This is a genomic window from Roseateles aquae (genome assembly GCF_032337115.1).
GTDB classification, from domain to species: domain Bacteria; phylum Pseudomonadota; class Gammaproteobacteria; order Burkholderiales; family Burkholderiaceae_C; genus Roseateles_C; species Roseateles_C aquae.
The window spans coordinates 226,935-283,001 of the sequence record NZ_JAVXZY010000008.1 but is presented as its reverse complement, the minus strand read 5'-3'; the positions used below and the strand labels follow the sequence as shown (position 1 = coordinate 283,001).

General features: G+C 65.4%; 52 protein-coding genes (1 of these 52 cut by a window edge). 18 read left to right on the top strand and 34 right to left on the bottom strand.

The genetic code is table 11. The features are described 5' to 3' along the window. Positions 1-122: 122 nt before the first annotated feature. The gene (locus RQP53_RS18955) at positions 123-503 is read left to right on the top strand and encodes a DUF1801 domain-containing protein (RefSeq protein ID WP_315652242.1); all 381 of its coding nucleotides are present in this window, start codon (positions 123-125) and stop codon (positions 501-503) included. Between the two features lie 34 nt (positions 504-537). On the opposite strand, the gene RQP53_RS18950 is transcribed toward RQP53_RS18955, so the two are convergent. Next, positions 538-1,266 (bottom strand): inositol monophosphatase family protein, encoded by a 729-nt coding sequence (locus RQP53_RS18950; RefSeq protein ID WP_315652241.1) that lies wholly within the window; start codon positions 1,264-1,266, stop codon positions 538-540. 163 nt (positions 1,267-1,429) lie between these two features. Here RQP53_RS18950 and RQP53_RS18945 point away from each other — a divergent pair, with 163 nt between their 5' ends. Next, positions 1,430-2,191 carry a helix-turn-helix domain-containing protein gene (locus RQP53_RS18945; RefSeq protein WP_315652240.1) on the top strand — a complete coding sequence of 254 codons (762 nt, stop codon included), beginning with the start codon at positions 1,430-1,432 and terminating at the stop codon, positions 2,189-2,191. A gap of 21 nt (positions 2,192-2,212) precedes the next feature. On the opposite strand, the gene RQP53_RS18940 is transcribed toward RQP53_RS18945, so the two are convergent. Then, the gene (locus RQP53_RS18940; protein WP_315652239.1) at positions 2,213-2,680 is read right to left on the bottom strand and encodes an Lrp/AsnC family transcriptional regulator; all 468 of its coding nucleotides are present in this window, start codon (positions 2,678-2,680) and stop codon (positions 2,213-2,215) included. A gap of 94 nt (positions 2,681-2,774) precedes the next feature. Between RQP53_RS18940 and RQP53_RS18935 the strand changes: the two genes are divergently transcribed. Beyond that, a complete protein-coding gene (locus RQP53_RS18935) occupies positions 2,775-3,410 on the top strand; it encodes a LysE family transporter (RefSeq protein WP_315652238.1) in 636 nt (211 codons plus the stop codon). 157 nt (positions 3,411-3,567) lie between these two features. Beyond that, a complete protein-coding gene (locus RQP53_RS18930) occupies positions 3,568-4,395 on the top strand; it encodes a hypothetical protein (protein WP_315652237.1) in 828 nt (275 codons plus the stop codon). Here the strand turns inward: RQP53_RS18930 and RQP53_RS24700 are convergent. Beyond that, positions 4,286-4,879 carry a tautomerase family protein gene (locus RQP53_RS24700; protein WP_350340395.1) on the bottom strand — a complete coding sequence of 198 codons (594 nt, stop codon included), beginning with the start codon at positions 4,877-4,879 and terminating at the stop codon, positions 4,286-4,288. The genes RQP53_RS18930 and RQP53_RS24700 overlap by 110 nt on opposite strands. After that, a complete protein-coding gene (locus RQP53_RS18925; protein ID WP_315652236.1) occupies positions 4,854-5,087 on the bottom strand; it encodes a hypothetical protein in 234 nt (77 codons plus the stop codon). The genes RQP53_RS24700 and RQP53_RS18925 overlap by 26 nt, the downstream gene beginning before the upstream one ends. A gap of 131 nt (positions 5,088-5,218) precedes the next feature. On the opposite strand from RQP53_RS18925, the gene RQP53_RS18920 reads away from it, so the two are divergent. After that, entirely contained in the window at positions 5,219-6,139 is a 921-nt protein-coding gene (locus RQP53_RS18920; RefSeq protein ID WP_315652235.1) for an aldo/keto reductase, read from the top strand. Positions 6,140-6,549: 410 nt separating this feature from the next. On the opposite strand, the gene RQP53_RS18915 is transcribed toward RQP53_RS18920, so the two are convergent. Beyond that, positions 6,550-7,152: a hypothetical protein gene (locus RQP53_RS18915; RefSeq protein ID WP_315652234.1), complete on the bottom strand. Its 603-nt coding sequence runs from the start codon at positions 7,150-7,152 to the stop codon at positions 6,550-6,552. Between the two features lie 419 nt (positions 7,153-7,571). On the opposite strand from RQP53_RS18915, the gene RQP53_RS18910 reads away from it, so the two are divergent. Further along, positions 7,572-8,723 (top strand): Kelch repeat-containing protein, encoded by a 1,152-nt coding sequence (locus RQP53_RS18910; protein ID WP_315652233.1) that lies wholly within the window; start codon positions 7,572-7,574, stop codon positions 8,721-8,723. A 141-nt stretch (positions 8,724-8,864) separates the two neighbouring features. On the opposite strand, the gene RQP53_RS18905 is transcribed toward RQP53_RS18910, so the two are convergent. The 13 genes from RQP53_RS18905 to RQP53_RS18845 form a co-directional block, all read right to left on the bottom strand. Further along, positions 8,865-9,554 carry a GNAT family N-acetyltransferase gene (locus tag RQP53_RS18905; RefSeq protein WP_315652232.1) on the bottom strand — a complete coding sequence of 230 codons (690 nt, stop codon included), beginning with the start codon at positions 9,552-9,554 and terminating at the stop codon, positions 8,865-8,867. Then, entirely contained in the window at positions 9,551-10,066 is a 516-nt protein-coding gene (locus RQP53_RS18900; RefSeq protein WP_315652231.1) for a MarR family winged helix-turn-helix transcriptional regulator, read from the bottom strand. The genes RQP53_RS18905 and RQP53_RS18900 overlap by 4 nt, the downstream gene beginning before the upstream one ends. 104 nt (positions 10,067-10,170) lie before the next feature. Further along, positions 10,171-11,457, bottom strand: a complete 1,287-nt coding sequence (gene clsB, locus RQP53_RS18895; protein ID WP_315652230.1) for a cardiolipin synthase ClsB — start codon at positions 11,455-11,457, stop codon at positions 10,171-10,173. A gap of 2 nt (positions 11,458-11,459) precedes the next feature. Further along, positions 11,460-12,266, bottom strand: a complete 807-nt coding sequence (locus RQP53_RS18890; RefSeq protein WP_315652229.1) for an endonuclease/exonuclease/phosphatase family protein — start codon at positions 12,264-12,266, stop codon at positions 11,460-11,462. After that, positions 12,266-12,772 (bottom strand): dihydroneopterin triphosphate diphosphatase, encoded by a 507-nt coding sequence (nudB, locus tag RQP53_RS18885; protein ID WP_315652228.1) that lies wholly within the window; start codon positions 12,770-12,772, stop codon positions 12,266-12,268. Before nudB ends, RQP53_RS18890 begins: the two co-directional genes overlap by 1 nt. A gap of 68 nt (positions 12,773-12,840) precedes the next feature. Next, complete coding sequence (locus RQP53_RS18880) at positions 12,841-13,650, bottom strand: CsgG/HfaB family protein (protein WP_315652227.1); 810 nt, start codon at positions 13,648-13,650, stop codon at positions 12,841-12,843. Positions 13,651-13,735: 85 nt separating this feature from the next. Then, positions 13,736-15,532: an aspartate--tRNA ligase gene (aspS, locus tag RQP53_RS18875; protein ID WP_315652226.1), complete on the bottom strand. Its 1,797-nt coding sequence runs from the start codon at positions 15,530-15,532 to the stop codon at positions 13,736-13,738. Between the two features lie 156 nt (positions 15,533-15,688). Continuing rightward, the gene (locus tag RQP53_RS18870; RefSeq protein ID WP_315652225.1) at positions 15,689-16,360 is read right to left on the bottom strand and encodes a DUF502 domain-containing protein; all 672 of its coding nucleotides are present in this window, start codon (positions 16,358-16,360) and stop codon (positions 15,689-15,691) included. A 25-nt stretch (positions 16,361-16,385) separates the two neighbouring features. After that, positions 16,386-16,700 carry an FmdB family zinc ribbon protein gene (locus RQP53_RS18865; RefSeq protein WP_315652224.1) on the bottom strand — a complete coding sequence of 105 codons (315 nt, stop codon included), beginning with the start codon at positions 16,698-16,700 and terminating at the stop codon, positions 16,386-16,388. A gap of 116 nt (positions 16,701-16,816) precedes the next feature. Further along, a complete protein-coding gene (locus RQP53_RS18860) occupies positions 16,817-18,292 on the bottom strand; it encodes a high affinity choline transporter 1 (RefSeq protein WP_315652223.1) in 1,476 nt (491 codons plus the stop codon). A 131-nt stretch (positions 18,293-18,423) separates the two neighbouring features. Then, positions 18,424-22,329: an ATP-binding protein gene (locus RQP53_RS18855; RefSeq protein ID WP_315652222.1), complete on the bottom strand. Its 3,906-nt coding sequence runs from the start codon at positions 22,327-22,329 to the stop codon at positions 18,424-18,426. An 84-nt stretch (positions 22,330-22,413) separates the two neighbouring features. Further along, the gene (ubiB, locus tag RQP53_RS18850) at positions 22,414-23,964 is read right to left on the bottom strand and encodes a ubiquinone biosynthesis regulatory protein kinase UbiB (protein WP_315652221.1); all 1,551 of its coding nucleotides are present in this window, start codon (positions 23,962-23,964) and stop codon (positions 22,414-22,416) included. After that, positions 23,961-24,482 (bottom strand): hypothetical protein, encoded by a 522-nt coding sequence (locus RQP53_RS18845; RefSeq protein WP_315652220.1) that lies wholly within the window; start codon positions 24,480-24,482, stop codon positions 23,961-23,963. Before RQP53_RS18845 ends, ubiB begins: the two co-directional genes overlap by 4 nt. Positions 24,483-24,741: 259 nt before the next feature. On the opposite strand from RQP53_RS18845, the gene RQP53_RS18840 reads away from it, so the two are divergent. The 10 genes from RQP53_RS18840 to wecB all read left to right on the top strand — a co-directional run bounded on the left by RQP53_RS18840 (position 24,742) and on the right by wecB (position 36,421). Then, the gene (locus RQP53_RS18840) at positions 24,742-26,136 is read left to right on the top strand and encodes an undecaprenyl-phosphate glucose phosphotransferase (RefSeq protein WP_315652219.1); all 1,395 of its coding nucleotides are present in this window, start codon (positions 24,742-24,744) and stop codon (positions 26,134-26,136) included. A 64-nt stretch (positions 26,137-26,200) separates the two neighbouring features. Further along, complete coding sequence (locus RQP53_RS18835) at positions 26,201-27,442, top strand: porin family protein (RefSeq protein WP_315652218.1); 1,242 nt, start codon at positions 26,201-26,203, stop codon at positions 27,440-27,442. Positions 27,443-27,453: 11 nt separating this feature from the next. Next, the gene (gene galE / locus RQP53_RS18830) at positions 27,454-28,470 is read left to right on the top strand and encodes a UDP-glucose 4-epimerase GalE (protein WP_315652217.1); all 1,017 of its coding nucleotides are present in this window, start codon (positions 27,454-27,456) and stop codon (positions 28,468-28,470) included. Between the two features lie 87 nt (positions 28,471-28,557). Next, the gene (locus RQP53_RS18825) at positions 28,558-29,967 is read left to right on the top strand and encodes a mannose-1-phosphate guanylyltransferase/mannose-6-phosphate isomerase (RefSeq protein ID WP_315652262.1); all 1,410 of its coding nucleotides are present in this window, start codon (positions 28,558-28,560) and stop codon (positions 29,965-29,967) included. Between the two features lie 29 nt (positions 29,968-29,996). Further along, a complete protein-coding gene (locus tag RQP53_RS18820) occupies positions 29,997-31,280 on the top strand; it encodes a nucleotide sugar dehydrogenase (protein WP_315652216.1) in 1,284 nt (427 codons plus the stop codon). 25 nt (positions 31,281-31,305) lie between these two features. Further along, positions 31,306-32,367 carry a dTDP-glucose 4,6-dehydratase gene (rfbB, locus tag RQP53_RS18815; RefSeq protein WP_315652215.1) on the top strand — a complete coding sequence of 354 codons (1,062 nt, stop codon included), beginning with the start codon at positions 31,306-31,308 and terminating at the stop codon, positions 32,365-32,367. An 85-nt stretch (positions 32,368-32,452) separates the two neighbouring features. After that, entirely contained in the window at positions 32,453-33,337 is an 885-nt protein-coding gene (gene rfbD, locus RQP53_RS18810; RefSeq protein ID WP_315652214.1) for a dTDP-4-dehydrorhamnose reductase, read from the top strand. A 112-nt stretch (positions 33,338-33,449) separates the two neighbouring features. Further along, on the top strand, positions 33,450-34,340 hold the full coding sequence (gene rfbA / locus RQP53_RS18805) for a glucose-1-phosphate thymidylyltransferase RfbA (protein WP_315652213.1): 891 nt from the start codon (positions 33,450-33,452) through the stop codon (positions 34,338-34,340). Next, positions 34,340-34,891, top strand: a complete 552-nt coding sequence (rfbC, locus tag RQP53_RS18800; RefSeq protein WP_315652212.1) for a dTDP-4-dehydrorhamnose 3,5-epimerase — start codon at positions 34,340-34,342, stop codon at positions 34,889-34,891. Before rfbA ends, rfbC begins: the two co-directional genes overlap by 1 nt. 417 nt (positions 34,892-35,308) lie before the next feature. Then, positions 35,309-36,421 (top strand): non-hydrolyzing UDP-N-acetylglucosamine 2-epimerase, encoded by a 1,113-nt coding sequence (wecB, locus tag RQP53_RS18795; protein WP_315652211.1) that lies wholly within the window; start codon positions 35,309-35,311, stop codon positions 36,419-36,421. 87 nt (positions 36,422-36,508) lie between these two features. Here wecB and RQP53_RS18790 read toward each other — a convergent pair whose 3' ends face one another. Continuing rightward, the gene (locus RQP53_RS18790; protein ID WP_434064124.1) at positions 36,509-37,516 is read right to left on the bottom strand and encodes an NAD-dependent epimerase; all 1,008 of its coding nucleotides are present in this window, start codon (positions 37,514-37,516) and stop codon (positions 36,509-36,511) included. A 351-nt stretch (positions 37,517-37,867) separates the two neighbouring features. On the opposite strand from RQP53_RS18790, the gene RQP53_RS18785 reads away from it, so the two are divergent. Next, positions 37,868-38,644: a WecB/TagA/CpsF family glycosyltransferase gene (locus tag RQP53_RS18785; protein WP_315652210.1), complete on the top strand. Its 777-nt coding sequence runs from the start codon at positions 37,868-37,870 to the stop codon at positions 38,642-38,644. Positions 38,645-39,113: 469 nt separating this feature from the next. Here RQP53_RS18785 and RQP53_RS18780 read toward each other — a convergent pair whose 3' ends face one another. Next, positions 39,114-39,335: a hypothetical protein gene (locus tag RQP53_RS18780; RefSeq protein ID WP_315652209.1), complete on the bottom strand. Its 222-nt coding sequence runs from the start codon at positions 39,333-39,335 to the stop codon at positions 39,114-39,116. Between RQP53_RS18780 and RQP53_RS18775 the strand changes: the two genes are divergently transcribed. Beyond that, positions 39,313-41,196: a heparinase II/III domain-containing protein gene (locus RQP53_RS18775; RefSeq protein WP_315652208.1), complete on the top strand. Its 1,884-nt coding sequence runs from the start codon at positions 39,313-39,315 to the stop codon at positions 41,194-41,196. The two genes, RQP53_RS18780 and RQP53_RS18775, sit on opposite strands and share 23 nt — an antisense overlap. Positions 41,197-41,245: 49 nt before the next feature. On the opposite strand, the gene RQP53_RS18770 is transcribed toward RQP53_RS18775, so the two are convergent. The 14 genes from RQP53_RS18770 to ubiE form a co-directional block, all read right to left on the bottom strand. Continuing rightward, complete coding sequence (locus RQP53_RS18770) at positions 41,246-42,370, bottom strand: glycosyltransferase family 4 protein (RefSeq protein WP_315652207.1); 1,125 nt, start codon at positions 42,368-42,370, stop codon at positions 41,246-41,248. A gap of 60 nt (positions 42,371-42,430) precedes the next feature. Further along, positions 42,431-43,306: a glycosyltransferase family 2 protein gene (locus RQP53_RS18765; RefSeq protein ID WP_315652206.1), complete on the bottom strand. Its 876-nt coding sequence runs from the start codon at positions 43,304-43,306 to the stop codon at positions 42,431-42,433. Continuing rightward, positions 43,303-44,226 carry a glycosyltransferase family 2 protein gene (locus RQP53_RS18760; RefSeq protein ID WP_315652205.1) on the bottom strand — a complete coding sequence of 308 codons (924 nt, stop codon included), beginning with the start codon at positions 44,224-44,226 and terminating at the stop codon, positions 43,303-43,305. Before RQP53_RS18760 ends, RQP53_RS18765 begins: the two co-directional genes overlap by 4 nt. A gap of 2 nt (positions 44,227-44,228) precedes the next feature. Next, on the bottom strand, positions 44,229-45,641 hold the full coding sequence (locus RQP53_RS18755) for an O-antigen ligase family protein (protein ID WP_315652204.1): 1,413 nt from the start codon (positions 45,639-45,641) through the stop codon (positions 44,229-44,231). After that, positions 45,642-47,177, bottom strand: a complete 1,536-nt coding sequence (locus RQP53_RS18750) for an oligosaccharide flippase family protein (protein ID WP_315652203.1) — start codon at positions 47,175-47,177, stop codon at positions 45,642-45,644. 22 nt (positions 47,178-47,199) lie between these two features. Continuing rightward, positions 47,200-48,159, bottom strand: a complete 960-nt coding sequence (fcl, locus tag RQP53_RS18745; RefSeq protein WP_315652202.1) for a GDP-L-fucose synthase — start codon at positions 48,157-48,159, stop codon at positions 47,200-47,202. Continuing rightward, on the bottom strand, positions 48,159-49,283 hold the full coding sequence (gene gmd, locus RQP53_RS18740) for a GDP-mannose 4,6-dehydratase (protein ID WP_315652260.1): 1,125 nt from the start codon (positions 49,281-49,283) through the stop codon (positions 48,159-48,161). The genes fcl and gmd overlap by 1 nt, the downstream gene beginning before the upstream one ends. A 13-nt stretch (positions 49,284-49,296) precedes the next feature. After that, positions 49,297-50,019 carry an exosortase-associated protein EpsI, B-type gene (epsI, locus tag RQP53_RS18735; protein WP_315652201.1) on the bottom strand — a complete coding sequence of 241 codons (723 nt, stop codon included), beginning with the start codon at positions 50,017-50,019 and terminating at the stop codon, positions 49,297-49,299. Beyond that, a complete protein-coding gene (gene xrtB, locus RQP53_RS18730; RefSeq protein WP_315652200.1) occupies positions 50,016-50,930 on the bottom strand; it encodes an exosortase B in 915 nt (304 codons plus the stop codon). The genes epsI and xrtB overlap by 4 nt, the downstream gene beginning before the upstream one ends. Positions 50,931-50,935: 5 nt before the next feature. Continuing rightward, on the bottom strand, positions 50,936-51,835 hold the full coding sequence (locus RQP53_RS18725; protein ID WP_315652199.1) for a polysaccharide biosynthesis tyrosine autokinase: 900 nt from the start codon (positions 51,833-51,835) through the stop codon (positions 50,936-50,938). Then, on the bottom strand, positions 51,835-53,271 hold the full coding sequence (epsF, locus tag RQP53_RS18720) for a chain length determinant protein EpsF (RefSeq protein ID WP_315652198.1): 1,437 nt from the start codon (positions 53,269-53,271) through the stop codon (positions 51,835-51,837). The genes RQP53_RS18725 and epsF overlap by 1 nt, the downstream gene beginning before the upstream one ends. Before the next feature lie 12 nt (positions 53,272-53,283). After that, the gene (epsE, locus tag RQP53_RS18715; RefSeq protein WP_315652197.1) at positions 53,284-54,132 is read right to left on the bottom strand and encodes a polysaccharide export protein EpsE; all 849 of its coding nucleotides are present in this window, start codon (positions 54,130-54,132) and stop codon (positions 53,284-53,286) included. After that, on the bottom strand, positions 54,129-55,133 hold the full coding sequence (locus tag RQP53_RS18710) for an EpsD family peptidyl-prolyl cis-trans isomerase (protein ID WP_315652196.1): 1,005 nt from the start codon (positions 55,131-55,133) through the stop codon (positions 54,129-54,131). Before RQP53_RS18710 ends, epsE begins: the two co-directional genes overlap by 4 nt. Positions 55,134-55,513: 380 nt before the next feature. After that, positions 55,514-56,067, bottom strand: partial view of a bifunctional demethylmenaquinone methyltransferase/2-methoxy-6-polyprenyl-1,4-benzoquinol methylase UbiE gene (ubiE, locus tag RQP53_RS18705; RefSeq protein WP_315652195.1) — the 3' portion only. Its footprint extends 178 nt past the window's final position; the window shows 554 of its 732 coding nt (coding positions 179-732); the start codon falls outside the window, past its right edge; it ends in the stop codon at positions 55,514-55,516.

Genomic DNA, 56,067 nt, shown 5'->3' with positions numbered 1-56,067 from the left:
ACGCAATGCACGCCTGCCCTGCACTCGTCTATCACCGCTTGGTCTTGACCCTGACTGCTGACACCGCGTTGTCAGCAAGCGTCCCGCACACTGCCCAGCCTCCCTCCAGCCGCGAGACAAGCATGCCCACCTCCACTGTTGACAAATTGCTGGCCGACATCCGACTCCTCAGCGAAGAGCAGCACGCCATCGTGCACGCGGTGCTGGCGCTCGTGAAGCAGTTGCCTGGCAGCTACGCCGAAGAAGTGAAGTACGGCGGCATCTTGTTCTCCAAGGACGGCGTCCAGTTCGGCGGCGTCTTCGTCTACAAGCAGCATGTGTCGGTTGAATTCAGCCGGGGCGCCGCCATCGCCGACGCCTTCGGCCACCTTGAAGGCAGCGGCAAGGGCCGGCGCCACCTCAAACTGGGCACGCTGGGCGACATCGCGGCGAAACAGCTGGCGCCCTACCTGCCGCTGGCCCTCCGGGCCGCAAGCGCTGGAGCCGCCCCGCCCTTGGCTTGATGCGCATCGGCGCCTGGCGCCAGTCGCGTTCACGTCATGCCAATGCCGCGGCCAGCTCGGTATAGATGGCCGGGCTGGCGGCCAGGATGCCGGTGCTGGCCCAGGTCAGCGGCGGACCGCTCAGATCGCTGAGCCGCGCGCCGGCCTCCTCGGCCAGCAAGGTGCCGGCCATCCAGTCGTAGCAGCTGCCGCCGAGTTCCCAATAGCCATCGAGCTGACCCGCAGCGAGTTGGGCCAGTGACAGCGAGGCCGGCCCCATCCAGCGCTGGGCAAAGACGCGTGGCACGGCCCGCGCCAGCGTCGTCATGAACACATCGAGCTCGGCCTGCGGTCGCGGCGGGTAGTTGGGAAAGCTGGTGCCCAGCACGGCCAGCGCCAGCGGCTGCCGATCCTGGCACTGCAGGCGCCGGCCATCACACCAGGCGCCCTGCCCGGCCCGCGCTTGCCACAAGACGCCGCGGGCCGGTTCATGGATCAGTGCCCAGGCCGGCCGCCCCTGGCTGACCAGGCAGAGCGACAGCGTCCAGAGCGGCAGGCCGCTGAGATATTGCACGGCGCCGTCAATGGTATCGAGCAACCAGTAGTGCTCCAGCGCAGGGGCTGCGGCCCGCCGCACTTCAGCCGGCGCCTGCAGCAGCGGCAGCTCCGGCGTCAGCGTGGCCAGCAAGGCCGTCAGCGCCTGGCGTACGCCGCCGGCGGCGAGATCCAGGCGCTGCTGCATCGCATTCAGGTCCGGCAGCGCCCGCGCGGGTTGCTGGTTCAACAGCCATTCACCCTGAAGGGTAAAGTGCCTGACAACGGTGTCCATGAGCTCGCCGCTGAGGCCTTGATGAAGGGGCTGTGGCATCGGAAACGCTCCTTGTTCGATGAGGAGCTGGCAGCGTAGGCGGCGCGTCTTGGCGCCGCTCGCTTGTTTGGGTCAATCAATGAATCAAAAAGGTCACGCCAGGCCCTTGCTCAAGCTGGCGCCACTGCAACATGGGCCGAACAGCGGCGAAGCGGCGCATGCGCATGCGCAGGGGCAGCTCGTGCTGGTGCAAGCGGGTGCCTTGAGTGTCGAGACGGCGGCAGGGCGCTGGCTGATGCCCAGCGGCTGCCTGGGCTGGGTGCCACCGGGCCAGCACCATGGCGCCGTCTATCACGCCCAGACCCAGGGCATGAACTACTACTTCGACACCGCCTGGAGCACCCAGCACCTGCCCGGCGAGATCCGCTTGGTGCGCCTGAGCCCGCTGCTGCAGGCCTTGCTGGCGGCGATCAACAAGGCAAACACCTGGCCAGACGAAGCCTTGCGGCCTTATCTGCAGGTGCTTGCCCATGCTTTCTCGGCGCAGCCTGAAGAATCGCTCTACCTGCCCATGCCCCGCGACCCGCGCCTGCTCAAGCTGACCAGCGCCCTGCTTGCCCAGCCTGACGACGTCGCCGGCCTGGACGCCTGGGCCGCCCGCATCGGCATGTCGCGCCGCACGCTGATGCGCCGCTTCCAGCAAGAGACAGGCAGCACCGTCGGCCACTGGCAGCAACAGATGCGGCTGCTGCTGGCGCTGCAGTGGCTGAGCGCCGGGCAATCGGTCACCAGCGTGGCGCTGGAGGCGGGGTATCAGAGCGTCAGCGCCTTCATCGCCGTGTTCAAGCGGCATATGGGGCTGAGCCCCGGCGCCTGGCAGCAGCAGGACGCGAGCCCTTGAACCCCGTGGGCTGCCGCCGGCTCAACGCGCCGCACCCGGCGCCACCAGGCCGCGCCGCGGGATGGGCGTTGAAAAGACGATGGACGTTCGCGTCTCGCCATAGCCGTTGATCGAGGCCAGAAAGCGCTCCAGATCGGCCAGGCTGGCGCTCACGACGGTCATCACATAGGAATCGGCGCCGGCCACATGGTGGCATTCCAGCACCTCGGGCGCGCGCCGCAGCTTGTCGAGAAAGGCCTTCTTGCCCGGCTGCTGCACGGTGCTGCTGACGATGGCGCGCACCGGGTAGCCGGCCAGCGCCGGGTCGATCTCGGCGCCGATCGCGCTGACCACGCCCGCCTCGGTCAGCCGTTTCAGACGTTCCACCGTGGCCGGCACCGACAGCCCGGCCGCCTGCGCCAGCGTCTTCAGCGGCGCACGGCCATCGGCCTGCAGCGCCATCAGCAGCGCCCAGGCCTTGGCATCCAGTTGCAGCTTGAATTCCGTCATTTCGCCATTCCACCTGAAAAATCACTGGCGAAACCGATTTTCTGCCTGATTGATGCGCTGTGAATGCGGCAGCCTCTGGCCGAAGATGGCAGCCATGGAAAGCATCACCCTCTCCCCCATCGCGCTGCTGTTCGGCCAGTCCATGCTGATCGGCCTGTCCATTGCCGCCCCCGTTGGCCAGATCGGTGTGCTGGCCATCCAGCGGACGCTGGACCAGGGCCGCGCCGCCGGCATCGCCACCGGCCTGGGCGCGGCACTGGCCGATGCGGTGTATGGCGCCATCGGCGCGTTTGGCGTCAGCAGCCTGATCGCCTGGCTGCTGGGCTTGAAGCTGTGGCTGGGCCTGTTCGGCGGCCTGTTTCTGCTCTACCTGGCCTGGCGCACCCTGACCGCGCCGGTGGCGCAAGGCGTTGGAGCCGCTCAGGCGCCGGCGAGCCTGCTGAGTCAGGTGTCCAGCACCTTTGTGCTGACGCTGGCCAACCCGAGCACCATCCTCTCCTTCATGGCGGTGTTCGGCGCGCTGGCGGGCCGCGCGCCTGCCGCCTCGCCCTGGGCCATGGTCAGCGGCGTGCTGCTCGGTTCGGCACTGTGGTGGCTGTTGCTGGCGGCGGCTGTGGGCTGGCTGAGGGATCGCTTCGACGCGCGCTGGCAGCGTGGCATCAGGCGCTGCTCGGCCGCGCTGCTGGCCGGGCTGGGCCTGTGGCAGTTGCTGAGCATCGCGCTGGCCTGAGCACGCAACCGCCCCGTTGAGAGCCGCGGGCCAGCCGGGCGCTGTGGCAAATGAGTCCCATGCCGTGCGCCTTCGTTGTGGCGGCGGGCGCATAGCGGCTAGGATGCGCTGATCGCTCGCGCACAGACGATGCCGTCCGGCATCGCCCAGGTCACCCATGACGACTGCCACGCCGCCCCGCGTTTGCCCTGTGCCTCTGGCCGCCGCCATCGGGCTGGCGCTTGCCGGGGTTGTCACCGTGCTGCCAGCCAGCGCCGCCGATGAGCGCTGCCCGGAGGACTTGCGTGTGGCCGTGCTGGACTATGAACTGGCGCCGCTGCTGCTGGGCAAGGACAAAAGCGCGCCCCCCACCGGCAAGCTGATCGACTGGATACGCGGCGCCATCGCCAAGGCGGGCTGCGCGCCGCGGCTGCAGCTGCAGCGGCTGCCGATCAACCGCGGCCGTGAACTGCTGTTCCGCGGCGATATCGACATCTGGGGGGTGGCCTTCCCCGGCGCCGAGCTGATTGCCGGCAGTGCGCTACCGCTGCAGGGCAAACAGGCCGACCCACAGCTGGGCTTCTATCTGTCGAGCTACTCGCTCTATGTCGAGGCGGGCAACACACAGATCGAATGGGATGGGCAGACCCTGCGCGGGCCCTGGGACATGCGCGTTGGCGTGGCCCCCGTTCCGGCGCTGCGGGCCGTGGTTGACGAACGCGGCTGGATCGCCGAGCACGGCCTCGATACCCAAAACGTGCTGAACAAGCTGCTTTCAGGGCGCAGCGCCGTCGCCATCCTGCCCGATATGTTGATCGGCTCGCAGCCGCCCGATGTCGCCGCGCGGCTGCGCAAGCTGAGCCCGGCGGTGCTGACCAGCTGGTACTACGCGCCGGTCAGCAAATCGCTGCTGAACCGCCACCCGCAGTTCGTGCGCGGCTTCTGGCTGGAGATGTGCCGGGCCGGCCGCGCCGAGCAGCACAACAGCACGCCTTGCCACGAATAGCTCGGTGGATATGAGCTCTGCTCGCCAGAGACGCCGCCTCACACATCGAGGCTGAAACCCAGATCGATCTCGCTGGCCGGCTTGCCACCAACGCCCCTTTATCGAGCGAGGGCTCGTGCAGGATGATGGTGATGTCGTTGGGGGCAATGCCAAACGCACCGAAGCGCGTCGCGATCTCGCTATAGAGCCGACGCTTGGCATCGAGCGAGCGGCCAGGAAAGAGCTGGATCTCGACGATGGTGTAGGGCCTGTTAACACTACATCTGCCTGTGCGAGAGGGGTTCCACGGGCCCCAATCCAGGCGGACGACGCTGCCCAGGCTGGCCGCCTGGGCAAGGCGTTCAACACCGAGTGGGGCCCTTGGAGCCCCTCTCCCGAAGGGTTGCCACACAAATCGCCGTGCACGTCGTTGCAAAGCCTCGCCGGGGGAACCGCCCCGGCGTCGTTTTGCGCCTCGTTCACGGCGATTTGTGTGGCAACGCATCAGACAGATGCAGTGTTAACAGACCCTCGTTCAAACTCTTGCTCGGAGGCATCGGGAAATGTTCGGGCCGGTGCTCGACGTAGCGAATCTGCCTGTCGTCCGCCGGCACCTTCAGGGCCAGCTGCTGGGCTTGATGGACCGCCTCCATCATGGCCGCCACTTCGGCAGCGGGGCGTGCACGGCAGACTTCAATTTTTGCAATGGGCATGGGCGGGCTCGCTGTGTTCAATGCCTGTATTCTGCTTGCTTGCCACACGCCGCCCTGGCCTCCATCGCCCCGCCATCAGCCATGCCGCTCATCGGCTTGGCCTGCGTCTGAAACTTTCCATCCCCTCAGCCATGGACTCACCCGCCCTGCCCTCACCCAGCCCCGTTTCACTTGCGCCTCAAGGGCCAGAGCTCTCGCCCATCGTCGCCGGCGCATGGCGCATGTCCGACTGGGGCATGAGCGCCGCGCAGCGCCTGAGCTGGATTGAACGGTGCCTGGACCTGGGCATCAGCAGCTTCGACCACGCCGACATCTATGGCGACTACACGGTCGAGTCGCTGTTCGGTGAAGCACTTGCCCTGCGACCTGGCCTGCGCCAGCGCCTGCAGCTGATCAGCAAATGCGGCATCAAACTGCGCTCGGCACAGCGCCCGTCTCACGCCATCAAGTCCTACGACAGCTCGGCCGCGCATGTCACCGCCTCGGTGGAGGCCTCGCTGCAGTCCCTGGGTACCGATCACCTCGACCTGCTGCTGATCCACCGGCCTGATGCGCTGATGGACCCCGACGAGCTGGCCGACACGATGGTTCGCCTGCGGGCCGCAGGCAAGGTGCTGCATTTCGGTGTGTCCAACCACCGCCCCTCGCAGCTGGCGATGTTGCACCGCCGGCTGCCGCTGGCCACCAACCAGATCGAGCTGTCGGCGCTGCATCTGGATGCGCTCGCGGACGGCACGCTCGACCAGTGCCTCGATCTCGGCCTGCGCCCGATGGTCTGGTCGCCGCTGGCCGGCGGCCGGCTGTTCAGTGCCAGCGATGACCAGGCGCAGCGGGTACGCGCGGTGCTGCAGGGCCTAGGCGAAGAGTACGGCGTGTCGCTTGCAACCATGGCCTACGCCTGGATCCTGCGCCACCCCAGCCGCCCGGTGCCCATCACCGGCAGCCACCGGCCCGCAGCACTGCAAGAGGCCATCGCCGCCTTGCAGCTGCGTATTGCTGCCGAGGACTGGTACCGCGTCTGGGAAGCCAGCGTGGGGCAGGAAGTGCCCTGACGCTCCGCCGGGCCCGGCCGAGCGCCGGGCTCTGCCTCAGGTCACCCAGGCCGGCTTGCGTGTGGCGCGGCAGAGGCGCTCGGTGTCCGCCCTGTCCCTGCTCTCGATCCGTGCGTCCAGTGTGGCGAGACGCTGCCTGATTGCCGCATGGCCACGGTACTTCTGCTTCAGGCGGGACAAACTGGCGTCGGACCCAACGCAGAGCTGGCAGACATGCCAGTTGATGTCGGCCTGGCGTTCCGCGTCATAGCCCTCTTCGCCACGCCAGTGATCACAGGCTGCACGTGCCTCAAGAAAACTCGCCACATCCCTGGGCCATTGAGCCTCACCAGCCCCGGCCGGCGCAGCCAGCAGCAGCGTCAGCGCTACGCAAAGGGCGCTGACCAGGCGATGACTCCGCCACGACGCGTTCAGGGCGCACTGCCCGCGGCGGGCTTGATGCGCGCCATGTCAAAGGCCGCCTCGGTCTGGTCGACCTCGAATAGCTGGCTGTCAGCAGTCCAGAAACCGCCGACTGTCATCTTTCCGCTTGCACTGGTCTTGGTCCAGCTGCTCAGTTGCTTGGCGCCAACCCGGATGCGAACGGTGCGAACGGTATCCGGGGTGACGTCGATTTCGCCCAACAGCTCGGCCTTAAAGAACAGCTGGAAGTTGGGATGAGCCTTCAATTGATAGCGTCCCGGTTCCACAAGGACGCGCAGGTATTCGCCCGACGGCACGAGTCCGACCATCTTGTCATCGAGCCACACCTGGTAGTCCATCCCGCCACCAAGCAGCTGCGAGGTCCGATAGAAATACAGCGCCACCTTGCCGCTGGGCGGCTCCAGCAATTTGAAGTCCGGACGCGCCGGCATTGCTGCCCGCTCCTCTGCCGTCGGAACGTAGGGCTGGCCGTTGATCGCGCCAGCGACCTCTCGCACGCTCGTGCACGCGGAACAAAGCACGGCCACAGCCATGAGCGCAGCCGCTGCCACCGTGCAGGGCGCCCTTAGTGCCCTTGATTCATTGATCATCGTCGACCCTCCGCTATCTGTTCTTATTCGGCTGCCTGCCAACTGGAAGCCAGCGCGCCTTGCAGCCATCAGGGCGCGGATCCTAGCAACATCCTGCGCGCTTTCCTCCCCCCTCTTATGGCGGTATTGCGCCCGCCACCCGCAGATAGGCTTGGGCCAGCCTGACCACCAGCGCGCGGCTGAAGACACCGCACTGGCGACGACCTCCCCAGTGGCACAGCTTCTGGCTGGAGATAGGTCGATATCTTGGTGCGGTTGCCGGCCGTCGTCGATGCGGTTTTCACGGCATCTTCATAACTGTTTTTTTCCGCGTCCATATAGTCATCATGGCTCGTGATCACTCACGAGTGCTGTCAAGGTAGGTCCCCACGAGGGTTCCGTAGCAATCAGCAAGGACTGGCCACGAGCCAGACAACATGATGAATCAATCGAAATTTCTATTGCATCGTTTGACGCAGAGCGTCATCGCCATCGCTCTGCTCAGCGCCGGCGCTGTCCAGGCCGCAACGAGCCCCGCTCAGCCCAGCGAAGAGGCAAACAGCCTCGCTGTGCCGGCACTGGCCGCGATCCGCTTGCAGGTAGCGCGCAGCGACGGCCATACGGTCACCAAGCTCAGCGATGGACGCCTGCTGGTGCTGGGCGGCCGCAGCGACAACGCGGCGACTGCCGCGGCCGAGCTGATCGATCCCAGCACCGGCCGGGTCGAGCTCTTGAACCCCATGCTCCAGCCCCGGCACGGCCACACGGCCACCCTGCTGCCCGACGGTCGCGTGCTGGTGGCCGGCGGCGACCTGGCTGACGGCCGCGTGCTGGCACTGAACTCGGCCGAGTTGTACGACCCGAAGGCCAAGCTCTTTCAAGCACTGCAGGCGCCGTTGTCCATTGAGCGCGCTTACCACACCGCCACGCTGCTCAAGAATGGCAAGGTGCTGCTCGCCGGCGGCCAAGGCCTGCGCCCCGGCATGATCACCTTTTCAGCCGAGCTCTTCGACCCCGCCAGCGGCAAGTTCGAGCCGTTGACGCCGCAACGCCTGCTGGCGCCGCGCACCTACCACGCCGCGACGCTGCTGGATTCCGGGCAGGTGCTGATCGTCGGCGGCACCGACTGGCAGACGCCGCGTGCGCCCAACTCGGCCGAGCTGTTCGATCCGCAGTCCAACACCTTCAGCGCAGTCGACGCGGCGCTGACGTTCAAGAACGAGATGCCGCAGCTGCTGAAGCTGAAGTCGGGCCGCGTCATGGTGCTGGGCAATCAGGGGGCCGAGATTTTTGACCCGCTGACCAAGACCTTCAAGGTGATCCAGGGCCCGTTGAAGCCGCGCGCCTACGCGGCCGCTACAGCCCTCAGCGACGGTGGCGCCGTCGTGCTCGGCGGCATCAGTGGTGACAGCTTCACCGCGTGGATCGAGCGCTACAGCCCAAGCAGGGGCAGTTTCAGGCCGGTTGGCTCGCTGCCCAAGGCGCGCGCCTGGGGCGTCGCAGCGCAGAGCAATGGCGGCACGGTCTTCGTCATCGGCGGCGTCGACAGCGCCGATGCCGCAATCACTGACGTGGCGGTCTATCGTCCCTGAGGCCACTTGAGCGGCGCCGCGGTCGAAGCCGAGTCCTTGGGCTCGCTGGCCGCGGCGCTGTGCGGGCAAGGCGCAAGTCTTGCCCGCCTCAGCGCGTCTGCTGGGGCTGCACCCTAACGGGCCTGTTCAACGGCCTGCCGCTCAGCGCTTCGGTGTCGAGCGGCCCAACACCGCCACCTGTACCGCTGCTCTGTGCTCGAAACCCAGACTTTGATACAGGGCGATAGCAGCCTGATTGCTTGCCCAGGCATGCAGAAAGGCCTGCTCACCGCGGCGCTGGATGTCGTGCGCAATCCGCGCCGAAAGCTGGCGCGCCAGACCTCGGCCACGATGCTCGGGATGGGTGCAGACGCCGCTGACTTCGGCGTAGCCAGGAAAACCCATCCGTTCACCGGCCATCGCGGCCAGTCGGCCGGCAACGCGAATGCCGACAAAGCGGCCCATGTGGTGCGTGCGCGCCAGGAAGGGCCCCGGCTCGGTCAAGCGCGCCAGCGCGAGCATCTCCGGCGCATCAGCGTCGCCGAGTTCAACGAAATCGCCGGCATCGTCGGGCGCCGCGACCGCCCGCGCAGCGATCATCTGCACGCCTTGCGCGACACGCAGCGCCGTCAAACCGTCCGGCACCTGGATCTCAGGCACCTGCAGCACATAGAGCGACTCGCCGTCCCCGACCAAGGCCGCAAGTGCGCGCTGACTGGCCTTGCTGTCATCGCGGGCCGAGGCAAACAGATTGACATCGCGCCGATAGCGCCTGGCCAAGCCGCCCCCCTCGGAGAGGTCCGGCCGATGAAGCAGGCTGGCCCAGACGGGCCTGTCGAGGGCCTTCGTCATGCGGCCCTCCTGCGCGCGGGCTTGATTGATCTGGACCTGGCTTCGGCCGCGCGTTGCGGCAGCGGCTTGTGCGCCAGCGCCGCCTCCAGAGCAGCGAGTTGTTCCAGCAACGGCCCCTGCAAGGCCTGGCAGGCCTCGGCCACGGCCGCCTCGATCGCGGGCCACAGCTGTTGTTTGGCACCTTGCACCAACTGCTGGCCCTGCTGACTGAGTCGAATCTGGCGCACGCGGCGATCACCGGGCAGCCCCTCGGACTCGACCAAGCCCGCCGCCTGCAAGCCGAGCAGGGAGCGGCTGACCACCGGCTGGCTGACGCCGACCGCCTCGCTCAGTTCACTGACAGCCAGCGGCCCCAGGCGATCCAGCGCGGCCAGCAATGGGAAATGGGCGGCAGGCAGGTGCAGTTCCCCCTGCGCCAGCAGCGCCTGTGTCTGCGCCTGGAGCAGCTCACCAATGCGTTTGAAGCGTGTGCCCAGTGTCAGAAAGCCCAGATCCTTGACGACGTCTTGCATAGCGACAGTATTTACATATCACGATATGTAGCATGCTATGCATTAATCCGCAAACCGTCAACTCAAGCCGCCGTCGGCGCGCGGCGTCCCTCGCGCGCATGCTGTCAGTAGCGCCCCGTCGCCCCCGCCACGCGCAGATAGACGTGGGCCAGCCAGGCCACCAGCGCGCGGCTGAGTACGCCGCGCAGGCCGCTACCGCCCCAGTGGCGCGACTCGACCGCGCTGGAGACGGCCAGCGCGGCCTCGAACTCCGCAGCGAGCTCGCTGGCGAAGCCCGCGTCGCTGACGATCACGTTGGCTTCCAGGTTGAGCAGCAGCGAGAGCGGGTCGATATTGGAACTGCCCACCGTCGCCCACTGGCCGTCGACGACGGCAATCTTGGCGTGCAGATAGGCTGGGGTGTATTCCCAGATCAGCACGCCCTGGGCCAACAGTTCGGCATACAGCGCACGGGCGGCCATGGCGGCGATCCGGTAGTCCACCTTGCCCTGCAACAGCAGGCGCACGCGCACGCCGCGCTGGGCAGCGCTGCGCAGCGCGCGGCGAAAGGCGTGGCCGGGGTAGAAGTACGGCGTGATCAGGTCGACGCTATGGCGGGCATGGCGTATCGCCTCGACATAGGCGCGTTCGATGGTGCGGCGCTGGCGCAGGTTGTCGCGCAGCACAAAGGCAGCGTGCACCGGGGCCAGGTCTTGCCCGAATGGCTCGCGCCGGTTCAGCCGCGGCATGCGCAGGCGCTGCGCCAGGCGACGCAGCCGCGCCACCGGCTCGGGGCTGCGCACCAGGGCCAGCAACTCTTCGCCGAAATCGCGACCCAGCCAGGCGCGCGTCCAGACGGCACGGGCGGCCTGCGCGATCGGCGCAACGATGGGGCCACGCAGACCCACCGCGTAGTCCAGCCGCGGCGTGTCGGTGGCACCATGGTTCAGGTCCATCCGGTCGCCGATGATGTTGATGCCGCCGACAAAGGCTCGCTCGCCATCGACGACGCAAAGCTTCTGATGCAAGCGCCGCAGCTGGCCCGGCTGCAGCCAGCGCCACCAACGGTCGATCGGCCGGAACACCGCCATCGCCACCCCGGTGCCGGCAAATTGACGGCACAGCCAGTCCAGGCTGGCCTTGGAGCCGAAGCCATCGACGACCAGGCGTACCCGCACACCGCGCGCCGCTGCCGCGCACAGCTGAGCGACCAGCGCCTGGCCGGCCTCATCATCATGAAAGATGTAAGTGGCCAGCCAGACCTCGTGATGGGCCTTGGCAATCGCCTCGGCCTGGGCGGGGAAGAGCTGGTCGCCGCCGCGCAGCAGCTGCAGCTCGTTGCCGCCGCTGAAGCTGGGCCGCGGCACCGCGTGCCAGCTCAGCCAGTGGGTCTGCTCGGCGGCGCCCGTCACAGTCAGCTCAGCTCAAACTCAGCGATGAAGGGCAGATGATCAGACATCCGTGCCCAGTTCGGCCCGCGCGGCACCTGCACTTGCATGCAACTGAGGCCGCGGGTGTAGATGCGGTCCAGCGAGAACACCGGCACCCGCGAGGGAAAAGTGGCCGGGCGTTTCCTGCCGCTGGGCGGCTCGGCCCGGCACAGGCCGCTGGCGGCCATCGGCTCATCAAGCCGCTCACCCCAGTCGTTGAAATCGCCGGCCACGACCAGCAAGGCGTCAGCCGGCACGGCGCTGGCAATGTAGTCGCCCAGACGCTGTACCTGGCGCACCCGGCTGCTGTGCATCAGGCCCAGGTGAGCGACCAGCGCATGCACCTCATGGCCCTGCCACTGCACCCGCACATGCAGGATGCCGCGTTGCTCGAAGCGGTGGTCAGACACATCGTGATGGTCGACATCGCCGAGCGGCCAGCGCGACAGGAGCGCATTGCCATGCTCGCCATGGCGCGTGACGGCATTGGTGCGGTAGGCCACGCCATAGCCCTCGGGGGCGAGGAATTCGGCCTGCCCCTGGTCGGGCCAGCCAAAGAAGGTGTGGTCAAAGTCCTGCGCGTCGCGGTGATGGAAGTGGCGCACTTCCTGCAGAAAGACCAGATCGGCATCCAGCGCCTTGACGCCGAGGCCGAGGTTGTGGATCTCTAGCCGCTTGCCCGGCCCGACGCCGCGCACGCCCTTGTGGATGTTGTAGGTGGCCACACGCAGGCGCTTGGCGGCAAAGGCACTGGCGCTCCACTGACTGCTGTGTCGAAAGCCGCTGCGCATCAACCGCCCTGCCCTTCTGCTGTGAAGCGCGGCAGCTGCAGCACGGCCTCGGCATTGGACGGTGAAAAACACAGATCGGCGGCTTCGCGCCAGGGCAGCCAGCGGTACTGCAGATGCTCGCGCGGCGCCAGCCGCACCGGCGTGCCGGCGGGCACGGTCAGGCCGAAGACATGCTCGGTGTTGTGCGTCACGCCCGGTGCATAGCGATGCCGCCAGACCGGATAGATCTCGTAGACGTTGGCCAGCTGCCAGTCGCGCAGACTGCTGAGCGGCAGGTCCGGCAGGCCAACGACGATGCCAGTCTCTTCGGCCACTTCACGCACTGCCGTGGCCATCAGCGGCTCATCGAGCGCATCCTTGGAGCCGGTGACGCACTGCCAGAAGCCGGGCCGATCGGCCCGCTCCATCATCAGCACTTCAAGCTGCGGTGTATGGATCACCACCAGCACCGATTCGGGAATCTTGTAGGGCCGCGCCAGGGTCGGCTCCGCTTGTGTCGCAGTCATCCGGCAAGCATAGCCCAGGCCCACGGCGGCAGGCCCGCTGCTTGGTGCGACCGGCGCGGGCCGCGAACTCAGCCTTTGGCGCTCTTCGTCGCCACCGGCGGCGGCAAGTCCTTGGCCATCAGCTCGCGCACCTGCACCACCAGCTTGTTGTGGGCATCCAGAAACGCGGCGGCAATGACCTTGCCTTCATTGCTATTGGCCCAGCCGGCGCCGCTGCCGCCGCCGAGCTTGCCCAGCACCAGGCCACCCATGCCCAGATCGGTGACGCGCACCGAACCGGTGGCGGCGGCGATCTGCTCGGTGGTTTCGTTATCCGTCAGCAGCAGCGCCACCTGCGCCTCCTTCAGCTTGACCTGCTCGGCCGCGGCGACGAACTTGTTCAGCACCGGGATCTTGGCCATCAGGCCGCCGACCTCACGGCCGGCGTTCTGCTCGCTGAAGCTCAGGCTGGGCGTCAGGCTGTACTGCGCCTCATAGCCCTTGCCCTTGTGCACGGTGCTGCCTTCCTTGCGCAGGATGCCGGCGTCCTTGAGTTCCTGCTCCTTGATCGTTGCCTTCAGCCCGGCCGCGCGATCGACCACGCGGAAGCAGCCACTCTGCTGGGCCAGCAGGCGGATCAGCGGCACCGGCGAGCTGGGCAGGTTGTAGCTGCTGGCCACCGTGTAGCCGCTGCTGTTCTCGACCAGGGCCAGCGTCGCCACTGGCGCCTCGCATTTGAGCAGCTCGCGGCTGGCCTTGTGCGCCCCGGCCGCACCGGCCGAGCCGGTGATCTCGGAGCTGCCTTCGCCGAGCTGTGCGCCCTGCTTGCTGCAGCCACTGACCAGTGCCAATGTCGTCAAGGCCAGGCCGAGCCCATGCCGTCGCCGTTCAGTTTTCATTTGCTTTCACTCCCCTACGATTTGAAACAGGCAATAAAAAAGGGCAGCCGAAGCTGCCCTTGCTGGTGTGCGGCTTGCGCCGGCATCAGGCGCCAGCGGCCGGCGCGGCATTGCGCAGGCGGATGTGCAGCTCGCGCAGCTGCTTTTCGTCGACATTGGACGGTGCGCCGGTCAGCAGGCACTGGGCGCGCTGGGTCTTGGGGAAGGCGATCACGTCGCGGATGGACTCGGCCTTGGTCATCAGCGTGACCAGGCGATCCAGGCCGAAGGCCAGGCCACCGTGCGGGGGCGCGCCGTACTGCAGCGCGTCCAGCAGGAAGCCGAACTTGACCTGGGCGTCTTCCTTGCTGATCTTCAGCGCGTCGAACACCTTGCTCTGCACCTCGGCACGGTGGATACGGATCGAGCCGCCGCCGAGTTCCCAGCCGTTCAGCACCATGTCGTAGGCCTTGGCAATGCACTTGCCCGGATCGCTGACCATCAGGTCCTCATGGCCGTCCTTGGGCGCAGTGAAGGGATGGTGAACGGCCGCCCAGCGGTCGTTCTCTTCATCGTGCTCGAACATCGGGAAGTCGACCACCCACAGCGGTGCCCAGCGGTCTTCGAACAGGCCGCTGGCCTTGGCGAACTCGCTGTGGCCGATCTTCAGGCGCAGGCCGCCGATGGCGTCGTTGACGATCTTGGCCTTGTCGGCGCCGAAGAAGAGGATGTCGCCGTCCTTCGCTTCGGTGCGCTTCAGGATCTCGGCAATCGCGGCATCGTGCAGGTTCTTGACGATGGGCGACTGCAGACCTTCGCGGCCCTTGGCCACTTCATTGACCTTGATCCAGGCCAGGCCCTTGGCACCGTATATCTTGACGAACTCGGTGTAGGCGTCGATCTCGCCGCGGCTCATGCCGCCGCCGCCGGGGACGCGCAGTGCGACGACGCGACCGCCCGGCGTCGTTGCCGGGGCCGAGAAGACCTTGAAGTCGACATCGGCCATCACGTCGGTCAGCTCGGTGAACTGCAGCTTGACGCGCAAATCGGGCTTGTCCGAACCGTACAGATGCATCGCATCGGCGTACTTCATCACCGGGTAAGCGCCCAAGTCGACGTTCAGCGCCTTCATGAAGACGTGGCGGATCATGCCCTCGAACATGTCGCGAATTTCCTGCTCGGTCAGGAAGCTCGTCTCAATATCGATCTGGGTGAATTCGGGCTGGCGATCGGCACGCAGGTCTTCGTCGCGGAAGCACTTGGTGATCTGGTAGTAGCGGTCGTAGCCGGCCACCATCAGCAGCTGCTTGAACAGCTGGGGCGATTGCGGCAGCGCGAAGAAGGTGCCGTCGTGAACGCGGCTGGGCACCAGGTAGTCGCGCGCGCCTTCGGGCGTGCTCTTGGTCAGCATCGGCGTCTCGATGTCGATGAAGCCATGCTCGTCGAGGAACTTGCGCGCTTCCATCGCCACGCGGTAGCGCAGCATCAGGTTGTTCTGCATGTACGGGCGGCGCAGGTCCAGCACGCGATGGGTCAGGCGCGTGGTTTCGGACAGGTTCTCGTCGTCGAGCTGGAACGGCGGCGTGACCGAGGGGTTCAGCACTTCGAGCTCATGGCAGAGGATCTCGATCTTGCCGCTGGTCAGGTTGGCGTTTTCGGTACCGGCCGGACGGCCGCGTACCTTGCCGACGATCTTCAGGCAGAACTCGTTGCGCACGTCCTCAGCGATCTTGAACATCTCCGCGCGATCCGGGTCGCAGACGATCTGCACCAGGCCTTCGCGGTCGCGCAGATCGATGAAGATGACGCCGCCGTGGTCGCGGCGACGATGGGCCCAGCCCATCAGGGTGACGGTTTGATCGAGCAGCTTTTCGCTGACTTGGCCGGCATAGCAGGTACGCATAAAGGTTCTCCGAATTCTTGGTCTTGGCCCGCCGCGCCCTCGGGGGCGGCAGGTCATGGGGTCAGGTCTTGTCTGTGAGGCGCTGGCGGGCCGGTTCGCGGGGTTTCAATCGCAAGCCGGCCTCAGGGTTGAGCACTTGCCGGGTGCTCAACCCGGTCAATTTCGCTCGTCGTTGCTGGCCGTCAGCGTGCCGCCGGCAGCCGCCGTCTCGGCTTCGCCATGCGGGGCCACCACGCCCATGGAAATGATGTACTTCAGTGCTTCGTCCACGCTCATTTGCAGCGGCTTGATGCTGCTGCGCGGCATCATCAGGAAGAAGCCCGAGGTCGGGTTGGGCGTCGTCGGCACGTAGAGGCTGACATGCTCGCTCTCAAAGTGCTGAGCGACCTCGCCGCTGGGCGCACCGGTCACGAAGGCGATGGTCCAGGAGCCCTGGTGCGGGTACTGCACCAGCACGGCCTCGCGGAAGGCATTGCCGCTGCTGGAGAACAGCGTGTCCGAGACCTGCTTGACCGAGCTGTAGATGCTCTTGACGATGGGGATGCTGGACAGCAGGCGGTCCCACTGGCGCAACCACCACTGGCCAAAGATGTTGGCCACGAACATGCCGGTCAGCAGCAAGCCACTGACCAGGATGATCAGACCCAGGCCCGGCACATCGCGCAGGCCGGCAATGCCGTCGTGCAGCGAGGCGGGCGACAACACGGTCAAGGCATCCAGCAGCGAGTGGAACACGCCGTTGACGACGCCCAGCACCTGGTTCAAGACCCAGATGGTGATCGCAAGCGGCAGCCAGACCAGCAGGCCGGCGATGATGTACTTTCTCACTGAGATCCTTGTTGTGGCACTGCCTTCAATGGCAGGCGCAGGAACCGCCGCAAGGCGTGGAGCCGCTGGCGGCAGCACTGCTGCTTTCGCTGCTGCTGGATGAAGCACTGGCCTCGCCGGCGGCACTGGCCACGGCAGGCGCTGCGGTGGCGCCGGCGCCACCCTTGAAATCGGTGGCGTACCAGCCCGAGCCCTTCAACTGGAAGCCGGCTGCGGTGATCTGCTTCTGGAACGTGTCGGCACCGCAAGCCGGGCAGGTCTGCAGCGGGGCGTCAGAAAGCTTTTGCAGCACATCCTTGGCATGACCGCAGGAACCACAGCGGTAGGCGTAGATCGGCATGGTTGTCTAAGCTGTTGATCAAAAAGGCGAAATTATAGGGGTGAGAGCGCTCTCAGCCCTGGCCAGATGGGCCACACCGTGGCCCGAGGCCAGATTTCAGGGCATATGGCGCGTTTTCAAGCCGAGGCCTCGTCGGGCAGGCCGGTCACATGACGCTTGTGCTCATGGCGGTTTTTCAGCCACTGCGGCGCCAGCGAGCCGACGACCATGCCGGCGAAGCCGGCCAGCAGGCCGGCCAGCTGGCCGGGGAACAGCTCACCAAACAGGCTGACCTGGGGCAGGAAGGCGATCCACACGCCGATGCCGGCCAGCAGCGAGAAGATCGCCCCCTGGGTGGTGGCGCGGCTCCAGTACAGCCCGCAGACCAGGGGCACGAAGGCGCCCACCAGGGTCACCTGGTAGGCCGAGGACACCAGCTCGTAGATCGAGGTGCCGCGCATCGCGATCGCGTAGGCCAGCACCAGGGCGGCGAAGATGATGATGGTCAGGCGCATGGCCAGCAGCTGCTGGCGGTCGCCCATGCGCGGCCGCAGATTCTTCAGGATGTTCTCGACGAAGCTGGTCGAAGGCGCCAGCAGCGTGGCCGACGAGGTGCTCTTGATCGCCGACAGCAGCGCGCCAAAGAACAGGATCTGCATCAGCAGCGGCATCTTGGTCAGCACAAAGGTGGGCAGCAGCTTCTGATAGTCGTCCTTGGCGATATCCAGCGCCTGCTGGCCCATCACCACGACGGCACTGGCGACGATGAACATTGGCACCGCCGCAAACAGGATGTAGCTGACGCCGCCGATGATGGCGCCATTGCGCGCCGTCTTTTCATCCTTGGCCGACATGACGCGCTGAAACACATCCTGCTGCGGGATGCTGCCCAGCATCATGGTCACGGCAGCGCCGATGAACATGGCCACCTCGGTGAAGCTGGGCTCGGGCATGAAGCGGAACAAGTCCTTGCTCTGCGCCAGCGCCAGCACCTGATCTGCGCCACCGGCCAGATCGGCCGAGAACACGGCGATGACCGACAGGCCAATCACCAGCACGATCATCTGGATGAAGTCGGTCCAGGCCACGGCCAGGAAGCCACCGATCACCACATAGATCAGCACGGCCAGCGTGCCGACGATCATGCCGGCGGTCTCGCTCATCGCGCCGTTGGTCAGCACCGAGAAGACCAGGCCCAGTGCGGTGATCTGCGCCGCCACCCAGCCCAGATAGCTGAGGATGATGGCGCCGGAGCAGAACACCTCGACGCCCTTGCCATAGCGCTGGCGGTAAAAATCGCCGATGGTCAGCAGGTTTTGGCGGTACAGCTTGGTGGCGAAGAAGGCGCCGACCAGGATCAGGCAGGTGCCGGCGCCAAACGGGTCTTCAACGATGGCATTGAGCCCGCCCTGGACGAACTTGGCCGGAATGCCCATCACCGTCTCGGCACCAAACCAGGTCGCAAACGTCGTCGTGATCACCATCGCCAGTGGCAGGCTGCGCCCGGCGATGGCGAAATCGCTGGTGTTCTTGATCCGGGTACCGGCCCAGACCCCAAGGGCCAAGGTGCCCAGCAGATAGAGCACGACAAAGACGATCAGCGTGATGTTCATGTCAGCGGCGCCGGCCGTCAGCCGGGGCGAGGTGAGCCAAGAGAGGGGGCGGGGCGACACGCCCGCTGGGCAGCCGCAAAAACCGGCGCATTATCGTTGAGCATGGGCGAGCCCGCGCCCAGGGCCATCCCTCAAGCGGGCGGCTGGTGCTCGGCCTGGCGCGGCGCCACCAAGGGCAGCAGCAGTTCAAACACCGCGCCCTGTCCTGGTGCGCTGCTGACCGAAATCTCACCCCCCAGCATCGAGTGCACGATGGTGTAGCAAAGATGCAGACCCAGGCCGCTGCCGCCACTGCCCAGCTTGGTGGTGAAGAAGGGATCGAAGACGCGCGAGAGATGCTGCTCCGGGATGCCGCAGCCGTCATCTGCGAAGCGCAAGCGCAGCTGATCGCCCGGCAGGCGCTCGGCATCGATACGAATCACGCCGCCCTGGCGCCCCTCAAAACCGTGGGTCAGCGCGTTCAGCACCAGATTGCTCAGCACCTGCCCCAGCGGACCGGGATAGCTGTCCAACAGCAGGCCTGCAGGCAGTTCCAGGCGCAGCTCATGGCTGTCCTTGCGCAGCCGGTTGATCAGGCTCAGCGCCACTTCCTCGCAGAGCTGGCGCAGATCGAACTCGCGGCGTCGCTCCGAAGTCTGGTCCACCGCCAGTTGCTTGAAGCTGGCCACCAGGCTGGTCGCGCTGCTGAGCCCGCGCAAGAGTAGGTCGGTGCTGCCGCGCGCCATCTCGCAGAAAGCCTGCAGCTCCGAGCGGCGCAGGGCGCCGGCCTCGAAGGCGGCGGCAAAACGCAGGGTGCTGTCGTGCAAGGTGCTGGCCGCCAGCAGGCTGTTACCCAAGGGCGTGTTCAGCTCATGGGCCACGCCGGCCACCAGCGAGCCCAAGGCGGCGAGCTTCTCCTGGGCGAACAGCTGGGTCTGCGTCTGCTTCAGCTGGCGGTAGGCGTCGGCATTGTCCAGCGCCACTGCCGCATAGGCACCCAGCGTCTGCAGCATGTCCAGATGGGTCTGGGTATAGGCATCGGCCTGCTCGCTGAGCACGCTGATCACACCGATCACCTGACCCTTCAGGCGCAGTGGCACGTAGAGGCCCGAGCCGGCCTGGCTGGGTTCGCCGCCATCGAGCAGCTCGACCTGCTGGCCGCCTTCGCGCTCGCGCACCCGGGCATCGAGCTGGCGGTTGTCGTGGGCAAAGCTGCTCAAGATCAGCGATTCATCGTGGTTGACGCAGCGCGCCGCCGGCTGCTCAGTGGCGGCCAGGCTGCGGCGGTAGGGCTTGCAGGGGCGGCCGCGGTCCAGCACGTAGTCGAACTCGATCACGCCCTCGTCGCGGCGCAGCAGGCCGACGCCAAAAATCGTCGCAGGCATCAGCGCCTCGACATGGGCGTTCAGCGTGTGGTGAATGGCCGCCACGTCGAGCGACGCGGTCAATTCGCGACCGATGTCGCTGAGCGTGGCAATCTGCTGGCGCTGCGCCTGCACTTCCGCCGTGCGCTTTTCAACCTGTTGTTCCAGCCGCAGCTGTTCGCGTTGAAGGCTGCGCAAGCGCAGCCGCCATGCCGTCCCCAGCAGCAGCAGCAAGGCCATCGCCAGCAGCAGCCGCAGCCAGCCACTGCGCCACCAAGGCGGCAACACCTCGATCTCCAGCAGCAGCTGCGGCTCGCTCCAGCGGCCATCGGGGTTGGCAGCCTTGGCGAGCAGCCGGTAATGGCCGGGATCGAGGTTGGTGTAGGTGGCCAGGCCCTCCCCGGGCGGGCCATGAATCCAATCGGGGTCGAAGCCGGCCAGGCGCCAGGCGTAGCGGATCTGCTTGGGGCTGTAGTAGTGCAGTGCCCGCAGATCAAAGCTGACCATGGCCTCGCGATGACTCAGCCGCAGCGAGCGAGCCTGCGCCAGCGGGCCCTCGATGCCCAAGGCCTTCAGGCTGCTGGCGGCGCCGCCGGCGGGCAGCGCATCGGTGCTGCCGTCCAGCATCGAGCGATTGAAGATGCGGATATCGGCCAGCACCAGCGGCGGCGGCGTGGCGTTGTCGCGCAGCTCGGTGGGCTTGAAGTGCAGCAGGCCCTCACCACCATAGAGCAAGCTGCCGTCGGGCCCGGCATGGCTGGCGCCCTGGACGAAATTGCCCGGAAAATGCCCCGAACGTGCCGCATAGCTGTGCAGGCTTTGCCGGTTCGGATCGAGCCGGCTCAGGCCCTCGGACGAGGCCATCCACAGCGAGCCGTCGGGGGCGTTTTCGAGACCATGGATCCAGCCGCGCGGCATGCCGGGCAGCTTGTTCCAGGCCTTCAGCTGCCAGCCCTCGGACTGTCCGACCGCTGGCAGCAACTGGTACAGCCCCTGCTGCGAGCCCACCCAGATCTGCCCGCGCGCATCCTGGCGCAGCGCAAAAACAATCAGGTCGGCTGGCTGGCTGAGGTCGGCGCTGGGCAGTACCGGCTGCACAAAGCCTTGCAGCCGCTCATCCCAGAGCTGCAGCCCGCCCTTGCTGCCCGCCCACAGCCGGCCCTCGGCATCGGCAAGCAGGCAGTCGACCACCTCGTTGCTGAGGGAACCGATCCGGCCGGCCTCGCGCCGAAAGCGCCGCAGCTGGCCGTCCGGCGCGATCCGGTAGACGCCACCGGCACTGCCGGCCCAGACATTGCCGCGGCCGTCGAGCGCAAACGAGCTGATCGAGGTGCCCCCGCCGGTGGCACCGGCCAGGTCGATGCGGCGCACGCGCCGGCCCGGCAGTTCGAGCAGAAAGATGCCGCCGTCACCGCCCACCCAGAGCCCGCGCCCGGCTTGCAGCATCAGCGCTTTTTGATACGGCATGGGCAGCTGATCCTTGCCGATCCGCTCGGTGCGGCCGCTGGCCAGATGAACCCGGTTCAGCCCGCCGCCGTAGGTGGCCGCCCAGGCATGCTCGGTGCCCTCGGCCTGCACCGCCATGACGCCGTCGGACGACAGGCTGTCGGCCTCGCCGAAGACCGAGCGGTAGCTGTGGAAGCCGCCGCTGTCCAGATCGACCAGGGAGATCGTGCCATCCCAGGCGCCAACCCAGAGCACGCCGCTGCGATCCTGATTGATGGACGCCGGCGCGCGCGCGCCGATGCTGTCCGGCAAGGCGGGATGGCGAATGAACTGCTCGGCCGCCGTGCTGCCCGGCCGCCAGCGCCACAGGCCGGCACCACCGCTGCCTATCCAGACCGAGCCGGCGTGGTCGGTGAACATCGTGTGGATCATCAGGGCCGGCAGACCCAGGCGCTGCGACCAGTCCAGCTGGCGTCCGCTGGCCGCCTCGACGACCCGCACGCCGCTGTTGGTGCCCAGCCAGACATGGCCCTCACGGTCCAGCGTCAGGTCACGCACGCCGGGAGCGGCGCTGTCAAACGCCTGCAGCGGCCAGCGCTGCAGCGGGTGCCCGCTGCCATCCAGATGCAGGAGCTCCTGGCCGGCGGCCAACCAGATGCCGCCGAGGCCGTCGCCACGCATCGCCCACAGCTGCGCCGGCCGGCCGGCCACCGCTGTTTGCAGGGGCGGCAGCGGCATGTCGCGAAAACGCCGCTGGGCGGTGTCGAACTGAAGCAGATTGATCGGCGTCAGCACCCAGACCTTGCCCGCGCCGGCCGGCTGCAGGCCGAGCACATAGCGCTCGCGCATATGGCGCTCGCCCGGCAGGCCATGGCGGCGTACCCGCTCGGTGTGCAGATCGATCTCGTCCAGCCCGCGCTCGGTGCCCAGGAGCATGCGCTCGTCGGGCAGGAGCAGCATCGCCCGCACCGCCGGATGGCTCAGCGACGCGGGATTGGCCAGATCAGACGGAAACAGCTTGCCGCGCCGTCCGTCGTAGCGCAGCAGGCCCTCGCTGGTGCCCAGCCACATCAGGCCGCGGCTGTCCTGCTGGGCGCTCATCAGCGTGGCCTGCACGCCGGTTTGTTCGGGGCCCAGGTGCTCGAAGCGCAGGCTTTGCAACGCACCGCCAGCACGCGCCAGCGGCGCCAGCATGCCCAGCGCCAGCCCAAGGGCAGCGAGGAAGAGGGTCCGGGCGAGCCAACGCATCGCGCGAGCTTATGCGCAAAAGGCGGCGGGGCAAGCCAGAGCTACCCCAGGCCATTGCCGCTTTTTGAGGCAATGGCAACAGCCTCAGTGCAGCTGCAGGTACAGGTGAGTGACCACCAAACCCAAGGTGAAGCCAATCAGGCCGAACAGCAGCGCCTGCAGCAGGCGGTTGGTACTGCGCTGCTCACGGATCAGCGCGCGCAAGGCCGCGTCGTCATGGCCGGCGGCCTGGCGCTTCAGGCTGTCGTGCAGCAGCCGCGGCAGCTCGGGGAAGATCTGTGCAAAGCGCGGCGCTTCCTTCTTCATCTGGATCAGCAGCGCGCGCCAGCCCACCTGCTCGTTCATCCAGCGCTCAAGGAAAGGCTTGGCGGTGGCCCACAGGTCCAGCTCCGGGTCGAGCTGACGGCCGAGGCCTTCGACATTGAGCAGTGTCTTTTGCAAGAGCACCAGCTGCGGCTGGATCTCGACGTTGAAGCGGCGCGAAGTCTGGAACAGCCGCATCAGCACCTGGCCCAAGGAGATGTCCTTCAATGGCCGATCGAAATGCGGCTCACAGACGGCCCGCACCGCGCTCTCCAGCTCGTCGACCCGTGTGCCCGCCGGCACCCAGCCCGACTCGATATGCAACTGCGCCACACGCTTGTAGTCGCGCTGAAAGAAGGCGATGAAGTTCTGCGCCAGGTATTCCTTGTCGTTGTCGGTCAGCGTGCCGATGATGCCGAAGTCCAGCGCGATATAGCGGCCGAAGGTCGCCGGGTCCAGGCTGACCTGGATATTGCCCGGGTGCATATCGGCGTGAAAGAAGCCGTCGCGGAAAACCTGGGTGAAGAAGATGGTCACGCCGTCGCGGGCCAGCTTGGGGATGTCAACGCCGGCATCCTTCAGTCGCTGCACCTGTGAAATCGGCACGCCGCTCATGCGCTGCATCACGATCACCTCGCTGGTGCACAGCTCCCAGATCATCTCGGGCACCAGCACCAGATCGAGGCCGTCCATATTGCGGCGCAGCTGGGCGGCATTGGCGGCCTCGCGGACGAGGTCCAGTTCGTCATGCAGATAGGTGTCGAACTCGGCGACGACCTCGCGCGGCTTGAGCCGCCGGCCGTCGGCCGACAGCCGCTCGACCCAGCCGGCCAGCAGGCGCAGCAGGGCCATATCGTCATCGATCACGTCGAGCATGCCGGGCCGCAGCACCTTGACCGCCACCTCGCGGCCGCTCTTCAACGTCGCAAAGTGAACCTGGGCAATCGAGGCGCTGGCGACCGGCTCGGCATCAAAGGTGGCGAACAGCTGCTCGATGCTGCGGCCGAAGGCCTTTTCCACCAGGGCGCGCGACTGCGCGGCCGGGAACGGCGGCACCGCGTCCTGCAGCTTGGCCAGTTCCTCGACGATGTCCAGCGGCACCAGATCGCGCCGGGTCGACAGCACCTGACCGAACTTGACGAAGATGGGGCCAAGCTGCTCCAGCGCCAGGCGCAGACGCACGCCACGCGGCTGCTCCCATTGGCGCCCCAGCGTGATGGCGCGGCGCAAAAGGCGGAAACGCCGCCGCCGGAAGCCCGACAGCGCGAGCTCGTCGAGACCGAAACGGTAAATCGTCCAGAGGATGACGAAGAGCCGCGCGAAGTACCTCATGCGCCAGCGCGCCCACCGGGCACCAGCGAGGCCGCGCTGCGCGCCAGCACCGCCAACCCCGAGGCGATGGCGCCGCCCCAGCGCACCAGCTGGTGCGCCGGCGCCGGGCCGACGATCTTGGCCAGGTCGTCGGCCACATCCCAGCGCAGATGCTCGATCAGCCAGTTGAGGTCGCCGGCCAACGCGGCGTCACCCTGCACGCTGACCCGCGGCCGCTCGCCACTGAGCGCGGCCAGCGCCATGGCGGCCGGGTTGCTCGCATCGACCTCGATGCGCATGGCCTCGGCCGGCGAGACTTCCTGCCGCTCCAGCAGCCCGGCCGGTGTGATTGCCAGGACGAGGTCCGGCGCCCTGGGTAGCAGCGCCGGCCAGCCGGCCAGATGCACCACAACGGCGCGCCCGGCATGCGGCTTCAACTTGGCCATGGCCAAGGTCTCGCGGGAAATGACGTGGTTCAGCAGCAGGCAGATACGTTCCTGCACCGCCGGCGCCAACAGTTGTGACCAATCTTGCAGCATGCGGCGATTGTAGGCAGGCCTGTCCGGCCACGCGGGCTTTGGGCAGGTCGCAGGTCAAAGACATTGCAAACCGCCTCTCCAGGCGCATCGCTGTCACGGATCTTGCTTAATCTAGGGACAGCCAGGGACGGACCGTGACGTTTAGTTACCCGCGAATTAGGCGAGAATCGCCGCTTCGTGCCTGAGAGAGGGAGTGCGGGCCTGTGCGCCGCAAGTTCGGCCACTGAGAAGAAAACAGGCCTTTTGGAGCCAACGGACAATGTTTGAGGACCGCAGTTACAAGAGAACGTTTTACAGCGCCCCGCAGTCGGTTCAATCACTGATCGCCGCGTTCCTGGAGCCCAGCCTGATCGTGCTGGTCTACCTGGCGGTCAATGCCTACTTCGACGAGCCGGTGCTGCGTTCCACCTACACCCTGTGCCTGTTGGTGTTTGCGCTGACCTTCCCGGGTCGCAACCGCTTTTCCGATCACCCGGTCAGTGCGGCCATCGACATCATCAGCTCCTGGGTCATCCTGCTGGCCATCCTGGGCATGTTCGCCTATGCGACCAACAGCCTGGGCTACTTCGAAGACCATGTGATTTTCTGGTGGGCCATCCTCACCCCGCTGGCTCAATGGGCCGCAGTGGAGATTGGCCGACGCATCCTGCGCTGGCGCGAGGCTCACCCGGCCTCGCGGCGCACCGCCGTGATCGTGGGCGCCGGCCCGCTGGGCGTGAAGGTGCAGCGCGCACTGCGTGCCCACGGTGCCAACAGCGTCGATTTCCTCGGCTTCTTCGACGATCGCCAAGATGATCGCCTCGATCCGCAGGCCCGCGACAAGCTGGTCGGCATGCTCAGCGAACTGAGTGACTATGTCCGCCAACACAATGTGCGCGAGGTCTACATCACGCTGCCGCTGGGCTCGCAGCCGCGCATCGTGCAGTTGCTGGAACAGGTGCAGGGCACGACGGCCTCGCTGTTCTTCGTGCCCGATGTGTTCGGCATCAGCATCATCCAGGGCCGGCTGCAGGACATGAATGGCGTGCCCGTGGTGGGCATCTGCGAAACGCCATTCACCGGCACCAACGAATTGGTCAAACGGATCAGCGATGTGGTGCTGGCCAGCATCATCCTGGTGCTGATCTCGCCCATCCTGGCCGCCATCGCCATCGGCGTGAAGCTCAGCTCTCCCGGCCCGATCATTTTCAAACAGCGACGCAACGGCCTCGATGGCGAGGAAATCATCGTCTACAAGTTCCGCTCGATGCGGGCGATGGACAACGGCGCTGTCGTCAAGCAGGCCACCAAGGGCGATCCGCGCATCACGCCGTTCGGCGCCTTCATCCGCCGCACCTCGCTCGATGAGTTGCCGCAGTTCATCAATGTGCTGCAAGGCCGGATGAGCATCGTCGGCCCGCGCCCGCACGCGGTTGCCCACAATGAGGAATACCGCAAGCTGATCAAGGCCTATATGGTTCGCCACAAGGTCAAACCGGGCATCACCGGCTGGGCCCAGGTCAACGGCCTGCGTGGCGAAACCGACACGATAGACAAGATGAAAGCCCGGGTCGAATACGATCTGGAATACCTGCGCAACTGGTCCCTGGGGCTGGATCTGCAGATCATCGTCAGAACGGTGCGGCTGGTGCTGTTCGATCGTCATGCCTACTGAGCCGCATGCTGCCCAGCGCACCGATGTGATGACACCGCACACAAGTACAAATCAAGGACAAGCCATGGCTCTGGCCAGCACACCCGCCCGCCCCCTGATCGCCCTGCTGCTGGCGGGCCTGTTCGGCAGCGGCGCCCACGCTGAGAGCAGCCCTTACTACGTCGGCACCTCGCTGGGCCTGACCCGTGTGGCCAACGTCTACCGGCTGGACAGTGCACAACCCGCGAATAACGACTGGGTCACGACCGGCAGCCTGCTGGCCGGCATCGACCAACGCTATGGCCGCCAGCGGATCTACGGCAATCTGAGCCTGAATGCCAACCGCTACCGCCACAACAGCCTGTTGAACAACACCGCCTACCAGCTCGACAGTGGGCTGGACTGGTCGGCCTTCGACAAACTTGGCGGCACCTTGACTGCCGGGGGCAGCAAGTCGCTGGCCGAGTTCAATCCAGGGGGCGACAAGCCCAGCCTGACGATCAAGAACGTGCTGACCACCAAGCGCGCAGGGGCGTCTGCACGCTATGGTCTGGCTGGCCAGCTCAGCCTCGAAGCGCGAGCCAATCACTACACCAGCCGCTATAGCGCCAGCGAGTATCTGCCCTACAACTATGAGCAGAACGACGCGGCTGTTGGCCTGGTCTATCGCTCCAGCCCCTCGCTGAGCTTGGGCAGCTATGGGCGACTGACCCGTGGCAGCTACCCCAACTACCGTCTGGTTGGCGGCAGCTATGTCGTCGATCGCGTTCGCCGCAAGGATCTCGACCTGACTGCCAATTGGCAGCCATCGGCACTGTCCAGTCTGTCAGCACGGCTGAGCTTTGGCCGCGCCACCCACAGTGAGGCCGGTAGCGGCAGTTTCAGCGGCACCACCGGCTCCCTGGTCTGGCAGTGGCAGGCGCTGCCCAAGTTGGGCTTCAACACGACGCTGTCGCGTGAGACCGGGCTGGACAGCACGCCGGTCAATGGCTCGCCATTCGGCAACGAGATCGACTACAACCGCGTCACCAATCGAGTGCGCCTGGGCGCCGACTACGCGATGAGCGCCAAGATCGGTTTGACGGCCTCTTATGCAGTCGCCAAGCGTGATCAGCGCAACAGCTTCGGCGTCAACAGCGTGGCCGGCAGTGACACCTTGACCAGCTGGCGCGTCGGCCTGAACTGGAGCGCCACCCGCAATGCGCTGCTGAGCTGCCAGTACACGCATGATGAGCGCAGCTTGGGCCAGGCCCAGCCGATCAGCCCCTACACCCTGCCCTACTCGGCCAACAGCATGGGCTGCACCGGCCAATACATGCTGCGCTAAGACTGCCTGAGATGCCCACCGTTCTGCTCACCGGCGCCGCCGGCTATATCGCTTCGCATACCTGGCTGGCCCTGCAATCGGCCGGTTATGAGGTCGTCGGCCTCGACAATTTCAGCAACAGCTCGCCGCTGGTGCTCGAACGCCTTGCACGCTTGAGCGGCCAGACACCGGTGTTTGAACAGGCCGATGTCTGCGACCGCACAGCCCTGGATGCCGTCTTCGCCCGCCACCAGCCCGACGCCGTCGTCCACTTCGCCGCCTTCAAGGCGGTCGGCGAATCCACCGCCAAGCCGCTGGACTACTACGCCAACAATATCGGCGGCCTGGTCAGCACGCTGCAAACCATGCAGGCCCATGGCTGCAAGCGCATCGTGTTCAGCTCCAGCGCCACTGTCTATGGCCAGCCCGAACGGCTGCCGCTGACCGAAGATGCGGCGCTGTCGGCGGTCAACCCCTATGGGGCGACCAAGCTGATGGGCGAGACCATTCTGCGCGACCTCGGCGCGGCCGACCCGTTGTGGCAGACGGCCTGCCTGCGCTACTTCAACCCGGTCGGCGCCCATGAGAGCGGCCAGATCGGCGAAGACCCGCGCGGCATTCCCAACAATCTGATGCCCTATGTGGCCCAGGTGGCCGTTGGCCGGCGCGAAGCGCTGCAGGTCTTTGGCGACGACTACGACACACCCGATGGCACCGGCGTGCGTGACTACATCCATGTCTGCGATCTGGCCGAGGGCCATGTCGCGGCACTTCGATTCCTGCTCGGCGGCAGCGAGTCCATCACCGTCAACCTCGGCACTGGCCGTGGCTACAGCGTGCTCGATGTCGTGCGCGCCTATGAGGCGGCCAGCGGCCGCCCGGTGCCCTATCGCATCGTGCCGCGCCGCCCCGGCGACGTGGCCGCCTGCTACGCCGACCCGGCCCTGGCCCGCGACAAGCTCGGCTGGCAGGCCAGGCACGATCTGCAGCGCATGTGTGAGGACAGCTGGCGCTGGCAAAGCCTGAATCCTGACGGGTTCAAGGCCTGAAGCTTCGGCTCACAACATTTTTTCAGAGAGGTCCCTGGGGGACGAAGTAACGTGAACGACAAGAAGATCTCGACACAACCCGTCATCATGGCCGGCGGCAGCGGCACCCGGCTGTGGCCGCTGTCGCGCGCTGGATTCCCCAAACAGTTCCTCGTGCTGTCCGGCAACAGCAGCTTGTTCCAGCAGGCCGCCGAACGGCTGCAAGACCTGGGTGCCGACGATATTGCAGTGCAAGCCCCGTTGATCGTCGGCAACGAAGAGCACCGCTTCCTGGTGCTGGACCAGCTGCGCGAGACCGGCGCCGATCCAGCCGCCGTGTTGCTGGAACCAATGGGCCGCAACACCGCTCCAGCATTGACGCTGGCCGCGCTGCAGGCACTGAAGGACGGCCAGGATCCGGTGCTGGTGGTCACGCCGGCCGACCAGACGGTCACCCGGCCGGCCGCCTTCACGGCAGCCTTGCAACAGGCGGTGCGCGAGGCTGCCGATGGCAGCATCGTCATTCTGGGCATCACGCCAGACCGGCCCGAAACCGGTTATGGCTATATCCGCAGCGAGGCTGACGCGCGCGGCCTGGCCGTGGCCCAGTTCGTCGAGAAGCCCGACGCGGCCACCGCGCAGCGCTATCTTGATGCCGGCGGCTATTACTGGAACAGCGGCATGTTCGTGCTGCGTGCCAGTGTCTGGCTCAAGGCCTTGCAGCGCTTCCGCCCCGATATCGCCACTGCCACCGAGCAGGCCTTTGCCGCGGCCAAGCTGGATGCCAAGTTTGTCCGCCCGGGCAAGGCCGAGTTCGCCGCAGTGCCCTCGGAGTCGGTCGACTACGCGGTGATGGAGCGCTGCCCCGGCAGCGAGTTCGCGCTGCGCATGGTGCCCCTGGATGCGGGCTGGAACGATCTCGGCGCCTGGGAGGCCGTCTGGCAGGTGGCCGACAAGGACGCCCATGGCAACGCCACCCAGGGCGACGCCCTGCTGGCCGACAGCAGCAATGTGCTGGTCCATGCGACCAGCCGTCTGGTCGGTGTCGTCGGCCTTGATAACGTCGTGGTGGTGGAGACGCCCGATGCCGTGCTCGTCGCTGATCGCAGCAAGAGCCAGGACGTCAAGCTGATCGTCAACCAACTCAACGCCAGCAAGCGCGGCGAACAGAACCTGCACCGCAAGGTCCACCGCCCCTGGGGCTGGTACGACAGCATCGACATGGGCGAACGCTTCCAGGTCAAGCGCATCATGGTCAAGCCGGGCGCTTCCCTGAGCCTGCAGATGCACCACCACCGCGCCGAGCATTGGATCGTGGTCTCCGGCACCGCCGAGATCACCAACGGCGACAAGGTGCTGCTGCTGTCCGAGAACCAGAGCACCTACATCCCCTTGGGGCAGGTGCACCGGCTGGCCAACCCGGGCCGGGTACCGCTGGAAATCATTGAGGTGCAATCGGGCTCCTACCTCGGCGAGGACGATATCGTCCGCTTTGAAGACAACTACGGGCGCCAGTGAGCGTCAAGCGAATCGACGGAGAAACGGCAATGGCAACGACGGTAGCAGTGATCGGCCTGGGCTATGTGGGCCTGCCGCTGGTGGTGGAGTTCGGCAAGCAGATGCGCACCATCGGCTTCGATATCGCGACGTCCAAGGTGGAAGCCTGCCAGCGCGGCACCGACCCTTCGCGCGAACTGAGCGATGAGCAGGTGCAGGCCGCCACGCAGGCCGTCTACACCGCCGACCCCAAGATGCTGGCCGAGGCCGACATCATCATCGTCGCCGTGCCCACGCCGGTCGACGAAGCCCACATCCCCGACTTCAAGCCGCTGATCGGCTCCTCCACCAGCGTCGGCCGCCACATGAAGAAGGGCGCCATCGTCGTGTACGAGAGCACCGTCTATCCTGGTGCCACCGAAGAGGTCTGCATCCCGGTGCTGGAGCGTGAATCGGGCCTGAAGTGGAAGCAGGACTTCTTCGTCGGCTACAGCCCCGAGCGCATCAACCCGGGCGACAAGGAACACACGCTGACCAAGATCCTGAAGATCGTCTCCGGCGACACGCCCGAGACGCTGGACGCGGTCGCCAAGCTCTACGAGCGCATCATCGTCCCCGGCGTGCACCGCGCCTCCAGCATCAAGACGGCCGAGGCCGCCAAGGTGATCGAGAACACCCAGCGCGATCTGAACATCGCGCTGATGAACGAGCTGGCCATCATCTTCGACAAGATCGGCCTGGACACCTCCGAGGTGCTGGAAGCCGCCGGCACCAAGTGGAACTTCCTGAAGTTCAAGCCGGGTCTGGTCGGCGGCCACTGCATCGGCGTCGACCCCTACTACCTGACCCACAAGGCCGACATGCTGGGCTACCACCCGCAAGTCATCCTGGCCGGCCGCCGCATCAACGACAGCATGGGCAAGTTCGTCGCCGAGCAGACCATCAAGCAGATGATTGCCGCCGGCTGCGCCATCAAGGGCGCCCGCGTCAACGTGCTGGGCCTGACCTTCAAGGAAGACTGCGCCGATCTGCGCAACTCCAAGGTGATCGACATCATCCGCGAGCTGCAAAGCTATGGCGTTGAGGTGACGGTGACCGACCCCGATGCCGATCCGGACGAGGCGGTGCACGAGTACGGCGTGCGCACCGTCAGCTGGGCCGAGCTGCCCAAGGCCGACGCCATCGTCGCGGCGGTGGCGCACAAGGGCTATAAGGCACTCACCGTGGCCGAGATCAGCGACAAGCTGGTGGCCGGCGGCGCGTTCATCGACGTCAAGGCCGCGTTCGACCAGGCTGCGCTGGAAGCGGCGGGCTTGCGCGTCTGGCGTCTGTAACCCTCGTGCTGGAGGCAAGCCGCCCATGAGCATTCTGGTCACCGGCGGCGCCGGTTTCATCGGCAGCAATTTCGTGCTGGACTGGCTGCGCCAGTCCGACGAGACCGTGGTCAACCTCGATCTGCTCAGCTATGCGGGCAATCTGGAGAACCTGAAGTCGCTGGACGGCGACGCGCGCCATGTGTTTGTGCAAGGCGATATCTGCGACCACGCGCTGATCGACAAGCTGCTCGCCGAGCACCGGCCCCGCGCGCTGGTGCACTTCGCCGCCGAGAGCCATGTGGACCGCTCGATCAGTGGCCCGGCCGCCTTCATGCGCACCAATGTCGAGGGCACGTTCACCCTGCTCGAAGCGGCGCGCGCCTACTGGACCGCAATGGACGACGCGGCCAAGGCGGCGTTTCGTTTTCACCATGTCTCGACCGACGAGGTCTACGGTTCGCTCAAGCCCTGCGACCCGCCCTTTGCCGAGACCAACCCCTACGAGCCGAACAGCCCCTACTCGGCGTCCAAGGCCGCCAGCGACCATCTGGTGCGCGCCTGGCACCACACCTATGGGCTGCCGGTGGTCACCACCAACTGCTCGAACAACTACGGGCCCTATCACTTCCCCGAAAAGCTGATCCCGCTGATGATCGTCAACGCGCTTGCGGCTAAGCCACTGCCGGTCTACGGCGACGGCCAGCAGATTCGCGACTGGCTCTACGTCACCGACCACTGCGCCGCCATCCGCGCCGTGCTGGCCGGCGGCCGCCTGGGCGAGACCTACAACATCGGCGGCTGGAACGAGATGGCCAATATCGACATCGTCAAGACGGTGTGCGCCCTGCTCGATGAGTTCAGACCTGACCCCGCCGGCCCCTATGCCCGCCTGATCACCTATGTGAAGGACCGGCCCGGCCACGACCGCCGTTATGCGATCGACGCGCGCAAGATCGAGCAGGAACTGGGCTGGCGCCCGGCCGAGACCTTTGCCACTGGCATCAGGAAGACAGTGCAGTGGTACCTTGACCATCCCGAGTGGGTCAGCCGCGTGCAGAGCGGCGCCTACCGCGACTGGGTCAAGCAGCAGTACGCAGCACCATGAAGGCGTGCCGAGCGCCGGGCCGCCGCAAGCCGGCATGCATCCCTACAGAGGATCGTCTGCTGCACGCGGCAGACGAGGGGCAGACATGAAGATTTTGCTGCTGGGCAAGAACGGCCAGCTGGGCTGGGAGTTGCAGCGTGCGCTGGCACCGCTGGGTGAACTGGTGGCGCTGGACCGTAGCGAAGGCGCCGATCTTGCCAACAGCGAGCAGCTGATCGCCACCGTGCGTGCCGTGGCGCCGCAGCTGATCGTCAATGCCGCCGCCTACACCGCGGTCGACAAGGCCGAGAGCGATGCCGCTGCGGCCCAGCAGATCAACGCCATTGCCCCTGGCCTGCTGGCACGCGAGGCGAAGGCGCTGGGCGCTCTGCTGGTTCACTACAGCACTGACTACGTCTTTGATGGCAGCGGCGATCAGCCCCGTGATGAAACCGCCGCCACCGGCCCCCTGAGCGTCTACGGCGCCAGCAAGCTGGCCGGTGAACAAGCGATTGCCGCCAGCGCTTGCCAGCACCTGACGCTGCGCACCAGCTGGGTCTATGCGGCGCGTGGCGGCAATTTCGCCAAGACCATGCTGCGTCTGGCCGGCGAGCGCGAGCAGCTGAAGGTGATTGCCGACCAGATCGGTGCCCCAACCGGCGCCGATCTGCTGGCTGATCTGACCGCCCATATGGCACGCGCCACCCTGGCCAATCCGCAGCTGGGCGGGCTCTACCATGCGGTGGCCGGCGGCCAGACCAGCTGGCATGCCTATGCCAGTCATGTGATTGAGCTTGCACGCCAACGCGGCCAGGCCATCAAGGTGGCGCCGGATCAGATCCTCGCGATCCCGACCAGTGAGTACCCAACGCCGGCCCGTCGCCCGCTGAACTCGCGTCTGTCGACCGCCAAGCTGCAGCAGGCCTTCGGCCTGCGCCTGCCCGAGTGGCAAACAGGCGTCGAGCGAATGCTGGTCGAAGTGTTGGGCTGAAGCCGCGGCCGAAGCAGCAGATCTGCCCGTAAAGCGCCCCGCATTCCCCGGGCTTCAGTCCGGCTGGCCTGGCCGACAATCACGCGGCAATGACCCGCAGGAGCACAAGCCGATGAGCACCAAAACCCGCAAAGGCATCATCCTCGCCGGAGGCTCCGGCACCCGGCTGCACCCGGCCACGTTGGCCATGAGCAAGCAGCTGCTGCCGGTGTACGACAAGCCGATGGTCTATTACCCGCTGACCACGCTGATGCTGGCCGGGATGCGCGACATCCTCTTGATCAGCACACCCACCGATCTGCCGCGCTTCGAGGCCTTGCTCGGCGACGGCAGCCGCTGGGGCATCAATCTCAGCTACTGCGTGCAGCCCAGCCCCGATGGCCTGGCGCAGGCCTTCATCCTCGGCAAGTCCTTCATCGATGGCGCGCCGAGCAGCCTGGTGCTTGGCGACAACATCTTCTACGGCCACGACTTCCAGGGCCTGCTCGGCCATGCCGCCAATACCGAGCAGGGCGCCACCGTGTTCGCCTACCACGTCACCGATCCTGAGCGTTATGGCGTGGTCGAGTTCGACGGCCAGCAACGCGCGCTATCGATTGAAGAAAAGCCCAAGGCCCCAAAGAGCAACTACGCAGTGACCGGCCTCTACTTCTACGACGAGCAGGTCTGCGACATCGCCGCCGCCATCAAGCCCAGCGCCCGCGGCGAGCTGGAAATCACCGATGTGAACGCCCAGTACCTGCGCCAGAACCAGCTCCAGGTCGAGATCATGGGCCGCGGCTACGCCTGGCTGGACACCGGCACGCACGACAGCCTGCTCGACGCCAGCCAGTTCATTGCCACGCTGGAAAAGCGCCAGGGCCTGAAAGTGGCCTGCCCCGAGGAAGTCGCCTTCCGCAATGGCTGGATCGACGCTGCCCAACTGGAACGGCTGGCCCAGCCGATGCTGAAGAATGGCTACGGCCAGTATTTGATGAAGTTGTTGAACGAGAAGAGTTTCTGATGAAGGTCACCGCCACCTCCCTGCCCGAAGTCTTGATCGTCGAACCCAAGGTGTTCGGTGATGCCCGCGGCTTCTTCACCGAGAGCTGGAACGAACGCGCCTTCAACGAGGCCGTCGGCACGCCGGTGCGCTTTGTGCAAGACAACCATTCCCGCTCCAGCCGTGGCGTGCTGCGCGGCCTGCATTTCCAGCTGGCGCCGCATGCGCAGGGCAAGCTGGTGCGGGTGGTCAGTGGCGCGGTCTTCGATGTGGCGGTGGACATGCGCCGCAGCAGCCCCAACTTCGGCCGCTGGGAAGGCGTGGAGCTGAGTGCCGACAACCACCGCCAGTTGTGGATCCCGCCCGGCTTTGCCCACGGCTTTCTGGTGCTCAGCGACAGCGCCGACTTCCTCTACAAGACCACCGACGTCTACGCGCCGCAATGCGAGGGCGCCGTGCGCTGGGACGACCCCGCCATTGGCATCCAGTGGCCTGACGCCGGCGTTACCCCGCTGCTGGCCGAGAAGGATCGCACGGCCCCGCTGCTGGCCGAGGCCCGCACCTTCGATTGAGGGGCCACAGGCAGCTAGTGTCGTGAGTTGGGAATTCGTGGCATTGCGACGGGTCGCAACGGGGATGCGCGGTAGGCGCGAAGCCGGGTCGATACCGGGCGTATCGCCCCGGCTTTGCAACGCCCCGAGCGCCCCGTTTCGACCCGCCCCGCACGGGGTTCGACCAGGCGGCGCGCTTGCGGCACCGACAGGCTGGGGAGATACACCCGGTATCGCCCCAGCCTGTCGGCACCACCATCATCACCGCCTGGTCGAATCTCAATGCTACGAATTCCCAACTCACGACACTAGGCCCTCACGCCCTGTTACGCTCTGCCCTGCCTCTTTTGACGCTGGGCGCCCCTGGTGTGCCCCGCTGTCCCGGACAATACAGGCCTCGCACGCGACCGCGTGCCCGCCTCACAACGACGACCGACCATGAGCAGCAGCAAACCCGTCATCCACCTGATCGCCGGCGCCCGGCCCAATTTCATGAAGATCGCGCCCATCGTGCGCGCACTCCAGGCCGACGGCCGCCTGGCCTGGAAGATCGTCCACACCGGCCAGCACTACGACCGCGACATGAATGACGTGTTCTTCGAGGAACTCGGCATTCCCCAGCCCGATGTGCGCCTGGGCTGCGGCGGCGGCTCGCATGCCGCGCAGACCGGCAAGATCATGCTGGCCTACGAAGAGCTGTGCGCGGCCGAGAAGCCAGACGCCTGCCTGGTCGTTGGCGATGTGAACTCGACGCTGGCCTGCTCGGTGGTGGCCAAGAAGGCCTGCATCCCGGTCGCTCACGTTGAGGCCGGCCTGCGCAGCGGCGACATGAGCATGCCCGAGGAAATCAACCGCCTGGTCACCGACTCGATCTCCGACTGGTTCTTCGTCACCGAGCCCAGCGGCTACGAGCACCTGAAGCGCGAAGGCAAGGACATGAGCATCGTCTACGACGTTGGCCATGTGATGGTCGACAACGTGCTCTTCCAGGCCGAGAAGTTGAAGGGCATGGACACCAGCGGCTTCGAGACCGACGCCTTCAAGAAGGCCAACGCCCGCTACGGCGTCGTCACCCTGCATCGCCCGTCCAATGTCGACAGCGCCGAAGCGCTGGAGCGCATCGCCAGCGTGCTGCGCCGTGTCGGCCAGGAGCTGCCGCTGGTGTTCCCGGTGCACCCGCGCACCCGCGGCAATATCGAGAAGTTCGGCATCGACCTCGGCCCCAACGTCACGCTGCTGGGCCCGCAGGCCTATATGTCCTTCCTGCACCTGTGGAAGGACGCCGCCGTGGTGCTGACCGACAGCGGCGGCCTGCAGGAAGAAACCACCGCGCTGGGCGTGCCCTGCATCACCATGCGCGAGAACACCGAGCGCCCGGTCACGGTTGACGAAGGCTCCAATGTGCTGGCCGGCACCGACCCCGAGGTCATCATTGGCCATGCGCTGCAGACGCTGCAAACCGGCGGCAAGCGCGGCCGCCGCCCGGCCCTGTGGGACGGACGTGCCGCCGAGCGCATCGTCGACATCCTGGCCAAGCACCTGGGCGTCTAAGCCTGCTTCAAGCCTGGCCTGACCACACTGGTCAGGCACAAAAAAGCCCCGCACTGCGGGGCTTTTGCATTGGCGTGGGCGGTCTGCTCAGACCTTGAAATAGCCGCGATACCAGTCCACAAAGTTCTGCACGCCCTGAGGCACCGGCATGGCCGGGCGGAAACCGGTCCAGGCGGCGAGTTCTTCGACATCGGCATGGGTGGCCGGCACATCGCCGTCCTGCAGCGGCATGAAGTTCTTGATCGCTTCCTTGCCCACGGCCTTTTCGATCGCGTCGATGAAAGCCATCAGTTCGATCGGGTCGTGATTGCCGATATTGAACACGCGGTACGGCGCATTCGAACGGGCCGGATCGCTCTTGTCGGAGTCGTAGCCGGGCTCCGGCGTCGCCTCGCGATCCAGCACCCGCACCACGCCCTCGGCGATGTCGTCCACGTAGGTGAAGTCGCGGATCATCTTGCCGTGGTTGAACACATTGATCGGCTTGCCTTCGATGATGGCCTTGGTGAACAGGAACAAGGCCATGTCCGGCCGGCCCCAGGGGCCATAGACGGTGAAGAAGCGCAGGCCGGTCGTTGGTAGGCGGAACAGATGGCTGTAGGTGTGCGCCATCAACTCGTTAGCCTTCTTGGTGGCGGCATAGAGGCTGACCGGATGGTCGACGCTGTGATGCTCGCTGAATGGCATCAGCGTGTTGCCACCATAGACGCTGGAGCTGGACGCATAGACCAGATGTGCCACCTTGTTGTGCCGGCAGCCTTCCAGCACATTGGTGAAGCCGACGATATTGCTGTCGATATAGGCATGCGGGTTCTCGATCGAGTAACGCACGCCGGCCTGCGCGGCCAGGTGAACGACGCGATCAAACTTCTGCTCGGCGAACAGCCGCTCCATGCCGGCGCGGTCTTCCACATCCATCTTCACGAAGCTGAAGCCCGGCTTGCCCTCCAGGCGCGCCAGCCGGTCGCGCTTGAGCTGCGGGTCGTAGTAGTCGTTCAGATTGTCCAGACCGACCACCTGGTCGCCACGCGCCAGCAGGATCTGGCTGACATGCATGCCGATGAAGCCGGCTGCGCCGGTGACTAGAACTTTCAAGATGACTCCTGGAACCCGGATCGCGGTGGATGAGCGTCTGCCCCCAACAAATCATCCGGGGCGCACACGCAAGCGAGGCCGTATTCTCCACTGAACCGCCCGCCGGCCACGCATCAGCTGGCAGCTTTTCCCCCTGCAAACAGGTGGCCCGCAGCAGGCAGAAATGCGCGAAGCCTGCTTCGATTTGTAAGCGCTGGGCACAAACACTTGAAGCCGCGGCCCGCTTGGGGCACATTGGCGCCTTTCGCGCGCGGCTCTCGGTAAAAACCCGGAGAATTCTGACCCAACGGCCACCCCGCGCCCCTTCGCATAAAAGAGAATCCCGAGCTGCCTCAGCCCGTCATCGTCCGCATGTCTACTGTTCGCGCCATCACCGCCCCCGAGGAAACCGAGCTGTTCGGCATCCGCCTGTTTGCCAGCAGCATGGACGATGCGGTTGACGCCATCAGCGCCGATGCCAAGACCGGCTGTGGCGGCATCGTCTGCGTTGCCAATGTCGACATGCTGACCCGCGCGCTGAGCATGCCACGCCTGGCCCAGGTGATGAGCCGTGCGCGCTGGGTCGTCACCGACGGCATGCCCTTGGTTTGGGCGCTGCGCCGGCTCAACGGCATTCAACGCGCCGGCCGCGTCAACGGCCCCAAGCTGACACTGGAGCTGTGCCGACGTGCCGAGGGCGAAGGCACATCGATCTTCCTCTACGGCGGCACGCCGGAAGAGTTGCGGCTGATGCAGCAAAACCTGCTGCTGCAGTTCCCGGCGCTGAAGATCGCCGGTGCCGTCTCGCCACCGATGCTGCCCACCGAACCGCCCTACGATCCCGACATCGCCGCCGCCATCAACGACTCCGGCGCCGGCCTGCTCTTCGTCGGCCTCGGTTGTCCCAAGCAGGAGTTCTGGATGGAAGCCCACCAGGGCCGCCTCAAGCCCATCGCGCTGGGCGTGGGCTTTGCCTTCGCGCTGATTGCCGGCACCAAGAAGGAAGCGCCGCACTGGATGCAGAAAAGCGGCCTGGAATGGCTCTTCCGCTTCAGCCAGGAGCCTGGCCGCTTATGGAAGCGCTATCTGGTGGGAAACAGTATTTTTGTAGGTCGGGTGCTGCGCCAGTTGCTGCTTGGAAAGCCCTGAGCCGCCAGCTTGCGGCCAGCAACAAAGTGAAGCTTTGGTAAAGGCCTGGTAAGCGCGCGGCAAAGGCGAGCAATCTGCACGCTCGCGCCCCCTATTCCGGTGGCAGTAGCGAGAAAGAATTGCTTACAGCCAGATGGTGAACTGCCGACAATGAAGATGTCTCCCGCTTCGACTCCGCACGAGCCGCCTTCGCCATGCAGTCCCTCAGCCCCCGCGTCTCGCGCATGATGCCCCTTCTCGCCCTGTGCTCAGCCAGCCTCATCGCTTGCGGCGGCGGCGAGCAGGCCAAGGAAGAGAAGGCGCTCTCCAGCGTCACGCCAAGTGGTCAGCTTGCCTCTGCAGCTGAACCAGCCGCCGAAGCCGCCAGCACGCCGAGCGCAGATGCACCCGCATCGGCAGCCAGCGCTGCGCCCGCCAGCAGCTCGGCGGTTACAGCCAGCACCACAGGCCCGAGTCCGTCGCGACGCGCTCAGGCGCTAACACCGGCGGCATCAGCCGGTACGAGCAGAGCCACCAGCACGACGGTCGTCACAACCGGCGGCGGCAGCACGACGGTCATCACACCCAGCACCAGCAGCACCACCACGAGTCCGACGATTCGCCCCAACGGACTCTGGACCGCCTCTGAAACGACCGTCGCCGCGCCAGTCTCGAACGGCGATGGCTCCTTGACCACTGCCTCTTCGGCCAAGGCTTTGGCAGCGCCATCGGCCGGTGTGTTCTATGGTCAACGCGAGGCCCGCGAAGACTGGACTGGCCTTGCGGCCAGGGTCAAGAGCTCCACCGACGTGGCCAATTGGCTGAAGGCGCAGAAGGCCGACGTTGACGCCTGGATGGCCAAGAACCCCGAGCGCGCCGACATGGTCGGCGGCTGGGTGCAGAACTATCTTGATCCCAAGACGGGCGCATTGGTCACCTGGACCGTTGACAGCCCCGAGCCCGCAAGGGCGGCCAGCACGGCCGAGCAAAAGTACTACGAAGGCTGGGTCGCCTATGTACGAGGCTACAACATTGCCCGCACGCAGATGGCGGCCCGCATCTACCGCCTGACTGGCGATACCAAGTATGGCGAATGGGCGGCCAAGCAACTCGATTTCTACGCCAAGAACTACAAGACCTGGCCGCTGCGCACCTTCAATGGCCGCGGGCAGATGTACCGCCACGGCCTGGACGAAGCCTATGACAGCTTCACCCTGGTCGACGCAGCCCGGCTGCTTGAAAGCTATGCCGGTAGCGCGCGCAACCAGGCCTGGCGCGATGGCCTGTTCCTGCCCATGGCCACAAATCTGAAAACCGTGACCACGCCGATGAGCAATATCGCGCTGTGGCATTACGCCGCCATCTCCGGCATCGCGCTGCGCTTCAAGGACACAACCCTGCTCGACTATGGGCAGAACCATACCCAGGGTCTGCTGGCGACACTGCGCTATGGCGTCACTGCCGATAACCTCTGGATCGAAGGCACCTTCGCCTACAACGACTATGTGGTCGACGCGATGTCCAAGCTGCTCACCCAAGCCTCGCTGGAAGGCCGCAGCAGCACCTTCCAGGCCGAGCGCGATTTCACGCTGCGCCTGATGCTGGCAGCCTTCGACTACCGCTTTGCCGACAATATGCTGCCCACCCCCAGCGACAGCTCAGCCAAGTTGCCGGTGGCCACCCCGGCCGTACATTGGAAGCTGTTCCGTGTGCTGCCCACCTACTACGGCGTCGACCTGGCCAACCGCTGGCGCACCTGGGAATCACTGCTGGACCCGCCGAGTGCGACGCCGAGCGCGCCGACCTTGCCCACCGTCTACACACGCAATTTCCCGAGCATCCGCATGGCGGTGCTGAAGTCTGGCAATTGGCAGGCCTTCTTCCACTACGGCCAGGCCACGGGCAATCATGCTCAAGAAGAAGCGCTGGCCTATGAGCTCTATGACGGCACCACACAGATCAGCACCGACTCCGGCACCGTCAGCTACACCTCGCCCTACCACACCGACTACTTCAGTCGTGGCCCCGCCAACAACGTCGCGCTGATCGACGGGCTTGGCCAGTCAAGCTGGGGCAAGGGCGACGTCACCGACTTCACGGCCAGTGCCAACCGATTGGTTGCCCAGCACACCAACTACCGGCCCGGTGTCACGGTGTCACGCGGCCTGCGCGTCACCAGTGCCGGCATGGCCGAACAAACCAGCATCAACGTCAACAGCACACAGGCCGGGATTCCGCCCGCCAGCAAGCGTCTCGGCATCGCATTCCACAGCGCCTGCCAGATCAGCCCGCAGGCGGGACTGAGCACAGCGCCAGCAGTCGCGTTGCCCAGCGCAATTGGCCTGAGCTATTGGAAAGAAACCAAGATGTGGACCGCTGGCACCAACTGGACGGTCAGCCTGGTCTGCGGCAGCAAGAGCTATACGCTGAGCGTCTCCGGCCCGGCCAACCAGCGTGTGTATCTCTCGCGAGCGCCCACCACGCCGCTGCCCACATTGCGCAATGTGCTGTACTACGAAGCGGTAGGCACCGCTGCCAGCTACAGCAGCGAGATCAAACCCTTGGTCAATTGAATGTCGCCATGCGCAGCGCTGGATTCAAGCATTGACCGCGGTCCTGTGCTCAGGCTCTTGCCTGAGCTAGCTGACCAAGCAAGCCGCTGATCACGCGGTCAATAAAGCACTGAAACGACAAGTCGCCCCGAATGCGCCGCTCACCAGCCTCGCCAAATACCCGAGCGAGCGCCGGGTCGCCAAGCAACTGCCCGAGCCGCTGAGCCAGTTCACCGACCTCATCGCTGCGCAAGCGGAAGCCGGTCACACCATCCTGGACCAGATCATCGGCGCTGCCGTCGGCATAACCCGACACCACCGCCAGCCGGTGCGCCATGGCCTCGTTGATGGCCAGCCCGCCGGTACCAGGCAGCACGAAGACATCGGCCGCGTCAAAGTAGCGCCCCACGCCTTCGACCACCCGGCCGGTGGCCAACCAATCGCTGCGAGCGCCGTAGCGCTGTTTCAGCACCTCGAGATAGGCGCCATCGCCAACCAGTACAAACATGGCGGCCGGGTCATTCAGCTGGTCCAGCGCGGCGAACACCCGATCAAGGTTTTTCTCCTCGAGCACCGCGCCGACATAGAGCACGATGCGCTTGCCGGCAAGTTGCGGGTACTGGGCGACCAGCGCCTCGCGCGCCTGCGCCTTGTCGCCGGCCACAATGGCGCCCTCGTCGATGGTGTTGTGCATCACGATGGTCTGCTCGGGTCGCGCACCATGAGCCACCGAATAGCGCTGCGCATTGCTGTGATAGCAAAGATGCAGATCAAAGCGCGGAATGAAGGCGCCAAGAATCGTCCGCTTGATCAGGCCGGGGTTGTACTCGTAGCCACATTGCCAGGACACCAGCTTGCAGCCCCATTTGCGCTTGTGCATGGCGATTTGCCATTCTGACCATGTCCCCGAGTGACACATGGTGACGATGATGTCTGGCCGCTGTTTATCCAGTTGTTCAATCAGGCCTTGCTGATTGCGAAGTGCGTAACCGCCCACATATTTCTCGAACAAGCGGTAGTAGCGTTGATCACGCACAACCGCCTGACTAAGGGGCGTGCGACCTGCCGCGGCAAGCTCATGCTTGGCCGTGTACAAGGTGAACTCCCCACCCAAGGCCTTGATGCGTGCTTCGATCGCTTGCAAGGTTGGGCGGTGGTAGTGCATCACGTAGTCAAAGACGAACGCGATCTTCATGATGGTTTGACTCCTGATGCCTTGCGTCCCAAAGCTGACACGCAAGCGAAACGTTATGGATTAGGCGAGCGTTTGATGGCTACCGGGCGCGCCTTCGCGCCATTGACGCAAGCCCTGTAGGCGTCCCCAACTCGTTGCAAGGCCAACCGCCATGGACTGCAGACCGGGCCTGAGCAGCGCCTTCACCGTCGGCGCAAGAAGGCCTCGAAGCACGATCCAAACGGACAAGCGGTGCTTGGCGTAAATGGCCCCGGTGCCTCGCGCGCGCGACATCGCTGAACGCCACGCTTGGGAAAGAGCAACTGCGGGCCGCCGCCCGAAGGCGTGGTGCACCCTGGCTGTCGACAGCCCTTCAATCCGTGCCCCGGCGTGCAGCGCCCGCAGGACAAGGTCGATTTCTTCCGCAGCGCCGAACCACTGCCCGACGCCCAGCCGCTCGTCGAATCCATGCAGACGACGTAGCAGCGCCGCTTTGAGGAACAGGGAAATCGAGCTTGCCTCACCGCCGCGATAGGCGCGCCACGCGGCCAGCTCCAGCGCGTGCCCGTCGGCCCTCTGCCCCAGGACCTGACTTTGCTCAACCCAGTTGATGCTGAGCCCGTCCAAGGCTGAGTCGGCTTCGAAAGCTGCAAGAACCCGTGCCACCGTGTCTGGCTCGTACCAGCAGTCATCGTCGGGAAAGGCGATGACCTCCCCCGTTGCCTGCGCGATGCCCAGATTGCGGGCGCCCGAGAGGCTGGGACGACCTAGACGCAAATGGCGGATGTTCAGTCCGCCGGCCTTGGCCTCGTCAACGAGGACGTTCAGTCGATCGTCCGGATTCTGATCGACCAGCAAGACCTCAAAGCGCTGATCAGTCTGCCTGCAGAGCGCATCGAGGCCGCGCGCCAAGTCGTCCGTGCGCCCAACCGTCGCCAACACCAAGCTTGCTTTCATGACCCAAGGCCTTTGCGCATGCCCTTGCTGCCCACAAATCCAATCGAGCGCAACCAGTAGAGCGGGTTATGCCTCGCCGCGGGCGACAGCAGCATGGTCCATGCACGTCTCAGCTCCCCCGCTGCGGCATTCGTTCTGGCGAGATTGATCAGATGGGAGGCGAGCAAGCGTCGGGCACCCGCTCGCATAGGCGCGGGCACGGCTCCCGCACTCAATCGCTGCGCCAAGCGCTGATAGCAAGGCAGCATGTCCATCACCACAGCCCCTGTCGTGGCGCTGTTTGGCACAGCCTGCGTGTACGCGACCAAGGGGCGGTTGTCGTGCGCCACTGCAGTACGCTCGGCAAGGCGGAACCAGAGGTCCTGGTCTTCCCCTAGCTTTTCGCCAACGGCAAAACGGAAACCACCGTCTAGCAATAGTGCGCGCTTGATCGCCACGCCACTGGCGTTCATGAATGGTTGATACGCCCATTCACGGTAGAAGTCTTTAACCAATCCAATTGCTCCAGGCGATTCGTGCCGGCGCAGGAATGACTTGTGCTGGCCGTCAGGCCAGACAGCTTCATAGCCACAGCACAGCAGCCCGGCATCCGGAAACTGCCGCGCAAGCTGATGCATCGCCGCCAGAAACCCTGGTCGGTACTGGTCATCAGCATCAAGAAAACAGACGTACTCGCCGTGCGCCGCCTCAAGGCCACGATTGCGCGCGGCAGCGACGCCAGCGTTCGCTTGCTGAATCAGCGTGACTCGGGGTTCGGCGAGCCCATGAACGAGCGCTGGACCTGCGTCTGTCGACCCATCGTCAATGACGATGACCTCCAGCTCGGCCTGGGCTTGCGAGAGCACTGACTGCAATGCCGCCAGTACAAACTGCTCTTTGTTGTAGAGCGGAATGACGACGCTGAAAAATGGTCCTGGCATGCTCAGTAGGACATACGCAAGCCGTTCAAGACGACTCGCTGCTTGGGTTCCGGTTTGGGCAATTGAAGTGCGAGACGGAACAGCAGCATGTGCACCAGGATTTCCGCATTAAACAGTGTGGTCGTGGTCAGTGGCGCTTCCGTCACACAGCGTGCCGCGACAAAAAGGAACAGCGCCCAGGACACGCCACGTGTCGCCGGCGCCGAACGCCAGGCGCACCAGGCCAGCGAAACGAAATAGACAACAAAGCACAGCGCGCCCACGCTACCGGCCACACTGAGCGACTGGAAGAACTGGTTGTGAGCACTGAAAGCGAACAGCATGCCGATACGCATCCGGTGCAGCGGCCCCCAGGCCTCGGGGCCATAGCCGAACAGCGGATTGGCCTCCCAGGCCGAGATGGCAGCACGCCAGATCGCGGCCCGACCGGTCAGCGTGGTCACGTCGCCACCGGCGCGGCTGAACAGGAATTTATCGAGCAGGCGGCCGGTGTCCACAATCATCAGGCCGGCACAGACCAGCAGCCCGAGCGCAACAGCCCCGAGCAGAAAACCGACGCGCAGCCGGCCATGCTCATCGCGCCCCCAGCGGTACCAAGCCAGCACACCGGCGATCATGAAGGCGGCCGCCCAGGCGGTCTTTGACTGCGCGATCAACAGCACGACCAATGCGACCAGCCAGACCACCGCGCCGAACAGGCGGCGGCGCATCGGGTATAGGTATTCCAGCAGCATCAGCAACAGCGCCAAGGGGCCGATGGAGTTGGCGTGCGAACCCAGCCCCCAGAAGCGGAACTTCAAACCCGGCACCCAGCTGCGCGCATAGGGGCGCTCCAGCACCAAGTCGGGCTTGACAGCAACGAGCGCCAAGCCAATCAACATCATGCCCAGCAGCGCCAGCTTGGCGAAACGCAGCATCGCCTCCGGGTCTTCATTGCGCGCCACATAGATGGCAATGAACAGCACCGGCGCGTAGAACATATTGTGGATAAAGGCGGGATGCGTGCCGAAGGCACTGCTGAGCACCGTGCCCGAAAAGAAGAAGGCGAGAAAGCTCAGGAATAGCGTCGTGGCGGCCGGGCTGGACGGATTGCTCTGGCGACGCAGCAGATGGCCGAACACGCGGGCGATGCACAAGGCCAGCACGGCGCCGGTAAACAGCCGCAGCACACCTCCGCCGCCACCGCCCGCGGCCTGCATTTCGGGGTCGAAATCGCTCAACCCCAGCTTGCGACCGGACATCAATGAGGACACGCCGATCGCGGCAATCATCAGCACGGGCAGCAGCGGCACCACCCAACGGCTGAAATGCCGCTCAGCCGAGAACACCCCCACCTGCACCAGCACCAGCAGCAGGGCCACGCCCAGCGCCATGCCGCCGAAGATCAGAAAGCCGATGAGATCAGCGATAGTCATTCAGACCCTCTTGCCGGCGAGAAACGCCATACGCTTTGACAGTTTTGCAGGCAGCTTGCGCAACACCTGCTCGAGCACGCTTTGCAGCGGCAGTGGAATTATCCAGGGAAGCAGGCGCAGCGCGGCCAGGTGAAGCGCCGTGGCGAGCACGGCGATCAGTGCCAGGCGCGCCAGTGCCGGCAGGCCGGCCAGGCCCCGTTCGAGCAACAAGACTTCCACGACCGCCAGCACCGTCAGCAGCAGGCCACCGCGCAACGAATGCCACAGAGCGCCAGCGCCCATCTGCATGGTGCGCAGCGCGCTGAACACGACAACGCTGCAACGCAGTGCAAACAGGCCCAGCGTGCCCCAGGCGAGCGCGGCAATGCCGTAGGGCGCGAGCAGCCAGCAGCTCAGCGCCCAGGCCAGCGCTACGGGCGCCTGTACACGGAACTCGCGGCCCGGCTTGCCACCGGCCCAGAGCAGCGGCGTGGCCATGCCCCAGATCAGGAACAGCGGCATGGCCAGCGCCAATGGCCGGCAGACCTCAGCCGCGCCCAGCCACTTGTCGCCATAAAGCACCAGGATGAAGGTCGGTGCCAGCGCGGCCAGCGCTGCAAAGAGCGGCAAGATGAAGCAGGCAATCGCTGCGACCAGCGCCGAAAAGCCCTGAGCAATGCGGGCTCGGCTCGCGGCCTCGGCGGTGACACCGCCATCGCTGCCCTCGGCGATCCGCGCCGAGGCCGAGAAGAACACCGGCTGCAACACGCCCAACAGCGTGCTGGTCGGGTTGTAGAGCATGTTGTAGGTGGTGGCGTAGAGCCCGATCTCGCGCGCCGGAAACAGCCGGCCGATGAAAACGCGGTCGGTGTTGTTGATCGCCCAGTTCAGGATGTTGGTGAAGAACACCGTCGCCCCATAGGCACTCTGCGCGCGGGCCTGCTCGTACCAGAGCAGGGGCTTGAGCGCGTGGCGAGGGCCCGCATAGAGCAGCAGGCCGCTCACCAGTGTTTGCACCAGCCAGGCCAGCACCAGCGCATCGACACTGGGCCGCCACAGCGCCAGCGGAATGCCCACGCAGAGATAGCCCAGCACATAGCCGAGCAACTGCGCCAGCTGGATGCGCTTGAAGTCCAGGCCGCGCTTGAGCAGGTTCAGCGAGGGGGCAGCCAGGGCGTTGAGCAGGCAGACCGGCGCCAGCGCCTGCACCACGCCGGCCGAGCGCACGTTGCCGAAGAAGCCGGCGATAGGCGCGGCGGCCAGCCAAATCGCGGCCGTTACCGCGGTGCCGAGGATCAGTTGCCAGGTGAAGACGAAGCGCACGTCAGCGGCACTGACCTCCTTCTTCTGGATCAGGCCATAGGCCAGGCCCACATCCGAAAAGAAGCCACTGAAGCTGACGACGATGGCGCCAATGGCGAACAGGCCGTACTCCGAGGGGCCGAGCAGCCGCGCCAGCACGACCTGCGAACCAATCTGCAACAGCATGCGTGCCAGCGCACCGCCCGCGCCCCAGGAGACGGCCGCGAGTGCTTTGGAGCCAAGGCCTTGCGCCATCGCTGCGGAGTTGCCTGGCGTTTTAGGCCTGCGCGTAGCGTGCCAGGAAGTCCTGGTAGGCCAGCGCAATGCCTTCGCGCAGCGGCAGACGTGCCTGCCAGCCCAGCGCGCGAAGCCGCGAAACATCCAGCAGCTTGCGTGGCGTGCCATCGGGTTTGGAGCTGTCGAACGCAATGCGGCCGGTAAAACCGATCACGTCCATCACCGTCTCAGCCAGTTCACGGATGGTCACGTCCTCACCGGTGCCAATATTCACCAGCGGGCCGTCATAGCCCTGCTCGGCCAGATGCACGCAGGCATCGGCCAATTCGTCCACATACAGGAACTCGCGCATCGGCGTGCCGCTGCCCCAGACCACGTATTCGGCATCACCACGCTGCTTGGCCTCATGGGCCTTGCGGATCAACGCCGGCAGCACATGGCTGTTGGCGAGGTCGTAGTTGTCGTTGGGGCCGTAGAGATTGGTCGGCATCACGCTGACGTACTGGCGCCCGTATTGCGCGTTATAGGCCTCGCAGAGCTTGATGCCGGCGATCTTGGCGATCGCATAGGGCTCGTTGGTGGGCTCCAGCAAGCCGGTCAACAGGCTGTCTTCATGCAGCGGCTGCGGCGCCAGCTTGGGGTAGATGCAGCTCGACCCCAGGAACATCAGCCGCTGCACGCCGGCCTGATGGGCAGCGTGGATCAGGTTGGCGGCGATGGTCAGGTTCTCGTAGATGAAGTCGGCGCGGTAGACGTTGTTGGCCTGGATACCGCCCACCTTGGCCGCGGCGATGAACACATAGTCAGGGCGCTCGGCGGCCATGAAGGCAGCCACGGCGCGCTGATCCAGCAGGTCGAGCTCCTGGCGGCTGCGTGTGATCACCCGCTCGTAACCGGCTCGCTGCAGTCGGCGCACGATGGCCGAACCCACCATGCCACGGTGGCCGGTCACAAAGACCTTGGCGCCCGCCTTGAGCGCAGAAACAGGGCTGCTGCTCATCACTCGTTGTAGTCGTAGGCCTGGAAACCGGCCAGCTTGACCAGGCTGTCGCGACGCGCATCGGCGTAGTCGGACTGCACCATCTCGGCCACCAGCTCACGCAGCGTGGTCTTGGGCGTCCAGCCCAGCTTTTCCTTGGCCTTGGTCGGGTCGCCCAGCAGGGTCTCAACCTCGGTCGGGCGGAAGTAGCGCGGGTCAACGCGCACGATCACGTCACCGACCTTGCACTTGGCCTTGTCGCCGCTCACTGCCGTCACACGGCCGACCTCGTCAACGCCCTCGCCCTCGAAGGCCAGCGTCACGCCCAGTTCGGCGGTCGCGAATTCCACGAACTGGCGCACGCTGTACTGCACGCCGGTGGCGATGACGAAGTCTTCGGGCTGGTCCTGCTGCAGCATCAGCCACTGCATCTCGACGTAATCACGGGCATGGCCCCAGTCGCGCAGCGCGCTCATATTGCCCAGGTGCAGGCAGTCCTGCAGGCCCAGCGCAATGCGCGCAATCGCGCGGGTGATCTTGCGCGTGACGAAGGTCTCGCCGCGCAGCGGGCTTTCGTGGTTGAACAGCACACCGTTGCAGGCGTACATGCCATAGGCCTCGCGGTAGTTCACCGTGATCCAGTAGCCGTAGAGCTTGGCCACCGCATAGGGGCTGCGCGGGTAGAAGGGCGTGGTTTCCTTCTGCGGGATCTCTTGCACCAGACCATACAGTTCGCTGGTGGAGGCTTGGTAGAAGCGTGTCTTCTCTTCCAGGCCCAAAATGCGGATCGCTTCCAGGATGCGCAGCGTGCCGATGCCATCGGCATTGGCGGTGTACTCGGGCGTCTCGAAGCTGACGGCCACGTGGCTCATCGCCGCGAGGTTGTAGATCTCGTCGGGCTGGACCTGCTGAATGATGCGGATCAGATTGGTCGAGTCGGTCAGGTCACCGTAGTGCAGCACGAAGTTGCGGTTGTCGACATGCGGGTCCTGGTACAGGTGGTCGATGCGGTCGGTGTTGAACAGCGAGGCACGGCGCTTGATGCCGTGAACCTTGTAACCCTTCTTCAACAGAAACTCGGCCAAGTAGGCGCCATCCTGCCCTGTCACGCCGGTGATGAGCGCTACCTTTTGCTTTTCCACGATAAACCTCCTGAATTTATTTCTGCGGCGCACCGAGCAGGCGCGAGGCCCAGCGCGATTCGATGGCGCGGCTCATGTCGGCAATGAAGGCCGTCTGCAGCGCATAGCCCTCAGCCGTATTGCCGGTGATGTTGGACACCCGCACCAGCATGCCATCGGGGATCATGCCGCGCAGGCCGTAGCGCAGTTGCACCAGCTTCTGATCGGTACCGCTGACCGCCACATACTCGCCAACGGCAAACCAGAAGGTCACCGGCTCGATGCGGGCATTCAGCTGCGCCACCATGCGCTGCACCGGCAGCACACGGCCATCGGGCAGCGTGAGCTTGTCCGACGACTTGGAATTGATCTGGAAGCCCTGAGCGGGGTAACAGACATCGGGCCGGTGAGCGCGCGTGCCGTCCGATTGGTCGCCGCCATAGGCGACGGACAGCATGATACGGTCGCCCTTGGCATTGACGTAGATACGGCTCAGTGTCTGGTTGTAAATCTTGTTAAGCCGCGCAGCCAGATCGGGCGAAACGATGCTGACCGGGCCGCGGGTATCAACTTGCCAGTCACCAAACTGGGTGGGGAAAGCCTGCTCGAGTTCCATCTTCTGCCATTGGTCGGCCAGATGGATGGTGGGCGTCGCGACATAAGCGCCAATGGCAGCGCATGCCAGCACAGCCGCGATGGCAGCTGCGCGCAGGCGCAGGCCGCGAACCGGCCTAGCCCCAAGGCTGACTTCAGCACTCATGCAGCCTCCTGATTCTTCGTCTTGAAGAAAAAGCCCAGCAGTTTGTCGACCACCAGCATCACCGACAGCGCGACCATGAACAGCACCATGCCGGCAAAGCCGTGCACAAAGCCCTGCCCGGCTTCATCGCCGAAATAGTAGGTCACCAGCACCAGAATCATCACCCGGGTCACATTGGCCACGAAGGCAATCGGGATCAGCAGGATTGCCAGCGTCACATTGCGTGCGACCGAGGTATAGGCCATCAGGTTCATGTACAGCATGCCGAGCGCTTCCAGCGTGAACATCGAGTTCAAGCCCGCGCAGGCATCGGCCACCAAGAGCTGGTACTGGCCCACCGTCAACATCACGCCGGCACGTCCCACTGGATAGCCAAGCGCGTAAAGCAGATTGCTGGCCACAGCCGATACCGCCGACTTCAGCGGCGAAGTAACCGAGGCCACCAGTGCCTCGGGCAAGGGCAGCATGAAGAACAGGAAGAACAGCGGGAACCAAGCCGCGCGCAACCCGGCCCAGCCGCGAAAGATCAGCAGCAAGGCCGCCAGTACCAGGATCTGCGAGCCGACCTCAAAGATCAGCACCGCCTGCGAGCGGCCCACCACGTAGACCAGCGCGGCGAAGGCCAGCAGCGTGTAGCCGAGCACGGGCGCCGCGCGCGACTGCAATTCGACCAAGCGATAGCGCAGTTGGTAGAGCAACCAGCCCGCCACAGCAAGGATGATGGGGCCATGGCCCTGCTCGTCAGTCGACCAGACTTGCTGGCTCAGCGAGTAGTAGGCTGGCAGGTAGAGCAGCGCGAAGGCTGCCACGACCATCAGCAGGGACGGCAGATCGACCGAGGGCGGAATGACGGGGCGGCGCGGCGCCACCACCGCGGTAGCGGCTGCCCCCGCGGCGGGCTTTGTGGCCATGGGCTTCAGAACTCGTTGAGTACAGCGCCGGCAATCTGCACGGCACTGCCGGCCAGCGAACCGACCAGATCACGCAGGCCATCAATGCGCGCCACGTTCTTTCGCGCCAGCACCAGCGCGGCACCGCATCGAGCGGCAACCACGCAAGGATCGGCGCCCTGGGCAGCAGCCGGCGTGTCGACAACAACATGGTCGAACTTGCCGGTCAATTCGCGCATCAGCAGGCCAAAGGCCGGACGCTCCAGCAATTCCAGCGGATTCGGCGGAATCGGGCCAGCCGGCAGAACGAACAGGCTAGGAACGCCCTCGACCTGTTGGATGGCAGAACGCTCGGTACGGCCGGAGAGAATTGTCGACAGCCCCTTGCCGCCTTGCACAGCAAAGACCTCATGCTGACGCGGATCGCGCAAATTGGCGTCCACCAGCAGCACACGGCCGCCAAGCTGAGCCAGCGACACCGCCAGATTGGCAGCAATATAGGTCTTGCCATCGCCGGCCGAGGGGCTGATCACGGCAATCGCCGCACGCGGACCCTCGCCGTTATTGACCCGCATGGTAACCTGGGTGCGTACACCGCGAATTGCCTCGGCTTGCACCGAGAACGGTTCGTTCAGGGAAACCAACTCGGGGCTGCTGAGGCGGCGCTCGGCCGAAGCCAGCGGGTAGTGGAACTGCTGCGCAAGTGCCGACAGCACCTCATCTTCGCTGGCCAGGCCCAGCGCAATGGCAGCCTCGCCAAAGCGAGCGCCCTTCTCGCGCTGATAGGCCAGCACACGCTCGACTTCGGCGGCACTCAGGTTGCGCGTGGCACGGATGATGTCGCCGATCGAACGATCTTGACCAGCGCTGGTGTCTTGAGAGGCGTCCACGGTACTTCCAGCCTTGGCTTCAACAGAGTTGTTCATCATTGCGCCCCTTTGCCGGCCGCAGCCTGGCCCAACAGGCGTTGCTGCATCTGACTGCCCTTGGCGGCACGGCCGAACAGACGGCGCGCTGCCGGGTGCGGCACGACGCCAATCACCGGCACGCCCAGTGCCTGCACCACATCCTCAACGCTGCGCACACGGCGATCGAGCAATTCCAGCACCAGGCAAACGCCCACCGCCAGCAAGGTGCCACCAAAGACGGCCACGATGGAGTTCAAAAGCATGCGCGGCGAAGTCGCTTCGACCGGCGGTACAGCCTGAGTCAGTACCGAGACGTTCGCCTGCGTGGCCTGGCTTTCCAGACTGCTCTGGTTCAGGCGCTGCTGCACCTGGTCGTAGGCACGTTGCGCGTTTTCGGCATCGCGTTGCAGGACGGCGCCTTCGTCGCGGACCGCCTTCAGCTGCAGCAGCTTGCTGCGCTGTGCTTCCAGCGCGGCACGCAGTTCGCCGACGCGCTGTTGGTTGATGGTGTTGGCCACACCGACACCGCTGCTGATCTTGCGCGTTTCCGCGTCCATCTTGCTGCGCAGCTCATTGATATTGGCCTTGGCCTCCAGCACTTGCGGATGCGCTTCGCCCAGGCGCGAGCCCAGTTCCTGCAGACGGGCTTCAGCACGCGCCAGATCGGCCTTCATGCCAGCGATCAGCGGGCTGTTCAAGACTTCCTGCATGCGGTCAGCCGACGCGCCGTTGGCCATGGACTGGCGGCTGCCCGACTCGGCGGCCAAGGCTTGAATCGCCACCAGCTGGCTTGACAGCTCGTTCAAGCGCGCCGTCTCGACGTCCAGACGCTCATCGGCAGCGATGATGCCCTTTTCCTTCTGAAAGTCGGACAGCTTGGCCTGCGCTTTTTCCAGCGCTTCGCGGGCTTCCTTGGCGCGCGACTCGAAGAAGCTCGAGTACTGCTTGGCCGGATCGACGCGCAGCTCCACCGAAGTTTCCAGATAAGCCTGCACAAAGGCATTGGCCAGGCCGGCAGCAAATCGAGGGTCCGGCGCCTTGTAGGTGACGGTGATCACGTTCGACTCGCGCGAAGGCCGCACTTCAAGACTCTTCTGGAAGGAGTCGGCCAGCCACTGTTCGATGGAGCCTTCGCCGTCGGTGGCTTCCTTCCACTGCTCGCGGATGGTCGGGTTCTCGGTCAACTTCAGATTGCGAACAACCTTGTAGGCCACCCGATCACTCTGGATGACGTCAATTTGAGTAGCCAGATAGCTCGGGCTCAGGGCACCCGAATAGAGCACGGCGCTGACCGGATCGGGCTTGGCCACATCGATCACCACCGACGCGACACCGGTGTACTTCTTGGGCAGCACGGCACTGATCAGCACCGTCAACACCACGGTGCCGAAGAAGATGCCGAGCGCCAGCTTCCAGCGAGCACGGATGATGGAAAGGAATTGAATAAAACTCATGCTAGCTCCGCGTCAGAACAGGCTCTCGCGCACATACACCACATCGCCATCCTTGAGCGCCTCATCCATGGCTGGCTGCAGAATCTGCACCTTGCCATCGGGGCCCTTGCGATGCACGCGAATGCCCTTCTCGGTACCGCGCAGCGTCGTGCCGCCGCCGGCGGCCAGCGCCTGCAGCAGCGTCATGCCGCGCTCCAGGCGGCTGGCGCCCGGGCGTTGCACTTCGCCGTAGATGTAGACCAGCGGAGCGCGGTCGACCCACAGCACGTCGCCGTTTTGCACGATCACGTCCTGCTCACGGCCACCAGGCGCGAACACGCCGGGCAGATCGATTTCCTGGCGGTAGGGCTGGCCGTTGCGGGTGCCAGAAAGCACCAGCACTTCAGCGCCGTTACCTGCGACCCCGCCAGCATTGGCGAGCAGATCGGTCAGGCGCATATCGGCCACATCCAGCGGATAGCGGCCGGGACGATTGACCTGGCCGAGCACGCTGGCCTGGTTGCCGCGCACCTGCAGCACCACGATGGTGACCTGCGGTTGCTTGACGAAGTTGCCGCTCTTCAGGCCATCGCCGATGACGCGCTCGGCCTGCGACAGCGTGCGGCCACCCAGATGCACCGGCCCGAGCAGCGGGTAGGAAATGATGCCGTTCTCGGAGACGCGGGTCTCGAGCAGCAGATCAGGGTTTTGATAGACGCTGATGCGCACCACGTCGCCGGCACCGAGACGGTACTCGGCAGCCACCGCGGCAGTGCCGCTGGCTGGCGCAACATCGGCCGCGTGAACCGTCTGCAAGGCCGCAGCGGCCAGCAGGCCGGCAGCCATCAGCAGGGACAGGGGTTGCTTGGACTTCAACTTCATTTCAGACCCATTCCCTTGGAAATCGAGTTGGCATCGAGGCCGCTGGCAGCCGGCGCTGCCGGGGCGACCGGAGCAGCCGTCGGTGCAGGCGCGGCGCTGGCCGCAGCGGCCGCCGCTGCAGCGGCTTCGGCGAACTTGCCGACGTATTCGACCTTGGCCGCGTCACGCAGTGCCTTCATTTCCTTTTGCACCAGTTCGCCCTTGCGCTGGTTGCTGAGGAACTGCTCGATGGCCGGGCGAGCGCGGGCTTCGTCGACCGGCTGGCTGCGCGAGCCGACCAGGAACAGCACTTGCAAGCCGTTGGGCGCCTGGCTGACCAGCGAGTCGCCGTCCTTCAGGCGGGCCACCGTATCCAGGCTGGCCAGCGGCAGCTGCTCGGCGGCGCGCACAGCCTGGTTGCCGACGAACTTGATGTCGTTGGCCTTCAGGTAGTCGGCGAACTCGCCCATGTTCTTGGCGCTCTTGAGGCGCTCGCGAACGCCCACGGCCTGCTCGGGTGTTGCCTCAATCATCAGCTCCTGCAGGCTGTAGACGCGGCGCTCCTTGAACAGCGCCGGCTTGGCGTTGTAGTAGGCGCTGATTTCCTCGGCCGTCGGCTTGGCGATGCCTTCACCCAGGCGCTCGACGTAAGCGCGAGCGATGATTTCACGCTTGGCCGCTTCGATCTGCTGAACGACGCGTGGATCGCGGTCAAGCTTCAGGTCCTGCGCCTTCTGCACGGCCAGTTCCTGTTCGATCAGACGTTCCAGCACCTGGCGGCCGGCAGCTTCGGCCTGTTCGGGCTTCAGGCCCTGCTGGCGCTGCAGCACATAGTTGATCTGATGAACGGTGATCTCTTCCTTGTTGACCTTGGCGGCGGTCTGCGAGGCCTTGTCGCCCTTCTTGCCATCGCCGCAGGCCGTCAGCAGCAGCGCAGCGGAGGCCACAGCGGCCACCAGACTGACGCGGGCCAATGAGGCCGCACCCTGCCGGCGCGCCAGCGTTTGCTCGATCAAGTTCATAGCTCAGCTTTCTTTTCTGGACCTGGGAGCCCGTCAACCAGCGCCGACGGACTCTTTTGCCTTTTGTTTGACCCTCACGCGCAGCCACTCCCCGCGCGAAACGGCGAGTGTAACTTTGCATGGTGACACCTGACCCTCCCTAGGCCGCCGACAGGCGTAACAAACACCCACCAGCCGCAACGGACAGTCTCCCAACGCTTGACCCAGCCACCAAGGGCAAGGGTCGGGCCCGATGGTAGCCGCGAGGCATGAGTCTGCACCGATCAAAGCGAACGGTCCTCCCCGAATTCGGGGACGCCCAAGGGAAAACCATGAGAATTGACTGTGCCAGACCCGGCACGACGGGCGCTCAACGCACAAGGCGCCCGGCAGGCCTCAGCTCAGCACTTGATACCGGCATGAAGCGCCACGATGCCGGCGCTGAGGTTGTGCACGTCGACGTGGCCAAAGCCGGCCGTCTTCATCATCGCCTTGAGCTCCTGCTGAGCCGGGTGCATGCGGATCGACTCGGCCAGATAGCGGTAGCTCTCGGCATCGCCGGCAATCATCTGGCCCAGCTTGGGCAGGATCTTGAACGAATACCAGTCGTAGGGCTTGCGCAGCGGCTCGGCCACGCGCGAGAACTCCAGCACCAGCAGCCGGCCGCCGGGCTTGAGCACGCGGCACATCTCGGCCAGGGCCTGGTCCTTGTGGGTCATATTGCGCAAGCCGAAGGCGACGCTGACCAGATCGAAGCTGGCGTCCTTGTAGGGCAGCTGTTCGGCGTCGCACAGGTTGGTGGGCAGCACCAGGCCTTCGTTGAGCAGGCGGTTGCGGCCCTGGCGCAGCATCGCTTCATTGATATCGGTGTGCACGACCATGCCGCGCTCGCCCACATGGCGGGCAAAGGCGCGCGACAGATCGCCGGTGCCGCCGGCGATGTCCAGCACGCGCT

What these genes read in the sequence shown, in the direction of transcription:
- RQP53_RS18955 (WP_315652242.1), top strand. Translation starts at nt 123, where the DNA reads ATGCCCACCTCCACTGTTGACAAATTGCTGGCCGACATCCGACTCCTC.
- RQP53_RS18945 (WP_315652240.1), top strand. Translation starts at nt 1,430, where the DNA reads ATGAATCAAAAAGGTCACGCCAGGCCCTTGCTCAAGCTGGCGCCACTG.
- RQP53_RS18940 (WP_315652239.1), bottom strand. Translation starts at nt 2,680, where the DNA reads ATGACGGAATTCAAGCTGCAACTGGATGCCAAGGCCTGGGCGCTGCTG.
- RQP53_RS18935 (WP_315652238.1), top strand. Translation starts at nt 2,775, where the DNA reads ATGGAAAGCATCACCCTCTCCCCCATCGCGCTGCTGTTCGGCCAGTCC.
- RQP53_RS18930 (WP_315652237.1), top strand. Translation starts at nt 3,568, where the DNA reads ATGACGACTGCCACGCCGCCCCGCGTTTGCCCTGTGCCTCTGGCCGCC.
- RQP53_RS24700 (WP_350340395.1), bottom strand. Translation starts at nt 4,879, where the DNA reads ATGCGTTGCCACACAAATCGCCGTGAACGAGGCGCAAAACGACGCCGG.
- RQP53_RS18925 (WP_315652236.1), bottom strand. Translation starts at nt 5,087, where the DNA reads ATGCCCATTGCAAAAATTGAAGTCTGCCGTGCACGCCCCGCTGCCGAA.
- RQP53_RS18920 (WP_315652235.1), top strand. Translation starts at nt 5,219, where the DNA reads ATGGACTCACCCGCCCTGCCCTCACCCAGCCCCGTTTCACTTGCGCCT.
- RQP53_RS18915 (WP_315652234.1), bottom strand. Translation starts at nt 7,152, where the DNA reads ATGATCAATGAATCAAGGGCACTAAGGGCGCCCTGCACGGTGGCAGCG.
- RQP53_RS18910 (WP_315652233.1), top strand. Translation starts at nt 7,572, where the DNA reads ATGAATCAATCGAAATTTCTATTGCATCGTTTGACGCAGAGCGTCATC.
- RQP53_RS18905 (WP_315652232.1), bottom strand. Translation starts at nt 9,554, where the DNA reads ATGACGAAGGCCCTCGACAGGCCCGTCTGGGCCAGCCTGCTTCATCGG.
- RQP53_RS18900 (WP_315652231.1), bottom strand. Translation starts at nt 10,066, where the DNA reads ATGCAAGACGTCGTCAAGGATCTGGGCTTTCTGACACTGGGCACACGC.
- RQP53_RS18890 (WP_315652229.1), bottom strand. Translation starts at nt 12,266, where the DNA reads ATGCGCAGCGGCTTTCGACACAGCAGTCAGTGGAGCGCCAGTGCCTTT.
- nudB (WP_315652228.1), bottom strand. Translation starts at nt 12,772, where the DNA reads ATGACTGCGACACAAGCGGAGCCGACCCTGGCGCGGCCCTACAAGATT.
- RQP53_RS18880 (WP_315652227.1), bottom strand. Translation starts at nt 13,650, where the DNA reads ATGAAAACTGAACGGCGACGGCATGGGCTCGGCCTGGCCTTGACGACA.
- aspS (WP_315652226.1), bottom strand. Translation starts at nt 15,532, where the DNA reads ATGCGTACCTGCTATGCCGGCCAAGTCAGCGAAAAGCTGCTCGATCAA.
- RQP53_RS18865 (WP_315652224.1), bottom strand. Translation starts at nt 16,700, where the DNA reads ATGCCGATCTACGCCTACCGCTGTGGTTCCTGCGGTCATGCCAAGGAT.
- RQP53_RS18860 (WP_315652223.1), bottom strand. Translation starts at nt 18,292, where the DNA reads ATGAACATCACGCTGATCGTCTTTGTCGTGCTCTATCTGCTGGGCACC.
- RQP53_RS18855 (WP_315652222.1), bottom strand. Translation starts at nt 22,329, where the DNA reads ATGCGTTGGCTCGCCCGGACCCTCTTCCTCGCTGCCCTTGGGCTGGCG.
- ubiB (WP_315652221.1), bottom strand. Translation starts at nt 23,964, where the DNA reads ATGAGGTACTTCGCGCGGCTCTTCGTCATCCTCTGGACGATTTACCGT.
- RQP53_RS18845 (WP_315652220.1), bottom strand. Translation starts at nt 24,482, where the DNA reads ATGCTGCAAGATTGGTCACAACTGTTGGCGCCGGCGGTGCAGGAACGT.
- RQP53_RS18840 (WP_315652219.1), top strand. Translation starts at nt 24,742, where the DNA reads ATGTTTGAGGACCGCAGTTACAAGAGAACGTTTTACAGCGCCCCGCAG.
- RQP53_RS18835 (WP_315652218.1), top strand. Translation starts at nt 26,201, where the DNA reads ATGGCTCTGGCCAGCACACCCGCCCGCCCCCTGATCGCCCTGCTGCTG.
- galE (WP_315652217.1), top strand. Translation starts at nt 27,454, where the DNA reads ATGCCCACCGTTCTGCTCACCGGCGCCGCCGGCTATATCGCTTCGCAT.
- RQP53_RS18825 (WP_315652262.1), top strand. Translation starts at nt 28,558, where the DNA reads ATGGCCGGCGGCAGCGGCACCCGGCTGTGGCCGCTGTCGCGCGCTGGA.
- RQP53_RS18820 (WP_315652216.1), top strand. Translation starts at nt 29,997, where the DNA reads ATGGCAACGACGGTAGCAGTGATCGGCCTGGGCTATGTGGGCCTGCCG.
- rfbB (WP_315652215.1), top strand. Translation starts at nt 31,306, where the DNA reads ATGAGCATTCTGGTCACCGGCGGCGCCGGTTTCATCGGCAGCAATTTC.
- rfbD (WP_315652214.1), top strand. Translation starts at nt 32,453, where the DNA reads ATGAAGATTTTGCTGCTGGGCAAGAACGGCCAGCTGGGCTGGGAGTTG.
- rfbA (WP_315652213.1), top strand. Translation starts at nt 33,450, where the DNA reads ATGAGCACCAAAACCCGCAAAGGCATCATCCTCGCCGGAGGCTCCGGC.
- rfbC (WP_315652212.1), top strand. Translation starts at nt 34,340, where the DNA reads ATGAAGGTCACCGCCACCTCCCTGCCCGAAGTCTTGATCGTCGAACCC.
- wecB (WP_315652211.1), top strand. Translation starts at nt 35,309, where the DNA reads ATGAGCAGCAGCAAACCCGTCATCCACCTGATCGCCGGCGCCCGGCCC.
- RQP53_RS18785 (WP_315652210.1), top strand. Translation starts at nt 37,868, where the DNA reads ATGTCTACTGTTCGCGCCATCACCGCCCCCGAGGAAACCGAGCTGTTC.
- RQP53_RS18770 (WP_315652207.1), bottom strand. Translation starts at nt 42,370, where the DNA reads ATGAAGATCGCGTTCGTCTTTGACTACGTGATGCACTACCACCGCCCA.
- RQP53_RS18765 (WP_315652206.1), bottom strand. Translation starts at nt 43,306, where the DNA reads ATGAAAGCAAGCTTGGTGTTGGCGACGGTTGGGCGCACGGACGACTTG.
- RQP53_RS18760 (WP_315652205.1), bottom strand. Translation starts at nt 44,226, where the DNA reads ATGCCAGGACCATTTTTCAGCGTCGTCATTCCGCTCTACAACAAAGAG.
- RQP53_RS18755 (WP_315652204.1), bottom strand. Translation starts at nt 45,641, where the DNA reads ATGACTATCGCTGATCTCATCGGCTTTCTGATCTTCGGCGGCATGGCG.
- RQP53_RS18750 (WP_315652203.1), bottom strand. Translation starts at nt 47,177, where the DNA reads ATGGCGCAAGGCCTTGGCTCCAAAGCACTCGCGGCCGTCTCCTGGGGC.
- fcl (WP_315652202.1), bottom strand. Translation starts at nt 48,159, where the DNA reads ATGAGCAGCAGCCCTGTTTCTGCGCTCAAGGCGGGCGCCAAGGTCTTT.
- epsI (WP_315652201.1), bottom strand. Translation starts at nt 50,019, where the DNA reads ATGAGTGCTGAAGTCAGCCTTGGGGCTAGGCCGGTTCGCGGCCTGCGC.
- xrtB (WP_315652200.1), bottom strand. Translation starts at nt 50,930, where the DNA reads ATGGCCACAAAGCCCGCCGCGGGGGCAGCCGCTACCGCGGTGGTGGCG.
- RQP53_RS18725 (WP_315652199.1), bottom strand. Translation starts at nt 51,835, where the DNA reads ATGAACAACTCTGTTGAAGCCAAGGCTGGAAGTACCGTGGACGCCTCT.
- epsF (WP_315652198.1), bottom strand. Translation starts at nt 53,271, where the DNA reads ATGAGTTTTATTCAATTCCTTTCCATCATCCGTGCTCGCTGGAAGCTG.
- epsE (WP_315652197.1), bottom strand. Translation starts at nt 54,132, where the DNA reads ATGAAGTTGAAGTCCAAGCAACCCCTGTCCCTGCTGATGGCTGCCGGC.
- RQP53_RS18710 (WP_315652196.1), bottom strand. Translation starts at nt 55,133, where the DNA reads ATGAACTTGATCGAGCAAACGCTGGCGCGCCGGCAGGGTGCGGCCTCA.